This window comes from Paenibacillus soyae (assembly GCF_024623455.1).
Classification (GTDB): Bacteria; Bacillota; Bacilli; order Paenibacillales; family Paenibacillaceae; genus Pristimantibacillus; species Pristimantibacillus soyae.
This window is the reverse complement of record NZ_JANIPJ010000010.1, coordinates 106,866-164,536: the sequence shown is the minus strand read 5'-3', so window position 1 is coordinate 164,536 and position 57,671 is coordinate 106,866. Positions and strand designations below refer to the sequence as shown.

General features: G+C 57.3%; 49 protein-coding genes and 1 pseudogene (2 of these 50 cut by a window edge). 14 read left to right on the top strand and 36 right to left on the bottom strand.

The window, feature by feature from the left end; all coding sequences use genetic code 11:
• The 9 genes from NQZ67_RS15275 to NQZ67_RS15235 all read right to left on the bottom strand — a co-directional run.
• A protein-coding gene (locus NQZ67_RS15275; protein ID WP_257447339.1) for an invasin domain 3-containing protein crosses the window boundary here: on the bottom strand, positions 1-4,136 show its 5' portion. 2,128 nt of this gene lie to the left of the window's left edge; the window shows 4,136 of its 6,264 coding nt (coding positions 1-4,136); it begins with the start codon at positions 4,134-4,136; its stop codon lies off the left edge, out of view.
• A gap of 115 nt (positions 4,137-4,251) precedes the next feature.
• Positions 4,252-4,650 (bottom strand): VOC family protein, encoded by a 399-nt coding sequence (locus NQZ67_RS15270; RefSeq protein WP_257447337.1) that lies wholly within the window; start codon positions 4,648-4,650, stop codon positions 4,252-4,254.
• A 184-nt stretch (positions 4,651-4,834) separates the two neighbouring features.
• Positions 4,835-6,649, bottom strand: coding sequence for a glycoside hydrolase family 20 zincin-like fold domain-containing protein (locus NQZ67_RS15265; RefSeq protein WP_257447334.1), 1,815 nt, complete (start codon positions 6,647-6,649; stop codon positions 4,835-4,837).
• The gene (locus NQZ67_RS15260; RefSeq protein ID WP_257447331.1) at positions 6,646-7,863 is read right to left on the bottom strand and encodes an N-acetylglucosamine-6-phosphate deacetylase; all 1,218 of its coding nucleotides are present in this window, start codon (positions 7,861-7,863) and stop codon (positions 6,646-6,648) included. The genes NQZ67_RS15265 and NQZ67_RS15260 overlap by 4 nt, the downstream gene beginning before the upstream one ends.
• Positions 7,864-7,873: 10 nt before the next feature.
• Positions 7,874-8,662: a glucosamine-6-phosphate deaminase gene (locus NQZ67_RS15255; RefSeq protein WP_257447328.1), complete on the bottom strand. Its 789-nt coding sequence runs from the start codon at positions 8,660-8,662 to the stop codon at positions 7,874-7,876.
• Between the two features lie 14 nt (positions 8,663-8,676).
• On the bottom strand, positions 8,677-11,730 hold the full coding sequence (locus tag NQZ67_RS15250; protein ID WP_257447325.1) for a CBM96 family carbohydrate-binding protein: 3,054 nt from the start codon (positions 11,728-11,730) through the stop codon (positions 8,677-8,679).
• 119 nt (positions 11,731-11,849) lie between these two features.
• Positions 11,850-13,412 (bottom strand): extracellular solute-binding protein, encoded by a 1,563-nt coding sequence (locus tag NQZ67_RS15245; protein ID WP_257447322.1) that lies wholly within the window; start codon positions 13,410-13,412, stop codon positions 11,850-11,852.
• Between the two features lie 62 nt (positions 13,413-13,474).
• Positions 13,475-14,344 (bottom strand): carbohydrate ABC transporter permease, encoded by an 870-nt coding sequence (locus tag NQZ67_RS15240; RefSeq protein ID WP_257447320.1) that lies wholly within the window; start codon positions 14,342-14,344, stop codon positions 13,475-13,477.
• A 16-nt stretch (positions 14,345-14,360) separates the two neighbouring features.
• Positions 14,361-15,335 (bottom strand): ABC transporter permease, encoded by a 975-nt coding sequence (locus NQZ67_RS15235; RefSeq protein WP_371825309.1) that lies wholly within the window; start codon positions 15,333-15,335, stop codon positions 14,361-14,363.
• A 349-nt stretch (positions 15,336-15,684) separates the two neighbouring features.
• On the opposite strand from NQZ67_RS15235, the gene NQZ67_RS15230 reads away from it, so the two are divergent.
• Positions 15,685-17,955 (top strand): helix-turn-helix domain-containing protein, encoded by a 2,271-nt coding sequence (locus tag NQZ67_RS15230; protein ID WP_257447318.1) that lies wholly within the window; start codon positions 15,685-15,687, stop codon positions 17,953-17,955.
• A gap of 206 nt (positions 17,956-18,161) precedes the next feature.
• Here NQZ67_RS15230 and NQZ67_RS15225 read toward each other — a convergent pair whose 3' ends face one another.
• Both NQZ67_RS15225 and NQZ67_RS15220 read right to left on the bottom strand, forming a co-directional pair.
• Positions 18,162-18,560 carry a DUF1801 domain-containing protein gene (locus tag NQZ67_RS15225; RefSeq protein ID WP_257447316.1) on the bottom strand — a complete coding sequence of 133 codons (399 nt, stop codon included), beginning with the start codon at positions 18,558-18,560 and terminating at the stop codon, positions 18,162-18,164.
• 85 nt (positions 18,561-18,645) lie between these two features.
• Positions 18,646-19,527, bottom strand: coding sequence for a LysR family transcriptional regulator (locus tag NQZ67_RS15220; protein WP_257447315.1), 882 nt, complete (start codon positions 19,525-19,527; stop codon positions 18,646-18,648).
• A 111-nt stretch (positions 19,528-19,638) separates the two neighbouring features.
• Here NQZ67_RS15220 and NQZ67_RS15215 point away from each other — a divergent pair, with 111 nt between their 5' ends.
• Positions 19,639-20,925, top strand: coding sequence for an adenylosuccinate synthase (locus NQZ67_RS15215; RefSeq protein WP_257447313.1), 1,287 nt, complete (start codon positions 19,639-19,641; stop codon positions 20,923-20,925).
• A 403-nt stretch (positions 20,926-21,328) separates the two neighbouring features.
• Here the strand turns inward: NQZ67_RS15215 and NQZ67_RS15210 are convergent, their stop codons facing one another.
• The gene (locus tag NQZ67_RS15210) at positions 21,329-21,502 is read right to left on the bottom strand and encodes a hypothetical protein (RefSeq protein WP_257447311.1); all 174 of its coding nucleotides are present in this window, start codon (positions 21,500-21,502) and stop codon (positions 21,329-21,331) included.
• A 172-nt stretch (positions 21,503-21,674) separates the two neighbouring features.
• Between NQZ67_RS15210 and NQZ67_RS15205 the strand changes: the two genes are divergently transcribed.
• The 3 genes from NQZ67_RS15205 to NQZ67_RS15195 all read left to right on the top strand — a co-directional run bounded on the left by NQZ67_RS15205 (position 21,675) and on the right by NQZ67_RS15195 (position 24,401).
• Complete coding sequence (locus NQZ67_RS15205; RefSeq protein WP_257447310.1) at positions 21,675-21,836, top strand: hypothetical protein; 162 nt, start codon at positions 21,675-21,677, stop codon at positions 21,834-21,836.
• A 748-nt stretch (positions 21,837-22,584) separates the two neighbouring features.
• A complete protein-coding gene (locus tag NQZ67_RS15200; RefSeq protein ID WP_257447308.1) occupies positions 22,585-23,493 on the top strand; it encodes an aldo/keto reductase in 909 nt (302 codons plus the stop codon).
• A 62-nt stretch (positions 23,494-23,555) separates the two neighbouring features.
• Positions 23,556-24,401 (top strand): DUF2935 domain-containing protein, encoded by an 846-nt coding sequence (locus NQZ67_RS15195; RefSeq protein WP_257447306.1) that lies wholly within the window; start codon positions 23,556-23,558, stop codon positions 24,399-24,401.
• A gap of 13 nt (positions 24,402-24,414) precedes the next feature.
• Here the strand turns inward: NQZ67_RS15195 and NQZ67_RS15190 are convergent, their stop codons facing one another.
• From NQZ67_RS15190 to NQZ67_RS15175, 4 genes are all read right to left on the bottom strand, one after another.
• Positions 24,415-25,518, bottom strand: a complete 1,104-nt coding sequence (locus NQZ67_RS15190; RefSeq protein WP_257447304.1) for a Ger(x)C family spore germination protein — start codon at positions 25,516-25,518, stop codon at positions 24,415-24,417.
• Position 25,519: 1 nt separating this feature from the next.
• Positions 25,520-26,614, bottom strand: coding sequence for a GerAB/ArcD/ProY family transporter (locus tag NQZ67_RS15185; RefSeq protein ID WP_257447301.1), 1,095 nt, complete (start codon positions 26,612-26,614; stop codon positions 25,520-25,522).
• Positions 26,615-26,655: 41 nt separating this feature from the next.
• Positions 26,656-28,083 carry a spore germination protein gene (locus NQZ67_RS15180; RefSeq protein ID WP_257447299.1) on the bottom strand — a complete coding sequence of 476 codons (1,428 nt, stop codon included), beginning with the start codon at positions 28,081-28,083 and terminating at the stop codon, positions 26,656-26,658.
• 140 nt (positions 28,084-28,223) lie between these two features.
• Entirely contained in the window at positions 28,224-28,598 is a 375-nt protein-coding gene (locus tag NQZ67_RS15175; RefSeq protein WP_257447298.1) for a hypothetical protein, read from the bottom strand.
• A gap of 333 nt (positions 28,599-28,931) precedes the next feature.
• On the opposite strand from NQZ67_RS15175, the gene NQZ67_RS15170 reads away from it, so the two are divergent.
• The gene (locus NQZ67_RS15170; protein WP_257447296.1) at positions 28,932-29,669 is read left to right on the top strand and encodes an EcsC family protein; all 738 of its coding nucleotides are present in this window, start codon (positions 28,932-28,934) and stop codon (positions 29,667-29,669) included.
• An 18-nt stretch (positions 29,670-29,687) separates the two neighbouring features.
• Here the strand turns inward: NQZ67_RS15170 and NQZ67_RS15165 are convergent, their stop codons facing one another.
• From NQZ67_RS15165 to NQZ67_RS15145, 5 genes are all read right to left on the bottom strand, one after another.
• Positions 29,688-30,233, bottom strand: coding sequence for a VanZ family protein (locus NQZ67_RS15165; RefSeq protein WP_257447295.1), 546 nt, complete (start codon positions 30,231-30,233; stop codon positions 29,688-29,690).
• Positions 30,234-30,402: 169 nt separating this feature from the next.
• Positions 30,403-30,927: a hypothetical protein gene (locus tag NQZ67_RS15160; RefSeq protein WP_257447293.1), complete on the bottom strand. Its 525-nt coding sequence runs from the start codon at positions 30,925-30,927 to the stop codon at positions 30,403-30,405.
• A 534-nt stretch (positions 30,928-31,461) separates the two neighbouring features.
• The gene (locus NQZ67_RS15155) at positions 31,462-32,778 is read right to left on the bottom strand and encodes an ABC transporter substrate-binding protein (protein WP_257447291.1); all 1,317 of its coding nucleotides are present in this window, start codon (positions 32,776-32,778) and stop codon (positions 31,462-31,464) included.
• 147 nt (positions 32,779-32,925) lie between these two features.
• Positions 32,926-33,759, bottom strand: coding sequence for a carbohydrate ABC transporter permease (locus NQZ67_RS15150; RefSeq protein ID WP_257447289.1), 834 nt, complete (start codon positions 33,757-33,759; stop codon positions 32,926-32,928).
• 1 nt (position 33,760) lies between these two features.
• The gene (locus NQZ67_RS15145) at positions 33,761-34,666 is read right to left on the bottom strand and encodes a carbohydrate ABC transporter permease (protein ID WP_257447286.1); all 906 of its coding nucleotides are present in this window, start codon (positions 34,664-34,666) and stop codon (positions 33,761-33,763) included.
• 174 nt (positions 34,667-34,840) lie between these two features.
• Here NQZ67_RS15145 and NQZ67_RS15140 point away from each other — a divergent pair, with 174 nt between their 5' ends.
• A complete protein-coding gene (locus NQZ67_RS15140; protein WP_257447284.1) occupies positions 34,841-36,706 on the top strand; it encodes a cache domain-containing sensor histidine kinase in 1,866 nt (621 codons plus the stop codon).
• Positions 36,687-38,324 carry a response regulator gene (locus NQZ67_RS15135; RefSeq protein ID WP_257447282.1) on the top strand — a complete coding sequence of 546 codons (1,638 nt, stop codon included), beginning with the start codon at positions 36,687-36,689 and terminating at the stop codon, positions 38,322-38,324. The genes NQZ67_RS15140 and NQZ67_RS15135 overlap by 20 nt, the downstream gene beginning before the upstream one ends.
• A gap of 113 nt (positions 38,325-38,437) precedes the next feature.
• Here NQZ67_RS15135 and NQZ67_RS15130 read toward each other — a convergent pair whose 3' ends face one another.
• Positions 38,438-39,253: a DUF2935 domain-containing protein gene (locus NQZ67_RS15130; protein WP_257447280.1), complete on the bottom strand. Its 816-nt coding sequence runs from the start codon at positions 39,251-39,253 to the stop codon at positions 38,438-38,440.
• A gap of 175 nt (positions 39,254-39,428) precedes the next feature.
• Positions 39,429-39,635: a cold-shock protein gene (locus tag NQZ67_RS15125; protein ID WP_257447277.1), complete on the bottom strand. Its 207-nt coding sequence runs from the start codon at positions 39,633-39,635 to the stop codon at positions 39,429-39,431.
• A 516-nt stretch (positions 39,636-40,151) separates the two neighbouring features.
• On the opposite strand from NQZ67_RS15125, the gene NQZ67_RS15120 reads away from it, so the two are divergent.
• Positions 40,152-40,283, top strand: a complete 132-nt coding sequence (locus NQZ67_RS15120; RefSeq protein WP_257447275.1) for a DUF4023 family protein — start codon at positions 40,152-40,154, stop codon at positions 40,281-40,283.
• Positions 40,284-40,387: 104 nt separating this feature from the next.
• Here NQZ67_RS15120 and NQZ67_RS15115 read toward each other — a convergent pair whose 3' ends face one another.
• From NQZ67_RS15115 to NQZ67_RS15100, 4 genes and pseudogenes are all read right to left on the bottom strand, one after another.
• On the bottom strand, positions 40,388-40,714 hold the full coding sequence (locus NQZ67_RS15115) for a hypothetical protein (RefSeq protein ID WP_257447273.1): 327 nt from the start codon (positions 40,712-40,714) through the stop codon (positions 40,388-40,390).
• A 22-nt stretch (positions 40,715-40,736) separates the two neighbouring features.
• Positions 40,737-41,441 (bottom strand): annotated as a pseudogene (locus NQZ67_RS15110) (pirin family protein).
• 89 nt (positions 41,442-41,530) lie between these two features.
• Positions 41,531-42,385: a membrane protein insertase YidC gene (gene yidC / locus NQZ67_RS15105; protein ID WP_257447270.1), complete on the bottom strand. Its 855-nt coding sequence runs from the start codon at positions 42,383-42,385 to the stop codon at positions 41,531-41,533.
• A complete protein-coding gene (locus tag NQZ67_RS15100; protein ID WP_257447268.1) occupies positions 42,331-42,678 on the bottom strand; it encodes a hypothetical protein in 348 nt (115 codons plus the stop codon). The genes yidC and NQZ67_RS15100 overlap by 55 nt, the downstream gene beginning before the upstream one ends.
• A 118-nt stretch (positions 42,679-42,796) precedes the next feature.
• On the opposite strand from NQZ67_RS15100, the gene NQZ67_RS15095 reads away from it, so the two are divergent.
• The 3 genes from NQZ67_RS15095 (at position 42,797) to NQZ67_RS15085 (ending at position 45,653) form a co-directional block, all read left to right on the top strand.
• A complete protein-coding gene (locus tag NQZ67_RS15095; protein WP_257447265.1) occupies positions 42,797-44,293 on the top strand; it encodes an ABC transporter substrate-binding protein/permease in 1,497 nt (498 codons plus the stop codon).
• Entirely contained in the window at positions 44,286-45,008 is a 723-nt protein-coding gene (locus tag NQZ67_RS15090; protein WP_257447262.1) for an amino acid ABC transporter ATP-binding protein, read from the top strand. The genes NQZ67_RS15095 and NQZ67_RS15090 overlap by 8 nt, the downstream gene beginning before the upstream one ends.
• Positions 45,009-45,185: 177 nt before the next feature.
• Complete coding sequence (locus tag NQZ67_RS15085; RefSeq protein WP_257447259.1) at positions 45,186-45,653, top strand: MarR family winged helix-turn-helix transcriptional regulator; 468 nt, start codon at positions 45,186-45,188, stop codon at positions 45,651-45,653.
• A 541-nt stretch (positions 45,654-46,194) separates the two neighbouring features.
• Here the strand turns inward: NQZ67_RS15085 and bioC are convergent.
• The 6 genes from bioC to bioA form a co-directional block, all read right to left on the bottom strand.
• On the bottom strand, positions 46,195-47,049 hold the full coding sequence (bioC, locus tag NQZ67_RS15080) for a malonyl-ACP O-methyltransferase BioC (protein WP_257447256.1): 855 nt from the start codon (positions 47,047-47,049) through the stop codon (positions 46,195-46,197).
• Entirely contained in the window at positions 47,012-47,767 is a 756-nt protein-coding gene (locus tag NQZ67_RS15075; protein WP_257447253.1) for an alpha/beta fold hydrolase, read from the bottom strand. Before NQZ67_RS15075 ends, bioC begins: the two co-directional genes overlap by 38 nt.
• Positions 47,764-48,942, bottom strand: a complete 1,179-nt coding sequence (gene bioF, locus NQZ67_RS15070; RefSeq protein ID WP_257447250.1) for an 8-amino-7-oxononanoate synthase — start codon at positions 48,940-48,942, stop codon at positions 47,764-47,766. Before bioF ends, NQZ67_RS15075 begins: the two co-directional genes overlap by 4 nt.
• Positions 48,939-49,940: a biotin synthase BioB gene (gene bioB / locus NQZ67_RS15065; protein WP_257447248.1), complete on the bottom strand. Its 1,002-nt coding sequence runs from the start codon at positions 49,938-49,940 to the stop codon at positions 48,939-48,941. The genes bioF and bioB overlap by 4 nt, the downstream gene beginning before the upstream one ends.
• Positions 49,941-50,013: 73 nt before the next feature.
• The gene (bioD, locus tag NQZ67_RS15060) at positions 50,014-50,733 is read right to left on the bottom strand and encodes a dethiobiotin synthase (RefSeq protein ID WP_257447246.1); all 720 of its coding nucleotides are present in this window, start codon (positions 50,731-50,733) and stop codon (positions 50,014-50,016) included.
• Positions 50,730-52,097 carry an adenosylmethionine--8-amino-7-oxononanoate transaminase gene (gene bioA / locus NQZ67_RS15055; protein WP_257447243.1) on the bottom strand — a complete coding sequence of 456 codons (1,368 nt, stop codon included), beginning with the start codon at positions 52,095-52,097 and terminating at the stop codon, positions 50,730-50,732. Before bioA ends, bioD begins: the two co-directional genes overlap by 4 nt.
• 350 nt (positions 52,098-52,447) lie before the next feature.
• Here bioA and NQZ67_RS15050 point away from each other — a divergent pair, with 350 nt between their 5' ends.
• Both NQZ67_RS15050 and NQZ67_RS15045 read left to right on the top strand, forming a co-directional pair.
• On the top strand, positions 52,448-54,550 hold the full coding sequence (locus NQZ67_RS15050) for a hypothetical protein (protein ID WP_257447240.1): 2,103 nt from the start codon (positions 52,448-52,450) through the stop codon (positions 54,548-54,550).
• Positions 54,547-54,948: a hypothetical protein gene (locus tag NQZ67_RS15045; protein ID WP_257447238.1), complete on the top strand. Its 402-nt coding sequence runs from the start codon at positions 54,547-54,549 to the stop codon at positions 54,946-54,948. Before NQZ67_RS15050 ends, NQZ67_RS15045 begins: the two co-directional genes overlap by 4 nt.
• A gap of 181 nt (positions 54,949-55,129) precedes the next feature.
• Here NQZ67_RS15045 and ltrA read toward each other — a convergent pair whose 3' ends face one another.
• The 3 genes from ltrA to serS all read right to left on the bottom strand — a co-directional run.
• The gene (ltrA, locus tag NQZ67_RS15040) at positions 55,130-56,521 is read right to left on the bottom strand and encodes a group II intron reverse transcriptase/maturase (RefSeq protein WP_257447235.1); all 1,392 of its coding nucleotides are present in this window, start codon (positions 56,519-56,521) and stop codon (positions 55,130-55,132) included.
• Between the two features lie 454 nt (positions 56,522-56,975).
• Positions 56,976-57,470 carry a pyridoxamine 5'-phosphate oxidase family protein gene (locus NQZ67_RS15035; protein ID WP_257447233.1) on the bottom strand — a complete coding sequence of 165 codons (495 nt, stop codon included), beginning with the start codon at positions 57,468-57,470 and terminating at the stop codon, positions 56,976-56,978.
• 82 nt (positions 57,471-57,552) lie between these two features.
• Positions 57,553-57,671: the end of a serine--tRNA ligase gene (gene serS / locus NQZ67_RS15030; protein ID WP_257447230.1), read on the bottom strand. It continues 1,177 nt past the right edge of the window; the window shows 119 of its 1,296 coding nt (coding positions 1,178-1,296); its start codon lies beyond the right edge, outside the window; the stop codon is at positions 57,553-57,555.

Here is a 57,671-nt window from a genome sequence, read left to right as displayed (position 1 = left end):
AAAGCCTTGCCGTCCAGCTTCGCCGCTATTCCCGCGCTTCCCGTCGTTGTAGGAGACGTCAGCACGGCGGAGTACGTCCCGTCCTGATGATCCGTCACCGCGCCGATTGTTCCCGAGACCGCTTCGAGCGAAACCGTGCCGCCGCTCGTTACCAGCCTGTTGCCGAACGCGTCCTTCAATTGGACCGTTATCGTTAAGGTGCTTGCTCCATCCGCCGTAATCGTCTCCCGATCAACGGCAACTGTCGAGGCGGTAATGGAAGCCTCGCCTGGCACGAAGGCGACTTCCGCCGTTTGCGCCAGCTCTTCCCCGTCAAGCTCCCCGCTGATGACGGCTTGGCCCGCCGTGGTTGGCGCTGTCAATTCGGCCGTATACGTGCCATCCTGATGGTCCGTCACTTCGCTTAACGTTCCGGCCGTTGCGCTCAACGTTACTTCTCCGCCGCTGGATGTCAGATTATTGCCGTGCTGGTCCTTCAGACGGATGGTAATCCTCGTTTTGTCAGCTCCATCTGCCGTTAGGCTTGCGGAGCTTGCGCTTATCGTCGAGGTTTCCACCGACGCCGCTCCCGGCGTGAAGGTCACCGTCGCCGTCTGCACGATATCCATTCCGTTCAGCTTGGCGCTAATGACGGCAGTTCCCGTTACGGTCGGCGCCGTCAGCGTCGCCGTATACGTGCCGTCCCGATGGTCCGTTACCGCGCTGACAGTCCCCGAAGTCGAGAGGATGGCGACCGTACCGCCGGTTTCCGTCAGGGCATTACCGAATGCATCCTTTAATCGTACCGTTATAGTCGCGGTTGCGGAGCCGTCCGCGGTCATGTCCGCGCGATCCATCTGTAGAGTCGATGTACTCGCCGACGCCGCCCCCGGCGCGAACGTCACGGAAGCGGTCTGCGGCAGATCCGCGCTTCCCAGCTTGCCGCTTACAATAGCCGTTCCCGTTACGGTCGGCGCCGTCAAGGTTGCGGTGTACGTGCCGTCCTGGTGGTTGGTGACGGGACCTAACGCTCCGAGCGTCGTGCTTAACGATACAGAGCCGCCGCTCGCCGTCAGATGATTGCCATACTGATCCTTCAATCGAACCGTAACGATCGATGTGCTTGTCCCGTCAGCGGTTAGACTCGCCTTGCTCACGCTTAACGCAGAGGATGCGGCATGAGCCGCTCCAGGTACAAACGTCACCGTAGCCGTCCGAGATAAGCTGGAGCCGTTCAGCTTGCCGCTCACCGTTGCGGCTCCTGCCGCCGTTGGGGCCGTCACCGAAATCATGTACGTGCCGTCACCATAATCCGTAACCGGTCCAACCGTCCCGGCCGTTGCTTGCACCGTCAAAGTGCCGCCGCTCGCGGCAAGCGGGTTGCCATGCGCATCCTTCAGCCGAACGGTCACGACGGAGGAGCTTGTGCCATTCGCGGTGATGGACGAAGGGCTGACCTCAATTGTTGATGTCGTATAGGATACCGGGCCGGGCGTAAAAGCAACCGAGGCCGTCTGCGCCAATGTCGCCGCTCCTAGCTTCGCGCTTATAACTGCACTCCCAGTAGCAGTTGGAGCCGTTAATGTTGCCGTATATCGTCCGTCATTATGATTCGTTACGCTGACTAACGTCCCTGCGGTCGTCTGCATCGTAATGGCACCGCCGCTGGCCGTCAGGAAGTTGCCATGCGCATCCTTCAGACGGACCGTTACAACCGCCGTACTCGAGCCGTCCGCCGTCATCGAAGATTTATCCACGTTCACCGTCGAGGTAGAAGCCGATGCGGGGCCCGGCGTAAAAGCTACCGTAGCCGTCTGCGCCAAATCCGAGCTGCCCAGCTTGCCGCTGACGGTTGCCGTTCCCGATACGGTAGGCGCCGTCAGCTTGGCGGAATAGGTGCCATTGTTATGGTTCGTTACCGCCCCCAGCGTTCCGCTCGTTGCGTTTAGCGAAACCGTGCCTCCGCTGGCAAGCAGCGCATTCCCGTAAGCGTCCTTCAGTCTGACGGTCACGGTCGCCTCGCTGGTCCCATTCGCCGTAAGCGAAAGCGGATTAACCTCGATAGAGGATTCCGTTAACGAAGCAGGGCCTGGCGCATAAGAAACATGTCCCGTCTGCGTAAGCATGCTGCCGCCAACCCTTACGTTAATGCTGGCGCTGCCCGCTGTAGTCGGCGCGGTTAAGGCTGCCGTATACGTGCCGTTATTATGATCCGTTACCGCGCCTACCGTCCCGCTAGTTGCGTTAATCGTGACCGCCGAACCCCCGGTCGTAAGGAAATGTCCATAGGCATCTCTCAAACGGACGGTTATGGTAGCTGAATCTTGTCCATTGGCCGTCAGAACGGATTTGCTCACAATGAAGCTCGACGCGGACGGAGATGCCGCACCCGGCACGAATGCGACCGTCGCCTTTTGCTGCAATGCCGAGCCGTTCAACGTCCCGCTTACCGTCGCCGTCCCGAGCGATGTCGGGGCGGTCAGCCGCGCGGTATAGGTGCCGTTATTATGATTCGTTACGGCGCTAAGGGTGCCCAATGTCGTGGCAAGCGTTACGCTATCCGTCCCTTTGCTAATCGCGTTGCCGTACATGTCCTTCAAGCGGACGGTTAGGGTCGATTGGCTTGTTCCGTCCGCCGCGATGGAAGCCGGGCTGGCTTCTATCGTCGTAGTCGCAGCCGAGGCCGGCAGCGGCGTAAACGCGACCTGTGTCGATCCCGTCAATGGCGATCCGTTCAGCGTGCCCGTTACGACCGCGGTTCCCGCCGCGGTCCCCGATGTCAGGACAGCGGTATAAGTGCCGTTCCCATTGTCTGTAGCGACCCCAATAGTGCCCAGCGTAGTTTGCAGCACGACAGGCCCTTCTCCGGCTGGCAGCGGGTTTTTCCCGCCGTCCATTAAGCTCACCGTAATGACGGAGGTGCTCGTTCCGTCCGCCGGGATGGAGGCCGTACCGGCGGTTACCGCGTCGAGGGCGGGATAGACCTGTACCGGCGTTTTAATCCCGCAGCATACGTCGCTGTTCGCGCCTAATTCGTTCGTAAAGTTCCAGCCCCAGCCCCATAGAGCGCCGGCGCTTGTCTTGGCGAAGCCGGAGGAATCCGCTGCGGAGATATCTACGGCGCCGGATACGTTCGGCAGTCTGGTCGCTTTGGGATAACCCGCGCCTTGAAGCCCCCACCACCATACCGTTCCGTCCGACTTCAGCGCGACGCTCATCCTTCCGCCGGCGGAAATTTGCGTAACGTCCGTTAAGGGGGCGTTGGAGGAATCCTGCACCTGCACGGCCATGTTCACGTCGTCTCCGCCGGTCCCTAGATTTCCATCGAGGTTGTTTCCCCAGCTCCATACGGTGCCGTCGCTCCTCAAAGCCAATACGACAACTTCGTGCGAAGCGATCTGCACGATGTCGGTTAAGAATGTACCATCCTGTCTCTTCACCTGCACCGGATAGAGAGAGGACGCATCCGATCCGTTCCCTAGCGCACCGTATCCGCCATACCCCCAAGCCCAGACCGTCCCGTCTTCCTTCAGAACGACGGAATGATACGAGTTGCCGCCGGCTTGCTTCACCCCTGTTAGGGGATTACCCGGCGATTGCATCATTTGAATGGCCTTATACGAACGCGTATTCAAGCCAATATCGCCTAGGTTATCGAATACGCTTGATCCCCAGCCCCATACCGTGCCGTCGGATTTGACGGCGAGCGAGGTTTCCCCTCCTGCGGAAATTTGCACAATATCTGTCAATGGGGCATTCGAAGAATCAATGGTCTGCACGGCAAGCGCTTCTTGCTCCGTCTGCGTTCCGTCTCCGAGCTGGGCATAGTCGTTCTGTCCCCAGCCCCAGACGGTGCCGTCGTTCTTCAAAGCCAAGGAATAATAAAACCCGCCATCGACCTCCTTCACATCGGCCAGCGGCTGGCCGTTCTTCTGGAACACTTGAACGGGTCTCCATGAGCCATCGACTCCGCCCACCTGCCAAACGGTGCCGTCCCCCGACACAATCAGCGAATGGGCATAGCCCGCCCCAAACTCCTTCACGCCAATCGGCGCGCTCGAAGCCCCGCCCGCATATGCGACCGGCGCTGGTGGCCATAACCCGACTATAGATAAAACAAGCGACAGCAGGGCCGCGTATTGAAACGATCGGAACAATACGTTCAACTCCTCTTACTAGACTAATCATTAACTATCCTAATAAAAAAACACGTTAAATCCTATTAACGAAAGTTAATAGAATATAACGTGTTACGAGGAATATCCGCTATGTTTATTGCGCCGCCGTCGTAATCATCCATCTGACTCCGAATTTGTCTTCCAGCTGTCCATACAAGGAGCCCCAGAAGGCCGGCTCGAGCTGGCATATGACGTTGCCTCCCGCCGCCAGCTTATGAAACGCCTCGCGGGCTTCGGCTTCCGTCTCGAACTCGAGGCTTAAATTAATGGCATTGCCCCGAACAACCGGCTCGAAGACAGAATCGGACATCATGAAATGTACGCCGGCGGCGATCAAGCTGAGATTCACGACTTTGTCCTTTAACTCTTCCCGGGCTCCCGGCAGCTGGCCGTGCGTCATCACGGACAGAATCTCTCCCCCGAATGTTTGAACATAAAACTCCGCTTGCGCTTTTGCGTCCTCCGACATGATATACGTTGTGTGTTTTGCCATTTTTGACAACATCCTTTCGTCTCTTGGTTTTGGCTGTTTTCTTCAGCCTCTATTAAAACAACGAACAGGGGACGGCCAGATCGACAAGGTTTAAAAAAAGTTTTTTATTTTTTTCGGCTATACGAAAAAAAGGAGCCCAATCCTCTTCCGATTGGCACTCCTCCTCCTGAGCTTGAGCTTTCCGTCACTCCTCCAAATTCATTCCGAGCTCCCGGTAAATCGTCTTCTCCAAGTAGTCGTGCAAATAGAAGCGCGACGAGACGAAGTGTGCGGCCATGTCCGACGGCTGGTACCGCTCCAGCGCGGCCCGCATTCTCGGGCGGACGTCCTCCCGGCCGCGATGGTTGCGCTGGTAGTTGTTCAGCAGCGAGCGCCGCTCCGCGGCGTCGCCGGGGAACAGCTCCCAGCGGTATAAATACTTGTGGATGGCGCGCGAACGGTCCGTCGCCTTCTCGTAATCGTGCATGATCGCGATCAGCTCGGCATAATCCCGGTTCAGCCGGACCTCGTCCCGCAGCTTCCAGATGATGTCGTAGTAATCCTCGATCCGATAGTTGCCGAGCTTCGCATGGCCGACTTCCGGTTCAATGCCGTGGAATTGATACAGGAAACGATCGATGAACGTAGCGGGATCGCTCCCTCTATTCCAGCACAGATCGGCGTGCAGCAGCATCGGGTACCACGTCGTCTCGAACACGCCGTAAGGCATGCCGAGGCTGAACGGTCCGGTCCAGTTGGTGGCGACCATGCAGTCGATGCCGAGCCTCTCCGACGTCTCCGTCCACTGGAGCAGATTATCGACACGGTTAACGATGACCGGATAGTTCTGATGCTCCGCCCAATCGAAGCTGCGAACGGCCGGTGCGCCCATTACCTCGATGCCGAGCTTGCGGAACTTTAGCGTCAGCGCGGACACCTCCGAGTCGATGTTACGGCCGTTGTAGATCCAGATCATGGCAATACCGCGCTTGTCCAGCCGGCTCAATTCCTCCTCCGGGCATTTGTCCAGCATGTCATGCCAGAAGATCGGCGTCTTGCCTCGGTCCGCCGTGAAGGCGATCAGCCGGTTCAGGAATGCGATGAACGCCCGCTCGCGCACGCCGTCGTACTGCTCCCGACACATCTCGCATTCGCATAGGCTGTACACTTCATCGCAGCCGAGGTGAATATAGCGCGATTCCGGATGGCGATCCATCATCTCGGCCAGCAGCCCCGTCACCAGCCCGTACGACTCCTCCCGAGACGGACACAGCTCGCCGAGCGATTTCTCCGTCTCCCGCAGATGCTTATACTTGTCGTGGCGAAGCACGTATTCAAGATGGCCGAAGCTTTGCTGCAGCGGAATGATCTCGATGAAATGCTCATGCGCCTCCCGCTTTAGCTCCTCGAACTGCTCCCGGCTCAGCGCATGGTTCGGATGCACCAGCTCTGGATACGTCTCGAACGGAAATTTGTCTTCGTATTCGATCAGCAGCCCATTGACCTTGTAACGGGCGAAGTCCGCCAAATACGCGACGAGCCGCTCCGGCTTCGAATACGTCTGCCGCAAATCGTAATTCATGCAGCGAAGCGCCGTATCCGGCCAGTCCGCGATCGTCCCCGCAGGCATCGTATCACTTTGCTCCATCAGCTGGCGGAACGTCTGCAAGCCGTAAAACAAACCTGCCGCGTCAGGCGCCCAAATTGCCGCCCCGTTCTCGTCGATCCGCAGACGATAGCCTTCTCTCTTTCCAGCCGCCATGGGCCAATCCTGCTCATCCGCAGGCTTGCGCGATCCGGCATCCTGCCCATCCGTCCTGCCGATCCGAGCGGAATACCCGCTCCCGGCGGATGCCGTCTCTACCTGAACGGCCACGCCGGGGAACAGGCGGTGGCATTGCCGCTCCAAGCGCGGGTCTTCCCGCTCCAGCCGAAGCTCGGCGGCTAGGGGACCGGCGGACGCGAAGCCCGCCCCCTCCTTCATGATCCATTGTTTCGTTTGCGGTATTAAGGATATCATGCCGGTTCTCCTCCATTGGGCCTTCTAAGCCGTGCCGGCGGCTGATCGCCTAAATCGGCGGGCACGCCGGCTTTGTAGGTTTGTAGTAGGGTTAAAGAATCGTAAGACCACGCGAACAAAACAAGATCCGCGGGCGCTCCCGCCGTCAGTCCGCCGGTCTGAGGCAAGCCGAGCAGCCCGGCCGGATGCGCCGAAGCGCAATCCCACGCGCCGCCCAGATCCGCGAGTCCCTGATTCGCGAGATAGGCGACTTGCTTCGGCAGCGGCATCGCGGAGCCGGCCAGCAGCCTCGAATTGTCCGCCAGATGCAGCTTGCCCTCCGGCGTCAGCACGACGTCGCCGCCGATATGATGGCGATACGCGCCTGCCGGCATGCCGCAGAACGACACCGCGTCGCTGACGAGAATCGCCTTCTTCCCTTTCATGCGCAGAATAACCTTCAGCACGGCGGGCGGCAGATGGAAGCCGTCCGCGATCATGCAGCCGTACAGCTCATCCGCCGCCAGCTGCTCCCATATATAATTCGGATGGCGGGGCAGCGTCAGATGTGCGCCGTTGCCGAGATGAGTCGACATTACGGCGCCGGCCGCCACCGCCTCCCGGATCTGCTCCGGCGACGCCGACGTATGTCCGATCGAGACGAGCACCCCGCTCTCCGCGCACCGCGCGATAAAATCCGCGGAGCCCGGCCATTCGGGCGAAACCGTCACGATCCGGATCAGTCCCTCCGCGGCTTCCTGCCAGCGGCGGAATGCATCCCAGTCCGGCGGCCCGATATGCTTGAGTGGATGCGCGCCGCGCGGTCCGTCCTCCGGCGAGAGGAACGGGCCTTCGAGATGGATGCCCGCAATGGACGCCTCCGCGGCCGAATCGCCGCGCACAGCCTCCGCGATAGCACGGGCCGCCTGCTCTATGCCCTCCGAGCTATTCGTAATGATCGTCGGGCAGTACGTAGTAACGCCATCCTGCAGCAACGCGCGCGTCATCTCCGATACCGTCCCCGGCCGCAGCGGCAGCGCGTTCATATCCAGCCCGTAGCAGCCGTTCACCTGCAGGTCGACGAGTCCGGGAGCGATCCATGGCTGGTTTTCCTCGCATAGACCGGCGGGGACGACCCTAACCGACCGAATAACGCCACCCTCCATCTCCACTTCCACAAGGCCGCCCGTCCGGTAATGCCGGCCTCGCAGCACATTGCCCGATTGCGCGTTCATGCTCATCCCCTTACGCCGTTCCTTCCGCGGGACCGTACGCATCCAGATCCGTGAACAAAGTCACGTTCGGATGCTCCCGCAATATCGAGGCCGGGCAAGCCGTCGTAATCGGGCCGCGCATCGTCCGCCTTACCGCCTCGCGCTTCGTGGCGCCGGGCACGCTGCAATACAGCCGTGCCCCCGACATCAGCGCAGGAATCGTCAGCGTTATGGCGTGCGTGGGCACGGCATCCAGCGCAGTGAAGCAGCCGTCGTTCACTTGTTGCTGGCGGCAAGGCAAATCGAGCTCCACCGCCTTGACGAGCAGCGGATCGCGGAAGTCCGCGACCGGCGGGTCGTTGAACGCGATATGGCCGTTCTCTCCGATACCGAGACAGACGATGTCGATCGGCGCTTCTGCCAGCATGGCCGAATATCGCTCGCATTCCCGCTCTATGCCTCCCGAGCCGTCGATCAGCTCTACCCGGCCGGGACGAACACGGCTGAACAGCCGCTCGCTTAAATACGTCCCGAACCGCTGGGGCGCATTCGCATCCAGCCCGATGTATTCATCCATATGGAAAGCCGTAACGCGGGACCAATCGATGCCTTCGGCGCGGATCAGCCCCTCGTATAGCTCATTCTGGGAAGGAGCGGCCGCGAATACGATCCGCGCCTCTCCCTTCTCCGCGATTGCCTCCCGAATGCCGGTCGCCGCCTGGGCAGCAGCCTCCGCGCCCATCGCCATGCGGTCGGCATACACCTGTACGCGCATCCTTCCCGCTTCTCCTATCCATACCGGCTGTACCTGTTCTGTCATGCTGCACATCCTCTCTATGTGTTCACTTGGAGATAAGGCTGCCCCTCATCGCTTTCGCTGCTGCTTAACTTGATGACGACGCCTGCCGTATTCGGCTCAGTCCATTGGAACGTCGCCTGCCCTCCGGAGGCGGCGATCCCCGCGACGAATGCCGTCACGTCCGCCGCATACCAGCCCGCTTCCGTCACCCGAATCGTACCGAGCGCCGTTCCTCCGGCCACTGGCCGGTTCGACCAATTCACCGCGCCTTCCTCCCACTGCGCACCCGAGTACCCTCTGAGCGATAGCGTAACCGCCTTCGAAGGCGCCTCCGGCACGTAGACGAACAGCCTCGCCAAGACGACGGGATCGGCAATCGCCGAAACATTGGCCCCCATGAAGGCGATCCGGTCTCCCCCGCCGGAAGCGTTCGGAATGTCGGCCACTTCGAGCAGCTGGGCCTCGCCGAAGTTACCGGTCGGCTCATGCTCGTAGACGTAGGCGTCCCGCGATACCGGCACCGTCAGCTCCTCGCCTCCGCTTCTCTCGATGCGCAGCAGGTAGACATCCGTCGTGCCGTCCGCATTGTAGACAAGGACGGATACGACCTGCGGCCCGGAGCCGATGGCAACCGTCACCGGCGCCGATCCGCCCGGCGAGATCACGCCGTTCACCTTCACGACGCTGGACGCTTCGGCGGCCGTCGGGGTAACCTGCAGCTCGCCAACAGACGCGGGCACCGTCACCGTGTATGAGGTTCGCTCCTTCGCAAAAGCCGCGCTCCACGTTCCGGTATCCGTGGCCAGCCCGCTTAGTCCCTCGCGGGGCGTAAGCGCCGTCGCATGCGGCTCGTCATGCGCGCTGGCGAAATAATAGCCGGACAACGCGATCCGCCGCGGCTCGAATCCGACCTGCCTGCCGGATGCGATAGCCTCCGAGGTGAACAGGACCGTACCCGCGGCTCCTGTCACTCCCGTGACGTAGCGTCCGCCCGAATACGTGAACCGGCCCTCCACGGCGGCACCGGCCAAAACCTCTCCCGTCTCGTAATCCGAGACCGTCATGGAGGCGGAGGCCGAGCTGCCCGTATACGCGATGTTCATCTCCTTCACAATCAGCGGCTTCAGCTCCGTATCGCCCGTCGTTACGGCGACCTCCGAGGAGACGGGGCCGATATGGCCCGCGAGATCCCTCGCGGCAACCTTGTAATAGTACGTCGTGGTCGGCAGCAGCCCCTTATCCTGGTAAGTCAGCGATCTCGAGAGACCGGCGATCGTATCGGCGGTCGGCGCGAAGTCCGGCACCGTGCTCCGGTACACGATATACCGGTCGATTTCCCCGTTATCCCCTGCCATGCCGTAGCTCAGATTCACCGTCTGATAGTCTGCGGCCAATGCCGCCGGTCCGCTCGAGACGGCGGTCGGCGCCTCCCCGTCCGCCGGGGGCGACCAGGCGGTGCCGCCTTCTCCCCAGTAGGACGGCAGCAGCCGGTACGAATCGTAATGGTGGACGGCAATGCCGCCGAATGTGGAGTCTTCTCCAAAAGCGGCATACACCTTATCGAGCTCCGCCTCCATATGCGTGCGGCCTTCTTCCCAGAAGCTGATCGTCTCCGGATCGCCGCTGTTCGCGATATCCAGCGTCTCCACGCCGATGACGACGGAATCCGGCTTGCCAATCAGCGCCGCGTATGCGATCTCTCCGGCGGCGCCGGCAATGATGCCGGCCGAGCCGTCGGCCGAATCGCGGTAATCCATAATGGAGATATAGTCGGAAATATCCTGAATATGCTCCGACAGCCATTTGGTCTCCCCGTTCCACGTAATGCTCTCGCCTTGGGCGGACGAATTGTACCACTTCGGAATGGCGGGACCGAACGGCAGGTTAATGCCCGCGGCATCCCTTCTCTCGATCATTTTGGCCAGACCGTCCAGGTACTCGCCTTGAAGAAACTTACTCGCATCCTTAAAATCCGGCGAAATGTACGGCTCGATATCCACGTTAATGCCGTCGAACTTCTCGTCCGCCTCCGCCGCGAGGTTGTAATTTACGATCTGCTCCATCTCCCGCACCGCGTGATGATGGTATCGCTCGTAAGCGCCCATATAGGCCGGCGACGTGCCGCCCGCGATCAGCGCGTGCACTTGCAGACCGCGTTCATGCGCCCAGCGTATAAACGACTTCAGCTCCTCCTCTTGCTCCTCGAGCGCGCGGTAACCCGCGAAGCTGCCCACCGCCAGATAAAGCGTCGTCACGGCGTCCGAGCCGAATGTTTCGGTATCGGTTATAAAATCCTCCAGCACGGCGCGCGAGCCCGGATTCAGCAGCAGCCTGTAGCTCTCGGGCTCCCAAATCCACATCGCCCGGTCCTGATGCGGCATGACGAACGGCTCTTTCGTTCCCGCCCCCACTTGGGCGTAGACGGTAGGGCTGTAACCGAATCGGCCCGGCCCGTTGCTCGCCCTTGCCTCCAGGCTGACCGTCCTGTCGCCCAGACCTTTCGTCTTCCACTTGTACTCATAGTTCGTGCCGTCGAACTTCGCGTCCATCCATGGTCCCCGGTTCACGCGAACCTGGACGCCGGTTACCGGCGATGCCGACGACACGCTTACCTTTACCCGGACTTTGCCCGTGAGCGGTACGCCTTCCTCCGGACTAACGATGACGACTTCCGGCGCGGCGGCCGCCGCGTTGTTCACCTGCAGCGTCACCTTGCCGCTCCATACGCCGTACCGGGTCGCGACGTCGAGCCCGCGCGCGGTCAGCTCGATCCCGCCGTCGTACCGCGAAACATCGAGCGGGTACGACCATGTGCCGGCATCATCGCCGTCCGGGTCGTCCATCGCAACGGCAGTCTGGCGGACGCCGTTAATATACAGCCTGACGTCGTACACGCCGGCGTAAGCGCCGCTTACCTCCACGATGCCCCCGCTTGCGGCATCGCCGTTCTGCGGGCTTAGAATCGAGACGAACGGCGCCGGCGCCGCGGTTGCCGCAGGAACGGCGAGCGGGCCTCCCAGAGCAAGCGCCAACGACAAAACGAGAACCAGAGCAAATCGCGGCATGCGCGATACTTTCCATGAACGCATCGGAAATCATCCTTTCGACTGGCTTAATGATAGAAACCGGTCATGCGGCGGATCGCCTCTTAAGAGGAGCGCCTCCCTCTCTCGAGAGGAAGGCGCGATTACTGCGTTTGGTAAGAAGCCTATTTCAATTCGACGCCCTGCATGCGGTCGTAAGCCGTTTTGTACGTTTCCAGCAGCTTGTCGACGCCAAGGTTTTTGATTTCTTCGACGTACTGATCCCACTCGTCCAGGCTTCTCGAGCCGGTAATGAACTTCGCGAAGCTTTCGTCGCGATGCTTCTTGATCGCCTGGCCCGTCAGCGAGATGACCTCGTTCTCGCTCTCCGTGAAGGCCGGGCGCGGCTGCATCGCCGGCGGATCGTATTTGGCCGCTTCGGTGTACGCGTTCCGCAGATCCTCCGAGAACAGCGACAGATGGGCGTCATAGTCGATCCATGTGTACGTGCCGCTCGTCTGAAGGCCGGTCTGCTTGCGCATTTCGGTCACGTCCGTGAACTCCGGTTTAAACTTGTTGGTATCGCCTTCCTTGACATAAGTCTCGCCCTCGACGCCCCAGCTCGTCATCGTGCGTCCCTCTTCGGAGTAGAAGAAGTCCATGTACCCCATGACGTCCTCGATGTTCTTCGACGTCGACGCGACCGTCAGCCCGCCCTCCATGTAGTGGAAATACGGATTTTGCTGCTTGCCGCCAGGCACTCCCGCCGGAGGCGCCATGAACTGCATGTTGTACTCCGGATTTTCCTTCCGCATCGCGTTATTGAAGAAGTCGACGCGGCTGATGTAATCGACCGTCACGAACGCTTGGCCCGTAGACACCATGTCCTGCCACTGCTTCGTCTGCAGGGAGAGGAAGTCCGGCGGAATGAGCCCTTCGTCGTAAAACTTCTTCCACATGGCGACCATCGCCTTGTAATTGTCTTCGATCGGCCCGTACCGGTATTCCTTCGCGTCGAAATCGAAGTATGCGCCTTCGCCCGTCCCGAAGTTCACTGTCATGTTCGTGTTCATCTCGTCCGGAATCTGGCCGTAACGGATCGACAGCGGATAGCTGTCCGGATATTTCGCCTTGAGCGTCTTCAGAGCTTCATACAGCTCGTCGTACGTTTTCGGCTGCGCGAGCCCTTCCTTCGCGAACACGTCTTCGCGGTACAGCCAGATCATACGGTTCGTCTCGCCGAAGCCCTGGTTCGGGAACATGTACATCTTCCCGTCATGGGACAGGGCGGCTTTTGCTTCCTCCGGATACTGCTCCATCCACTTCTTCAGGTTCGGCATGCTGTCGATATGCTCCATAATGTCCACGAGAGCGCCGTCCTGGCCGAATTTGTTCGACTCCCTGCGGTTCGGCATGTACATCAGGTCGGGCATCGTCTTGGACGCCACGACCAGATTGAGCGATTCGCCGAGCTTGCCGGAAGGCGTCTGCACCTCGAGCGTCACGCCCGTCTTCTCCTTCAGCCAAGTCCAGATCGGCCAGTCCGCGTTATATGGGAACGTTGGATTGTTATCCAGCAGCGCGGTGAGCGTCTTGCTCTCCGGCGCGCCGTCTTGGCCGCCGTCCGCCGTAGCCGTAGGAGAGGCGCCGGCATTGCCGTTGTTGCCGTTATTGCCATTGCTTGAACATGCCGCCAGCAGCGAAATGGCCATGACTGTCGACAGAACGAGAGCGAGCGATTTTTTCATGTGAACAACTCCCTTATTAGATATACGTACGATTGCGCTTGCTTCATCGGATCGGGAAACCGTCAGCCTTTGACCGCCCCGATCATAGCCCCCTTAACGAAATACTTCTGAATGAAAGGATACACCATCAGAATCGGCAGCGACGAGACCATGATGGTCGCGTACTTTAACGATTCTTCGACGATTTGATTATCACCTCCAATTTGGGTCACGTCTCCCGACGCAGCGCTGCCGGCCAGAACGAGATTCCGCAGGAGCACCTGCAGAGGGAACAGATCCGGCGTGCGCAGGTACAAGAGCGGGAAGATGAAATTATTCCACAAGCCCACCGCGTAGAAGAGGGCGATTGTAGCGAAGGAAGCTTTGGACAGCGGCACGATGATGCGCATGAAGACGCCGATGTCGTTCAGACCGTCGATGCGCCCGGACTCCTCCAGCTCCTTGGGGATGCCGGCGAAGAAGGTCCGCATCAGAATGAGATTCCAGGTGCTGACCGCGCCCGGGATGACCATGCCCCAGATCGTGTCGACGAAGCCGAGGGAGCGGACGACGAGGAACGTCGGGATCATGCCGCCGCCGAAAAACATCGTGAACACGATCATCATCATGAACCCTTTGCGGAAGGCCATGTACGTCCGGGACAGCGCGTAGGCGCCCATCGAGGTGACGACCAGGGCGATCGAGGTGCCGAGCGCCGTATAGACGATCGTATTTTTGATCGCGTTCCACATTTTCGGATCCCCGAGCACGATTTCGTACATATTGAAGTTCAAGCCTTTGGGCCAGATCGTCACTTCGTTCTTCATGACGTACGCGTCGCCGCTGAGCGACACCGCGAGCATATGAAGGAACGGGTACAAGGTCACGATGACCACGAATAGCAGGATGACCGTGCTGACGACGTGGAACGGGCTTATTTTATTCAGCTTCATAACGTTCTCCTCCCTGCTACCATATGCTCGTCTCGCTGACGCGCCGACTGATGAAGTTCGCGGTATAGATGAAGATCAGGCTGATGATGCCCATGAACAGGTCGATCGCGGCGCCGTAGCTGAAGTTGCCCTGCTCCATGCCGACCCGGTATACATAGGTGCTGATGATGTCGGCGGTCTCGTAGATGGCCGGATTCTGCATCAGGAATACCTTCTCGAAGCCGATCTCGAGCACCGAGCCGATGTTCAGAATGAGCGTGATGACGATCGCGAACGAGATGCCGGGCAGCGTGACGTGCCACAGCTTGCGCATCCGGCTGGCCCCGTCGATGCTGGCCGCCTCGTAGAGCTGAGGGTCGACCGCGGTCAGCGCCGCCAAATAAATGATCGTCTCCCAGCCGATATGCTGCCAAATTTCCGACAGGACGTAGATGCCCCGGAACAGGCCCGGCTCGTTCATAAAATTGATTGGCTCGAAGCCTAGCGCGACGATCATCTCGTTAATGAGGCCGCCTGTCGGCGACAGGAACATGATGACCATGCTCGCGACGATGACGTTGGAGATGAAGTGGGGCAGATAGCTGACCGTCTGCACGAACCTCTTGAACGCCGCCTTGCGGACCTCGTTCAGCAGCAGCGCCAGAATGATCGGAGCCGGGAAGCCGAACGCCAGGTTCATGACGCCGAGCACGAACGTGTTTTTCATGAGCAGCAGGAAGTCGGGATTCTCCAGGAACATCCGGTAATATTTGAAGCCGACCCAATCGCTCGCCCAGACGCCCCTGAACAAATTGTAATCCTTGAACGTGATCACGAGCCCGAACATCGGGGCGTAACGGAAGATGAGATAGTAGATCAGGCAGGGCAGGAAGAGAAGCCACAAATATTTGTTCTGCTGCCACATCCGCCTCCACTTGTCCGGTCTTCGGCGCTCGAACGCGAGAGCTTCCTCCGCGTCAGGCACGCCAGGCGTAACACTCGTATGAGCCATACACATTTCTCCTCGACGGTTGGTAGATGTCAGGTTATCTGCCGCAATTGGCGTGAACCTTGTGATTGAAGTATAAATCGCAATATCTCATGAAATAAATCCTCACATAGCAATGTAGATCAACAAATTATCGAATATCGGGAGAGATGTGTATAAAAGATGAAAAGTGCATATTGTCCCCCGGACCTCCCGGCCGTATGATAGAACGTACAAGAACAGGGCGCCTCCCGCGCCGCGCGCGCCGCCAAGGCGTCCAGGCCGATTTCAGAAAGAGAAAACGGAATATGCGGATATGCGGATATTTCCGCAAATCGGCATACTCCGCCGTCATCCGGAGGTGGGGTCAACGATGAAGGGATTGTCCACATTCAAGCTGGGCTTTGCGCCGGGCACGCTGCTCGTCAAGCTGATGGCCAGCTTCCTCAGCGTTATTCTGCTGCTGGCCGCCTTTAACGTTTTTTCCTATTTATATTTGCGCAATAAACTGTACGACGAAATCGTCCGGTACAACGAGCTCGGCATCAAGCAGACGGTAGAGAGCTACGAGAACCACTTCCGCATGACGCAGAACATGATCCTCTCGCTCACCCAATCCGACCGTTGGATCGCGAACATCGGCATTCTGAGCAACGTGGAGAGCAACCGCCGGTACGATAAGATGAACGAGGTCAAAACCGATCTGGCCGAGCTGTACACGAATCCGTTCCTGCATGTCGAAAACTTCATTCTATACTTCAAGCAAGCCGGATACGTGCTCGAGAAGGAGGGCACCAGCAGCGCCTCGGACATGTTCGCCAGCTATTATGCCAGCGATGCCTATCCCCCTTCCTACTGGGACGGCCTGTCGACCGACAACTACCTAATGCGGATCCTGCCCGCCGCCGTTTTCACCGAGGAGTCGATGGGCAACGTTCGGTCGCTCGGCCTGCAGCTCCCGCTCGTCATTAAGGCCGCACCTTACGAGGACGTCTACTGCATCGTCATGATGGACCCTCGCAAGCTGTACTCCGCTTACGCCAATACGGGAGAGCCCTTCTACATCCTGGACCCGGAAGGACGGACGCTGTTCTCTTCGCATGGCGACACCGCGGTCCGTTCCCCTTCTTCCTTCGAAGATGGCAAACGCCACGAGCAGAGCGGCGGGAACTATTATTTCTATGAGCAGGGCGCGGACACCGGCTTCACCTACGTGCGAGTCGCGCCGATCAAGAGCATTACCGCCGAGATGATGAAGCTGAACATTCTGCTCGTGACACTGCTCGTCGTAGCCGTTCTCGTCAGTATCGTCGGTGCCGCCTTGTTCAGCCTCCGGCTGAACCATCCGCTGAAGCGCATCGTCGCCATGCTCGAGCGCAAGCAGGAGCTGCCGCTGCCGGCAAGCTCGATCAAGGAGTTCGCGATCATCGGCGACCGCATGAGCAGCATCATGGACGACAACGAGCAGATCCGCAAGGATCTGCTTCAGAAGAACTCGCTGGTGCGCCAATACGCTTACACCAACAAGGTGAAGAACATTCCGATGAACCTGCACCTGACGGAGCTGGAGGACGCGGTGCAGCTGAACGAGCCGTATGCCGCCGTCCTCTACGAAATCGGGTTCAAAAACACCGATTCGGAATACGAGCAGGAAATCCAGCTCCTCCGGAAGCTCGTGCACGGCTTGTTCTCCAGCCTCGGCGAGGAGCCCGTCACGCTGCAGATCGAGCATAACCAGCTCATGTCCCTGCTCTTCCAGCCGGGCTCGCAGAGCGAGGTGCTGCGCATCCTGCACACGCTGAAGGAGTTGCTGGGGGCCGAGGACTATCTCTGCCTGACGATCGCCGTCAGCCCGGTCTATCCGGAGGATACGCCGGTCACTCTCGCCTACGAGCAGCTCCTGCAGCTGCTGAAGGAGAAGCGGCTGACCGGGGAGACGCAGATTATCGCGGAGCCCCGTTCCTCCGGCAATCGCGCCCTTCCGATGAAGGTGACGCAGCGCGAGGAGCTGCAGGCCCGCCTTCTGTCCGGCAGCGAGGAAGCCGTCTTCGAGTGGGTGGACCGCCATCTCGAGCAGCTGGCCAAGAAGGATGCGCCCGCCGCGGATTTCCAGGCTTACGCCCGCGGCGTCGCCGAGCAGGTCGAGAAGGCGCTGGCGAAGCTGAACGTGCCGGATTCCTCCGGCGACGCCGGCGTCAAGCCGGCCGACCCGTCCGGCTTCGACCGCTTCTATTCGGCGGAGCAGTACCGGGGATGGTTCCGCGAACGGATCCGCCCCGCCTTGTCCGCCATCCGCGCGAGGACGGAGACGAAGGATCCGATCACGACCTTCGTGACCGAGTATTTGGACGGCCATCTGGGAGAGGACATCAATCTCGATCTCGTCGCGGATAAGCTGAACATTACGCCGGGCTACCTCTCCAGCTACTTCAAGGAGAAGACCGGCACGAACTTCAGCGACTACCTGAACGACCTGCGGATCGGACGCGCCAAGGAGCTGCTCATGAACCTGGAGCTGCGCATCCAGGACGTGGCTTCCGCGGTCGGCTACCATAACGTCAATTCGTTCATCCGCATGTTCAAGCGTTACTCCGGCATTACGCCGGGCGAGTACCGCAAGCGGAACGTCGGGGGCTCCGCTTGACGACTGATGCTCCCGAATAGAAGAAGGCTGATGACAAAGCTCCGTGTTCGGGCATTTGTCATGTAAAGAAAAAAACGAAATGCTGCACTCGAGTGCAGCATTTCGTCTTCAACCTGTATGTAATAAAATAAATCCTGCGAGCATGTAGGATTTTTTTGATTTTGGAGTCATTTGGCGGGAGAAATCGCGGAATTGCTTCGTTCCCCTTACTCGATGTCCACCCACCTTCTGACCGCTTCTATTAGCAGCCCGCTTTTGGCCTCGATATCCTCCATGCCGGTCAGCTTGATCGTCGCCCTGTCGTTCGCCGCCCACTCCATCAACCCGCCTATATCTTCGAAATAAGGCTTCATGTCGACGGAGTCCACGGACGCCTTGGCCCCGCGGTGAAGCACCAGCCGAAAAAAACCGTTGCCGCGAAGATTGAACGTCACTCGATCCTCGTTCCGGTAACAGAAGCTCGGTGCATTCCATTTCACTTGCTCGGCAAGCTCCCTGTCCATGCCCTGCAGCATGCGGCGGACTTCTTCGATCTCCCTCTTTAGCGGATGTTCCAGCCGCTGCATGAATTCGTCGACTTGATGCGTACCCGTAAGCTTTGCCACCATGACCCCTCCAGTTTGTTATCATTACCTTCATTATAGTACAGCCGCCGCTCGTCCATTTCTTTTCGAATGCTCCGTTCGCCGTTCAGGACAATTCGTTCAAAAATCGTTTCGCCGCGGCCGACAATGGCACGCCCTTCAGCGTCGCGATCCCGACATGGCGGACGGGCGGCGGCGGGACAAGCGGGAGCTCGACCAGCTTGCCTGCGGCCAGCTCCTCTTCGATGTAGCTTCTCGCCATGAACGTCAGGCCGAAGCCGCTCAGCGCGAACTGAACGAGGAGGTCGAGGCTGCCGAGCTCGAATTCCGGCTTTAGTTCCACTCCGTTTGCCTCGGCGTAGCCATCTAGGAAGCGGCGCGTGCTGCCGCCCGGCTCGAGGAGCAGCAGCGGATATTCGCTCAATCTCCCGAGCGGGAACGGTTCGACAGCAAGCCCGGCGTATGCCGCCGCGCCTCCGACGAGGCATTCCTGCAGGACAACGCTCTCGCGAAACTCGACCTTGTCATCCGACGCCGGCAGATTGACGATGCCGAAATCGATCGCCCCCTCCTTCAGCAGCGCGAGCGTCTCCGGCGTCGTCCGGTTCGTCACGCGGATCCGAATATCCGGATAATCGCGGTGGAACTTCTCCAGCCGGGGCAGCAGGAAGTGCTTACACAGCGTATCGCTCGCTCCGATGCTGATCTCTCCGTGGCTTAGGCTCCGCATCTCGGCCATTGTTTTCTCCCCCAACTCCAACATGCGGAACGCCTGCTCCACGTAATGGAAGAGAGCCTCCCCTTCCGCCGTTAACGACACGCCTCTGGCCGAACGGAAGAACAGCGGTCCGCCAAAGCTTCCTTCCAGCTGCTTCAGCGTATGGCTGACGGCTGGCTGCGTAATGTGCAGGCGATCCGCCGCCTTCGTCAGGCTGCCGAGCTTCGCGGTCCAATAGAAGACGCGGTACCATTCCGTATTATTTTCCATATTGGCATTACTCCTATTTATAGATGTCATTACGAATATCAATTTCACTAATGGATATATCTCGAATTATAATGATCGCTGTAAGGGAAAACAAGATCGGGAGGCGTTACTATGACGGTTACGGCGATAGTGGGAGCGAATTGGGGAGACGAAGGCAAAGGCAAAATGACGGACGTGCTCGCGGCGGAAGCCCGCTACGTCGTCCGGTACCAAGGAGGCAGCAACGCGGGGCATACGATCATTAATCCCTACGGGAAGTTCGCGCTCCATATGCTGCCGTCCGGCGTGTTCAACCCGGACATCGTGAACGTGATCGGACCAGGGACGGCGCTTGATATCGAGGCGTTCTTGTCGGAGAGAGAGCAGCTGCTGGAGAGAGGCGTGCCCGAGCCGATCATCCGCGTGTCGAACAGGGCGCAGGTCGTGCTGCCGGTTCACCGCTTGTTCGACGAGCTGGAGGAGGAGCGGCTCGGCGCTCGCGGGTTCGGCTCGACCAAGAAGGGCATCGCCCCCTTCTACTCGGACAAATACGCGAAGCTCGGCGTGCAGCTCGCCGATCTGTATGACGAAGCCCGGCTGCTGCAGCGGTTGACGCAGTCCCTTGAGGCGAAAAACATTTTGCTAGCGCAGCTGTACGGACGGGATACGATTCGTCCCGAGGAGCTGATGCCTGCGTTGCTGGCGCAGGCGGAGAAGCTGCGGCCTTTCGTCTGCGACACGACCGTCATGCTGCATGAGGCCTGCTTGAAGGGCGAGCGCATCCTGCTCGAAGGCCAGCTGGGCGCGCTGCGCGATCCGGATCACGGCATTTATCCGTATTCGACTTCCTCCTCCACGCTCGCCGGCTTCGCGCCCGTCGGCGCCGGCGTGCCGCCTTATGCGATTACGGACATTCTGGCGGTGACCAAAGCTTACTCCAGCTGCGTCGGCGCGGGACCGTTCGTCACCGAGCTCTTCGGCATGGAAGCGGAAGAGCTCCGCAGACGCGGGGGCTCGGCCGGCGAGTACGGCGCAACGACCGGCCGGCCGCGCCGGGTCGGCTGGTTCGACGCCGTCGCGACCCGCTATGGCTGCATGGTGCAGGGCGCGACCGGGGTGGCGCTTACCAACCTTGACGTGCTCGGATTTATGGAAGAGATTCCGGTCTGCGTCGCGTACGAGCTAGAGGACGGCAGCGTGACGGAGCAATTCCCCGCCTTGTCCAAGCTGGATACGGCGAAGCCCGTGCTTCAGTCGCTGCAGGGCTGGAGCTGCGACATAACGGGGGTGCGCTCCTTCAATGAGCTGCCGAAGGCGGCTAGGCAGTACGTGGAGTTCATCGAGGCTTCCATTCGAACTCGGATCACCTACGTCTCCATCGGCCCAGATCGGGAGCAGCTTATTGAGCGAGGCAACTAACGGCGTACGAGTCGGACCAAAAAAGCGGCGGCGTGCCGGGAGAAAATTGCGTTCTCCCGCGGCACGCCGCCGCTCTTTTTTGCGACTGACCGGATAACGAGCCATTCGCGTACGGCCTTTGGGGCTTATAGGCCGACTTTTCGGCATATTGCCTTCTCGAGCCGCTCCCAACGGAGCATAAGCCGACTTTTTCGGCATATTGCCCTCTCGAGCCGCTCCCAACGGAGCGTAAGCCGACTGTTCCGGCCTATTGCCCTCTCGAGCCACTCCCAACGGGGTGTAAGCCGACTTTTCCGGCTTATTGCCCGCCCCAGGCGCTCCCAACGGGGCGTAAGCCGACTTTTTCGGCCTATTGCCCTCTCGAGCCGCTCCCAACGGGGCGTAAGCCGACTTTTTCGGCCTATTAGTCGCCTATGTCATCCCACATTCTGATCTTCGACCGCTCCCGGGAGTCCGCCACCATCCCGAACTCTTCTTCTTCCGTAAACAGCCCATACTCCGGATCGATGTCACGCTCCGTCACCAGTCCCTCATGGCGCACGCTGTCCGGCAGCTTCATGCGTTGATTCTGTTTCATGGCTAGCACTCTCCTTTTTCGGCAAGTTTAGTTTGTCATGCCATAGATTACCCCGTTTTTTGGAAAATAAATCGGTTAGCGGGCAAGAGGACGAAACCAGGTTCGGCCAACCTCACCCATCCTATGGTAAAATTCAAAAGACGAATAAGTGAATCTCGAAAGGATGAGTGAGATGACTACGCGCAGCTTCAAGGATTGGCCAGCCGACGAACACGACAGATGGAATCGAATGGGGCACCATTTCGGCAGGACAGTGATAGACGAAGTAAAAGGATACGCGCGCGGAAATATCCCGTCGGACGCCTCGCCGGAAGAAAAGCTGGCAGCCGAGTAAGCGATCAGCGACACGATCTATGGCTTCATGATGCTGCTTGACGGCGTCATCGAGAGCGGCATTGACCCCAAGCACGGCGTTGAATTTGCCCTAATGGCGTGAGTATACGATACTGAAACAAGAGAATACATAGAGGAAATCGAGCTAACCCCTGAAGGCGACGGGTTGTGCATGGGATTCCATGCGTGGGAGGACGGAGAATTTGAGTAACGCTGCAAGGCGCTCTCAACGCCTTGCAAGCCCGAATTCGACCGCGACTCTCGCGGCAAGGCGCTCTCAACGCCTTACAAGCCCGAATTCGACCGCGACTCTCGCGGCAAGGCGCTCTCAACGCCTTATAGCACCGGATTCGCTCGCGACTCTCGCGGCAAGACGCTCTCAACGCCTTACTGCCCCGAATTCGACCGCGACTCTCGCGGCAAGGCGCTCTCAACGCCTTATAGCACCGGATTCGCTCGCGACTCTCACTGCAAGGCGCTCTAAACGCCTTACAGCTTCGAATTCGACCGCGACTCTCGCGGCAAGGCGCTCTCAACGCCTTACTGCCCCGAATTCAACCGCGACTCTCGCTGCAAGGCGCTCTCAACGCCTTACTGCCCCGAATTCGACCGCGACTCTCGCTGCAAGGCGCTCTCAACGCCTTGCAAGCCCGAATTCGCCTGCGACTCTCGAGGCAAGGCGCTCCAAGCGCCTTAGCAGCCTATCCGCAACGCGAAGCGCAAACAACTCACAAAAAGGAGGCACAAAAATGAAACAAAACCGCCTAGGCAAATCCGACCTATCCGTCAGCGAAATCGGACTCGGCTGCATGTCGCTGGGGACGGAGGAGACGAAGGCCGTCTCCATCATCCACGAGGCGCTGGACAGCGGCATCAACTTCCTCGACACCGCCGATCTCTATGATGCAGGACGCAACGAGGAGCTGGTCGGCAAGGCCGTCCGCGGCCGCCGCTCCGACGTTATCATCGCGACCAAGGTCGGCAACCGCCGTGTGCCCGGCAAGGACGGCTGGACTTGGGATCCGTCCAAAGCCTATATCCTATCGGCCGTCAAAGACAGCCTCCAACGTCTCGGAACGGACTACATCGATCTGTACCAGCTGCACGGCGGTACGATCGACGACCCGATCGAAGACACGATCGAAGCCTTCGAACAATTGAAACGAGAAGGCGTCATCCGCCACTACGGCATCTCCTCCATCCGGCCGAACGTCATCCGGGAATACGTCCGCCGCTCGGGCATCGTCAGCCTGATGAGCCAATACAGCATGCTGGACAGACGTCCCGAAGAAGAGACGCTGCCGCTCCTAAGCGAGCACGGAATCGGCTTAATCGCGCGCGGACCGCTGGCCGGCGGCATCCTGACGGACGGCGGGGCAAGCAAAGCCCATCGCCCATATCTCGATTACACTCAGGAGGAGCTGCCTGAAGCGCGCCTCCGGCTCCTCGAGCTCGCGGGCGACAAGCGGACCTTCGCCCAGACCGCGATCCGCTACGCGCTGAGCGATCCCGCGGTTAGCGTCGTCATTCCCGGGGCGAGCAGCCTGGAGCAGCTGCGGCAGAACCTATCCGCCGCTACGGCGCCACCCCTAACCGCCGCTGAACGAATCGCCCTCCAAGGCGCGACCAAAGCGAATCGATATACGGATCATAGATAGACGAACAGCCTCATACACTTAGGATGAAACGGAACGATCATCCAAGGGTAGGAGGCTATTTCATGTCGACGGAACAACCCGCATTCACATTCACTCCCCATCAGGAGCACGCATTCTGGCTCGAAATTATCGGCGACCACGCGCACTTCATGAGGGATTACCTGTCCCCGACGGAGACGCGGTGGGTCGGGAACGCGCAATGGTACATCGACGCGATCGACGCGCTTCGGAACAAAGTCGATCAGATGAACCCCGAGCTGCCTCCATACTCGCCTGAGATGATCCGGATCGCGCAGGAAATTTATCCGGTCGCGTCCGGCTATTACCAGTTCGAAGGCCATATGCAGCGGCTCCGCATACAGAACGAGGTCAATCTGAACCTTACGCCTTCATACCTCAATGGCACGCTGAACGAGAATCAGGAATATTTGCGTTTGCTCGGCTACTATATGCAGGGATTGCAGCCGCCTCCGCAGCCTTTGTACGATCTTCTCGACCTCTGGCTGGAGGATCAGCTGGGCCATGCCGTGCTGCTTGGCAATGTGCTCGACCCCATCGAGCTAGGCTTTACCAGGACAACGGATGAATTTGCCGCCTCCTTCCAGGCGCTTATGCTGAAGAACGAGACGTTCAAAGGCTATTTGCGCTTCACTCCTCCCGGCTTCCAGGCCCAGCTGCAGCTTGCCCGGGATACGTCCGCGGTTACCGCCGAGTTCTACCGGTTCGTCGAGAAGATCATCGCCATGTACGAGAATACGAGCGTCTTGTCCCGGGCCACGCTTAGGTTCCTGGAGCATCATCTTCCCGAGACCTGTTACTTCATCCATAAGCTTGAGCAGCTTGACCCCGCCATTGTCAAAATCCCGAACTGCCCGCTGACGAAGCCTTCCTTCCCGCTGAATCCTTAGCGCGGGAGGAGGGTTATTCCATGACGCCGAACGAGTCGATCGCCACCGTGACGCTCACTTTCACGTCAGCTTCCGCGAACGCTTTCCCCCAGTCGCTCCGCACCTCTTTCCAGTGCCCGTAGTCGAAAGCGCGCGCATGCAGGCCATAGCCTATCGGGTCGACGCGGTTCATTTGCAGCTTGGCGATGAGAGCGCGGCAGGCTTCCTCCAGCTTCTCCTTCAGCAATGCCTCTATCTGATTCTTATCCGCGCCGACTCGAAAATCTCCCTCCAACTCCACGACTTCCGCCACTACGGGCAGGTGAATGCGGAAAACAAAGTTCCCCTCCTCGTATCCCGTTTTGACCTTGACTTTGGCTTTGTTAATATCGAGGCTGACGTTCGCTTTGTTGTGGTTCTCGTCTTGAATGCTCGTCGTAAAAGAAGCCGGCGACGTAAATTGCTTCTTCAGAAGCAGAAGAAGCATGCTTTCCTCCTTCGATAAGTGAGCGGCATACTTGCCATCCGATCCAAGCAGCATCGTACCGACGACGGCAAGTTCCTTCCCTACCGGCTTAATCTCCGAGATTGAGGACGTAATGCCCTCTTCCGTCTCCATATAATGAAAATGTTGCATCGTCGAACGGACGGTAATTTCCGAAGCGTGACCGGTTTCGATCAGCTTCCGGATATATTCCGTCAGAATAGGCTGGGAGCTCCTTTTTGTGTCCATCAGCTTGTTCACCGAGCAATCGCAGGCGACGATCAAGGCGCTGTTCGAAATTTTCGGATCGCGGTAGGCAACGTCCAGATGAGGAAGCAGCCGCTCCGCCTTAAGCAGACGTTTGCTTACGATGACGATTTGCAGCTTGCCGCTCAGAAATTCGCCGCCGATCTTGCTGCTCAGCAGTGAGCGGTTCTCCCTGAGCGTCTTGCCGGTACTGGACAGCAATATTTCTTGCGAAGGGGACTCTTCGTTGAAGTCCAGCACCATGCCCGTCACCGCCAGCTTCCCGTTGTCGGCCAAGTCCATGCCCGTTATCGTAATAAGCGTGCTGTCGTCCAGCTCCGTCCGGTCGGAGCAGCCCGCCATTAACCCCGCCATTAGAATTAGAACAGCGAATACTCCCCTCCTCATTTTAGCGAAGCACCCTTTCGCCAAGCTTTCTTGCCTGCCACAATCCCCAGAAGAGAAGCGGAAACGCATACCCCATGCCGATCGAAACGATGTCGTACCACGCATTTGTCGCCTCCATCCCTTCGAGAGTCGGCTTCAAGATCGCCGCAGCCGCAAGAAGGAGGACAAGCAGCGGCAGAATCAGCTTCGCGTGATCTTGAAGGCCGAACAAATCCTTGATGCCGTTCGCCGTAAAAAACAAATAAGCGCAAAGCGTCTGCGTCACGAGAATGATGTAGTAGGATAAAAACACGATCTCGAACCGTTCGATGAACGGCAGCGTAATCGTCTTGAGCAGCTGCATCGTCGGCCAAATAAACGTGCGGAGCTCCTCGCTGCTGAAATACATCGTGGACGTTACGACCACCGTCATAAAAATAATTAAAGCGAGCGAATTCGCGATCAATAGCCCCCTGAACGCCTTGGTTTTGTCCTGCAAATGCGGGTAGAGCATATAGGCCGTCTCGAAGCCGAGGAACGGGATCAGCGTCGGTTTGATTCCATACAAAATCGGCAGCAGACCATCTCCCGCGATCGGAAGCAGATTGAGCACGTGCGAATCCTTCAGGGAAAAGAACAGCAGAGGCGGCATCCAGAGCGTGTACAGATAGACGAATTCGACATAGCGGCCCTGCACTTGCAGCCGGTTTCTGGTGATCATAAAAACCGGGATCATTATGGCCGCGATTAATAAGAGCTGCTCCATATTTCGAAGAATCCACACTTGGATGATGATCACTTCCATAAACAGGACGACGCCGACCGCAATCGCCGCATAGGCAATCCACGCCGTCATTACGGCTCTCCCGATCCACTTCCCCAGCACGTCCTGCAGCACCTCCGCGAACGTCCTGCCAGGGTGGCGCTTCATGACCTGGATGATAAAATAGCCCGCGGCGGTTGCGATCATCCAACCGAGAAGCAGAGAGATCCAACCGCTGTTGCCCGCCATCTTCGACAGCGTGTTCGGCAGCACCAGGACGCCGATTCCTATCTGCGTCTTGTAAATATAGAAGATATATTGCTTGTGGCTAAGCTGCTGCTTTGGGGCACCCATAAGATCACCTTTTGATTCGACTTCTTGCATACGGCGGCCGCTTAGCGTTCGCTGTCTTTCCTGCGGCGGAATCCCCCTATCGGCAATCTCGCCAGCACGGACGACCACTTCCCGAGCCGGATAGGGAACAAGGGACTTCCGAAGGGCATACGCAGCGATTGCATGGAAGCGATGTGGCAGACAAGCACCATAAAGCCGATCACGATACCGATCATGCCCATCAAATACGCCGCGATCATGAACGGGAACCGGAGCAGCCGCACAGCCGCCGCCATATCCTGATTGGGTTGAATGAAGGAAGCGATCGCGGTCAAGGCCACGACGATCACCATGACGTTGCTGACGATTCCCGCTTCGACGGCCGCTTGGCCGATGACGATGCCGCCCACGATGCCAACCGATTGACCCACCTTAGGCGGTAAGCGAAGACTGGCTTCCCGCAGCATCTCCAGAATGAACTCCATGAAGAAGGCTTCCAGGATCGGCGGGACGGGAACCCGTTCGAGCGATTTCCCTACCGACAGCACCAAGTCGATCGGAATGATTTCGTAATGAAACGACACGGTCGCGATATAGACCGACGGCAGGAAGATGGCGATGAGCAGCCCGACGAACCGCAGCAACCGGAAGAACGTAACGACCGGCCAGCGCATGCTCCGATCGTCCACCGACATAAAAAACGATAAAAAGGCCATCGGCGCAAGCAGCACCTGAGATGAATGCCCCATCAGCAGCGCGATTTTCCCCTCCGCGATGCCGATAGCCGCCACATCCGGCCGTTCGGTCAGCAGAAATTGCGGAAACAATGAGTAGCTGTTATCCTCCAGCTGCTCCGCCAGCTCCCCCATGCTGAGTACCGATGGAACCTCGATTTTGTTAATCCGATCCAGTAGAAGCTCCACACTCTCCGGCGTAGCCTTATCCGGCAAATAAACCATGGTCACCCTAATCTTGCCGCCCGGTCCCGTCCGGATTTGCTTCTGAACGAATTGCTCCCCCGGCAGATGATGGCGAAGCAGCGCCAGATTCGTCGGGTTCGATTCCGTGAACCCGGACCTTGCACCCTTCAGGGAGGACTCGTTTTCCGGTTCCTTGATTTGCGGGGACGGCCATGACGACGTGTCCAGGAGATAAGCTATGGGTTCCTTGTCCATATACATGAGCGCATTGCCGCCCCACATCCCCCGGAGGATGTCCTCCCAGCGATCGAGCTGTCCCCCCTGAACCGACTCCAGCAAGGAACGGACCTGCTCCATGTCATCCGCCTCGAGGACAAGCGGCTGCACGACCTCCCGAATCAGCTTATCCTCGTCAACGGATACGCCCAAATAAGCGTACAGGACGGGCTGTCCGTTACATTTCAGCCGGGCGGTCTTCAGGATAAAGTCCGATACGCCAGCAAATTGCTGTTGAAGCGCGGCTTGCATCTCTGCAATTCCGGTTGGCAGCTGTCCGACTTGATCCGTCACCCCTTAGAACCTCCGATCCAGAACCAAACTAGGTATAATTTGCTTCTTTTAGAGGGGTTTTATGCCAGAAGAACAAAAAGCCCTCCGTGCGTCAACTCCGCGCGGAGGGCTTGCTCCAACCTTATTTGCTTTTAAGTAGCTTATTTTAGAAGCTCGTCGACCTTCGCTCTCATTGAGGCTATGGTCGTTTTTTTATACTGGAGCCCTATGCGGAGCACCTTTATTTTCTGGGAACGGGATAAGGTTTTGAACCGCGGGTCTTGCCTCAGAAACCTCTGGATAATGGCCCCGCTGCTTCCGATTAAGCGCTCGGGTTTAATATAGGGAACGTAGCTCGGCAGCTTGGGCTTTCTGAAATAATAAAGAAACGAGGACACCTTGGAGGAAAGCTTGCTCTCGTCCACCAGACAGGCGACGGTGCTTTTTTTCGTGTGCTTTTTGAGATAGTCCAAATGGCTGTGACCGCTTACGACAATATAACCGCCGTCTTTCCGGCTCTTGCGGACAATAAGCATGTGCATGCAATCCTGAGCGATTCTCCGCAATTCCTTAATCCGCTTCGTAAGCCCAGCGGACATGCTTCCTGCTTTTATTCGATTCAGAGGTATATACCTTACTGTGTATCTCATGGTGTAAGTTCGCCCTCCTTCGATTTTGTGGAACGCTGTGGAAATTCGGGGGCATTCGCACTGCCCTTTTTTGTAGCATATGCCGATTCCCCGCTGTCGAACACTGCGCTTCATGATTTACCCCGACTCCGGTCCAGTTCAACCACCTGCTCCGGTCCGTACTGAATGGCGGGGTTATCCGATACAATAGAGGCAAATCTGTTGGAGGAGAGTTATTACATGAGTTACGAACAGAAGGTAAGGCACGAAATTGCCGTTTGGGAGCACCAGCTGTTCAAGCCGCCCGGATGGCTCGAGCGAACATCGAAGACGATCGGAACCCGTATAAACAACTTGATCCCGCCCAAGGTACACGACGTCATCACGGCCACCATCAGGTCGATTGTGCGTACGGCGTTGTTCGGCGCGGAATATACGCCCCAGAGATCCGTTCAGCGGAGTCTCGATCTGGAGCAGGCCGATCAGGAAGCGAAACAGCTGTTCTCCATCTACCAAAAAATCGCGGTTGTCGAAGGAGCAGGCACCGGAGCCGGCGGTCTTCTGCTGAATGCCGTGGACTTCCCGGCGTTGATCGCGATCAAGATGAAATATTTGTTCGAGCTGGCCCATGTTTACGGCTATGATACGAAGCGTTTCTCCGAGCGGATTTTCATTCTGAAAGTATTCCAAATGACATTCTCCGGGCCCGAGCAGCGCGCACGGTTACTGGGCTCGATCAAGCGCTGGGATGTCGAAGAGGGGCTATGGATCTCGGATTCCGATTACTCGAAAAACATGGATTGGGAGACGTTCCAGAAGGAGTACCGCGATGCGATCGACTTCCGGAAAATGCTGCAGATGGTGCCGGGGATCGGCGCCGTCGCGGGAGCTTGGGCGAACTACACCATCCTGGAGGAGCTTCGCGAATCCGCGACGAACGCTTATCGGTTGCGGAGGCTGAGCGAGTTAAATGGATAGGGGTAATTCACTTCACCCTTATCCCTCCTTGACATCCCCACGAGACTGAACGGATTTCGTCATACTCGTCGCAAGCCCGCCAATTATAACGCCAACCAACGAACCGAACGTGTTCAGGATAAAATCATGGACCGCCGCCACTCTTCCGATCGGAAGAGCATATTGCAGCCCTTCAATGATGGCTGAAATCGAGCAGGCCGCCAGGAGGATATAGAGACGCGATACTCTCCTGAACCTGATCTGCAGAAGGATAACAAACGGCACAAAGAGCAACAGATTGATCATGCTTTCGACCCCTCCGCTGTAGATCATGCCCACTTCGATGGAGGCGTCGAAATGATAGCGTATATGGGTTCTGGTCGGGGTGAGAGTCATGAATAACGCGGATAGTAATACGAAGCTCGCTGCCCATTCCAATAGACTGTTCTTCGCCGCATCTTGTTGGCTACCTCTCACTCTCTTCCACCATACCACGGCGCAAACAGCCGTTAGAACGGCCGTCGCCGTGATGAATACCGGCAAAAACCCGCTAAACATTCTCCAATATTGAATATACGCATCCACGCGCGCCACCTCGATTCCAATGCTTTCAATGGGAAGACGCTTCGAATCAAGTAGTGGTCGCATGGAATGCTGTAAACCAAGCATTATTTTTCAATGCAACCCCTACGCCAAAAAAGCCCCGCAGCGGGTACAAACCCGCCGCGAGGCCTTTCGCAAAAACCGTTCAAAGCTATTCATCGCCACTAGAGACGCGGATGTCAGGTTTGAGCTCATCCACATCATTCATGGTGCGTTTGATTTGTCCAACCGTTTGTTTCGTATACACATCGGGTAGGTTATCGGACCAATAGGCAAGGTTCTTTAATAGGTATCGGATATATTCGTTGTCAGGGTTTTCACCTTTTATTAAACCAAATTCAATCCTGCTCAAATCTTGCCACCGCGTATATAATTCAGCGCTCAGATTGCCAGCCTGAATTCGTCGTCTGTTAAACGCATCTTCGTAATAATGCATATCGAATAGGGCCTCGTGCAAATGCTGGTTCGCTAGATGAATCCAGGTTATGATGTCGCGCTCCTCCGATGATGAGCTCGCTTCATCGAGTGCATTAACCGCTAAGCGAAGATTGATTACCGTTTGTTGGTAGTACATGCGAGCCGAATCATTAGGTGCATGGGGATAGAATACCTTCCATGCCAGGATCCCGTTAACTAGCAGGGATAATATAAGCACAATCTTCCAAGTTCGAGCCATGGTAACCCTCCAGATGTGAACGATTGAACAATAGTCTGCATCAACGCTGCTAAGCCTAACCATTCATTCAGACTACCTATGAAGCCCTTAACATTTCTGCTGTAGGCTGTAGCCCCTCTGTGAACGTGCATCGATAGGTAAACGCCGCAAACGTAGAAATAGTCGCACATATGTCATCATTTCCACCCACGTCCAAAACAGCGACTTCGCGTGCTAACAGACGGTTGCTCTTCCGCAGGCTTTTTCCTTGATGAGCTGCTGCTATGAAATAACGGCAATTCTACCTTTATTTTCACAAGAACCCCAACATAACACCGAAATAGCACCCAAAATACCGTTAATGCGTTCCCTAATGAGAAATCCCCTCATTTCCTAAGGAATTAGTGCCGTTTATGCCGCTATTCCCCCCTGCGGCTATCGTTGCTTTGAAAATAACACCGTTTATGCCGCTATTCCAGCTCATGATTCCTAAGCAACAAAAAAAGGCCCCCCAGCAGGTACAAAACCCGCCGCGAGGCCTTTCTCAAAAACCGATTAGTTGCCTACGATGTCGCGAACCGCCGCGTCAAGCTTGCCGAGCAGCTCGTCGCCCGTGATCTGCTTGCCGAGGTACTCCTGCATCGCCGCGCCCCATTGCTGCGTGATGCCGTCCGGGAAGCGGTCCCAGTTCCAGCTTTTCACTTGAGCAGGGTTAGCAGCGGAGAACGTCGCGAAGTCTGCCGCGATGTCGCCGACTGCCGCAGGGTCTGCCGTGATGGATGTCAGAGCCGGCACGAATTTGAAGTCGGTTGCGATATACTTCTTGCCTGTCTCGGAAGTAACCATCCAGTTCAAGAACGCTTTCGCTTCTTCGACTTGGTCGGACTTGCTGTTCACGATCCAGTTGTTCGGAACGCCCGTGAACACGTTCGGAGCGTCCAGAAGCGGTACCGGCATCATGCCGAGGTTCAGCTCAGGGTCCACTTCGTCGACCATGCCTTGAATCCAGTTGCCGTGTTGAATGATCGCGTATTTGCCTGCCGCGAATTCGGCCACTTGCGTGTTGTAGTCCGTCGTCAGAGCGTTGTCTTGACCGTTAGCGAACATGATGTCGACCAGCTTCAGCCATTCCTTCATCGTCGGGTCGTCCTTCAGCGTCGCTTTGCCCGCTTTCACGTCTTCGATGAACGCAGCCGGATCGGCTTGGTTCGCCAGCGCGATGTTCAGCGTGTGAATACCCATCGACCACCATTCGGAAGTGAGCGCGAACGGCGTGATGCCGGCCGCCTTCAGCTTCTCCGCCGCAGCGGACAGCTCGTCGAGCGTCTTAGGCAGCTCCGTGATTCCAGCCTGAGCGAACAAATCTTTATTGTACGTGAAGCCGTAAGCTTCGAGGTTCATCGGCATGCCGAGCAGCTTGCCGTCGCGCGTAATTTGCGCTTTGGACGCTTCCACCAGGTCCTTCGCCCATGGCTCGCCCGACAGGTCGGCCGCGCGGTCCACGTAAGGATCGAAGCCGGCCCAGCCGCTGGAGTTGAAGATCTCGGGCTCTTCGCCCGCCGCAAGCTCCGCTTTCAGAAGCGCGCTATAGTCCTCGCCGCCGCCGTGCGTCTCGATTTCGACCTTCACGCCGGTTTCTTTCTCGTATTCCGCCGCCATCTTCTCGAGCGCTTCCGCGATCTCGACCTTGAATTGGAATACCTTGATCGTGACGTCTTTCTTAGGCGCCTCGGTCGGCTCCGCGCTTGCCGTCGCCGTAGCGTTCCCGTTCCCCGAGTTCGTGTTGCCCCCGCCGTTGTTGCTGTTGCCGCAAGCGCTTGTCAACCCGACCAGCATAACCGCGGATGCGAGCAGCATCATCATTTTTTTCATCGAAAAGACCTCCCTGGTATATTCTCGATATCGCTGTCTTGCAGCGCTTTCATCGCCATTATAGTTGTGCAACGACAAGGCACAACACCGACGATATTGAACGATTAGGTGTAAAATGTTGACTCTCTGCCGAGGCCGGTCAATCCGTTACCCCTTCACCGACCCCGCCGTAATGCCCTCGATAATGTGCTTCTGCAGCATGAGGAAGAAAATGACGATCGGAATCGTGCTGAGCGTGAGCGCCGCCATGGCGAGATCCCACTTCCGTAAATATTGGCCGAAAAACTTCTGGACCGCAAGCGGAATCGTCGTCATCGCATCGTTAATGACCAGCACCGGCAGCAGATAGTCGTTCCAGATCCAGAGCACGTTCAGGATGGCGACCGTTACGCCGATCGGCTTCAACAGCGGGAACACGATGCGCCAGAACACGCCATAAGGCGAGCACCCGTCCACGACGGCCGCCTCCTCGATCTCGAGCGGCACCGACTTGATAAACCCGTGGTACAGGAACATCGACAATGAGATGCCAAAGCCCATGTAGCAGATGACGATGCCGTAAAACTCGCCGCGAAGCTCGAACAGCGACGTGATGCGCATCAGCGGCAGCATGACCGACTGGAACGGAATGATCATCGCGGCGACGAGCACCGTGAGGAGCAGCTTGTTGAACGTCGTCGGCCGGCGCACGAGCCGGTACGCCATCATCGAGCTGATCACGACCAGCAGCAGCACGCTGACGGAGGTGATCAGGAAGGAGTTCAGGAACACCTTCGGGAAGTCGATCGCCACCCACGCTCTCCGGAAGTTATCCAGTCCCAGCGACTCCGGGAACGTAGCGGCATTGAGCAGGATATCCTTCAGCTTCTTGAACGAGTTCGCGAGCAAGAAGTAGAACGGCACCAGGAAGATGAGGGCGGCCGCCGCGCCGATCAGCTCGAGCGCGAAATTCGCGGGCGTATATCTCTGTTTCGTCGGCATGCTACGCCTCCACCTCCCGCTTCTTCGTGAACCAAACCTGCGTCACCGTAATCAGGGCCACGCCGATGAAGAAGATCATCGCTTTGGCCGTGCCCAGCCCGTAACGGTTGTTCACGAGCGCTTCGCGGTAAACGTTGAGCGCGATCGATTCCGTCGAGTTGCCCGGGCCCCCGCCCGTCAGCGACAGGTTGAGGTCGAACATTTTGAACGCGTTCGAGGTCGTCAGGAACAAACAAATGGTGATCGCCGGCATAATGAGCGGCACGAGCACCGATCTCAGCACCTGCCATCGGCCTGCGCCGTCGATGCGGGCGGCCTCCAGCAAATCCTTAGGCACCCCGATAATCGCCGCGATGTAGATAATCATCATATAGCCGGCCGTCTGCCAGACGAACACGATGACGATGCCCCAGAATGCGGTGTTCGGCGTCCCCAGCCACTGCAGATTGAAGAAGCCGATGTTCGTCGCTTCGCCGATGGCGCTGAAGCCCCGGGTGAAGATAAAGTACCAGATGTAACCGAGCAGCAAACCCCCGATCACGTTCGGCAGGAAAAAGATCGTCCGCAGCACGCCGCGGCTCTTCACGTTCTGCGTCATCAGCAGGGCGAGCAGGAACGCGACCACGTTCGTGAGGAGCACGGCTGCTAGCGTGAACTTCGCCGTGAACCAGAACGCCTGCCAGAATCTCGGATCATTCGTGAAGATCCGTTCAATGTTCGCCATCCCCGTCCACTCGGCTCCGCCAAGGTCCAGACCGTCCCACTCCGTGAACGTATAATAAAAACCCATGGCGAACGGCGTCAGCACAATGAGTATAAAAGCGATGAGGCCCGGTCCGACGAATATCGTCTGCTGCAGCCATTCGCTGAGCTTCGCGGACCGTGGTCCCTGCACTGTTTTGGCCATGCCCCAAGTCTCCCCTTTCTCGTCTATGCTCTTAAGTATACGGGGTGCGCCACGGCCTCAGCGACGGAGGATGATGAACAGCTAGGTGGAATATATTGACCTCTATGCGGGTTATCGGTTACTGTTGAGGCAAGAATGACATTCCTCGCCAAATATGTCGAACGGGGTGCCCGCATGAAAATAAGAAAGCCCTTTCATACCATTCGCCAGAAGCTCATGCTGCTTCTGCTTGCGGCTACGATCCTTCCGATCGCGGTCTCCATGGTCATCTCCTATCAGGCTACGACGCGTTCCCTAACCGAGGATGCGATCGCCAACAACACGCGGCTGCTGTCGCTGGGCAAGGCCAACGTTACGAACTACATGAACAATATTAATCAGAAGTCGCTTGCCGTCTACAACTCGATGAACACGCCCCGCTCGCTCTATTACATTCTGGAGCATGGCATGGAGGACGAGGTGATCCCGAACGATCTGACCGACGTCATCCGCAACCGCAATCTGCTGAAGGACCACCTGTACAACATGTATCAGAGCGTCAGCGAGTTCCACAAGGTCCGCCTGTACGTGGTGAAGCAAAGCACGACCTACCTGCTGTGGAAGGACGATCTGAAGGTCGGCAAGCACGCGGAACCCGTGGAGCTCACCGCTGCCAAGGCCTACCTCGAGCCGTCCCATCCGAGCCATAATTACGGGCTGGACCTGAACACCGGCGCCGAAGACGAGACGGTATTCACGCTCCACCGCCCCATCTTCCGCGCCCCGAGCGAAGAGCGGCTGGCCGAGCTGTCCATCGACATCCGGCTGAACGTGCTCCGGGAGCTCAACCGCGAGCTGTACGACGCCGGTCATGAACAGTTTTACATTACCGATGCTTCCGGCGGCTTGATTCTGTCATCCGATGAGGAAGCCGAGAAGCAAGGTCCAAGCTCCGCGCTTATGCAGGCCGTACTTGGCTCGGGCTCGGACAGCGGCCATCTGGACTGGCAGGCGGACGGGTTCGACGGCATTATTTTCTATGAGAAGGTGAGCACGTCCTTCATGGATTGGGTGCTGATCAAGCAGACGCCCTACAAGCATCTGTACAGCTCGGCGGACCGGATCGCGCGTCTCAACATGGCCGTCGGCGCCGGATTCCTCTCGATCGTGGTCATCGCGACGCTCGTCATCTCCATCCGCATCACGAAGCCGCTGCTCCGGCTGATCGGCTACGTGAACAAGATCGAGACGGGCAACCTCAGCGTCAATATCGACGTGGAGGGCAATGACGAGATCGGACTCCTCGCCAAGCGGTTCCGTTCGATGATGGCGAAGATCAACCACCTTATCAAGACGGAATACCAGCTCGAGATCGTGAGCAAGACGAACGAATTGAAGGCGCTGCAGGCGCAGATTAACCCGCACTTCCTGTATAACGCGCTGCAGTCCATCGGCACCGTATCGCTGCAGAACGGCGATTTCAAAGCGTATTCGCTTATCGCCTCCCTCGGCCGCATGATGCGCTACCAGATGAATACGGCGGGCGGCGTCGTGGAGCTGAGCCGCGAGCTCGACTACGCCAGCGCGTATCTCGATCTGCAGAAGCAGCGCTTCGACACGGCGCTGGACGTCGAATGGCGGGTGGAGGAGGAGAGCAAGACCGTTCTCGTCCCGAAAATGATCCTGCAGCCCCTGCTCGAAAACTTCTTCAAGCACGGCTTCATGCAGTCGGGCGAACCGACGAGGCTCGTCGTCTCCAGCACGATCGTCCGCGAGCCGGACCTCCTCGTCCTCGAAGTGAGCGACAACGGCTCCGGCGTGACGGACGAGCGGCTCGCGGAGCTTCAGAAGCAGCTGGACGAGCCGCTTGCCTCGCTTGCGTCCGACACGTCGGAGGACGGCGGCATCGGCCTTCGCAACGTGCTGGCCCGGCTGCAGCTTCACCACAGCCCCGACGCCTCGATGAGGGTGGCCCGTTCGGAGGATAACGGGTTCACGGTCAGCATTCAAATTCCGATTACGTCCGAGGAGGGGAACCGCGATGAAGGCTCTGATCATTGACGACGAGAAGCATGTCCGCGACGCCATCCGGCTGCTCGTGGACTGGAGCAAATACGGCATTACGTCCATTCACGAGGCGAAGGACGGTCAGGAAGGCATCGCGCTGATCGGCGAGCATAAGCCGGAGCTCATCTTCACCGACATGATGATGCCGAACACGGATGGCGCCGGCGTCATGGAATGGGCGGCGAAGCACGCGCCCGCTAGCAAGCTGATCGTCATCAGCGGGCATGACGACTACCGGCTCGTCCGGAACGCGATCACGTTCGGCTCGATCGACTATATTTTGAAGCCGATCGAGCCCGCTCAGCTGAACGAAGCCATCGCCAAGGCGACGGAGGAGCTGCGCAAGGAAGAGCAGGAGCGCTCGCGCAGCCGCTCCATCGCGATGGAGCTGAAGCGGCTGAAGCCGATGTACGTCGAGCAGTTTTTCTGCTCCGTGCTGAACGAGCCGTCCGCGCATGCCGCGATGTCTGAGGAAATTCGGCGGGAGCTGCGGCTGGATGAGCCTCTGCGGCGGGCCCGCGTCGCGCTGGTCAGCCTCGAGCTGTCGTCTCCCGCCGTTCGGGAGAAGTTCGCGGCGTCGGGTCCCGACCTCATGTTTTTCGCGCTGACGAATATCACGAACGAAGTGCTCGCCTCGCGCGAAGCCGGCTACGCTTTCCGCTACTGGGGCAAGGAGCAGGAGCTTGTCCTCGTATTATGGGGAGAGGGCGAGCTGGCGCCGGACGAAAGTCTGAAGGCCGTCAATGCGGCATTGAGGGATACGTTGAAGACTCGTTTCGTCTTCGGCTTAAGCGAGCCGTTGGCATTCCCTGTAGGTGCCGGCGAGGCTTACGAGCAGGCGAAGCTTGCGCTGCTACGGCGGAACGTGCTCGGAAGAGCCGTCGACTACGTCCTCTATGACGAAGCGGCGGCGAAGCGCGGCAATCCGCTGCTCTCGTTCCACGAGTTCGAGGAGCAGATCCGGTTCGCCGTGCAGGGCGGCAGCAAAGACCATATCCAGCGCGCGCTCGGCGCGTGGTTCGAGCATATCGAGAAGAGCGGCTTCGTCTCGTTCGAGCAGCTGACCTCGTGGCAGGGCCACTTCGAGCTGACGAAGACGCTGTGGGAGCAGCCGGGCAGCGGGTCCGAGGAAGCGGACGGCGGGACAGGCGCGGAGGAGGCGCTGCCTTGCAATCCGCTTCGCATCCCGGTAACCGCGGAAGGGCGCTTCGATTATCCGGCTTGGAAGGACGCGGTCTACCAGCAGGTCAAGCTCGTCTCCGACCGGATCCTGAGCAAGGACAAGGAGCGCGGCGTCATCCGCGAGATCGCGAAGTTTCTGGAGCAGCGGGCAAGCGAGGATATTACGCTGCAGGACGTGGCGAACCATTTCTACCTGAGCCGGGAATATATCTCCCGCAAGTTCAAGCAGGAGATGAACGAGAACGTCTCCGACTACATCGCAGGCATCCGCATGAATCGGGCCAAGGAGCTGCTAGGCAACCGCTCGCTCAAGATTTCGCAGGTTGCGGAGCAGGTCGGCTTCCAGGACGAGAAGTATTTCAGCAAGGTATTCAAGAAGTGGACCGGCTGCACGCCGAATGATTACCGCAAGGGGCATTACGGGGAATAGCGGGGCCCTATATGCTGGGCAGCTGGATAGCCGGATGAACGCTTAGGCGTCCGGCACAAAGCCAGAGCCGATTCCTTCCGGTCCCTGGCTTGTATATCCACTTTGTGCCCTGCTTAATGCCAGTCGGATAGATCCGGAGGAGCGTTCCTCGTGAGCGAGCTTTCGAACATTTCGATAATTTCCAGGAACCTCTCCGCTTCCCGATACACGTGATCCGCGAGCAGCGGATGGATGATGCTCTTAATGCGGCAAGCTTCGATGAGGTCGCGGGCTGTCTTCTTGAAGTCCCGCAGGCTGGCCACCGACACTCTGTTCTGATCCAAGAACTGGCTCAGCAGCGGGCCGGTTTGGGATTGAGGACGCATCGAGCTCAAATCCTGCGCTTGCCACAGCAGCTGGTCGAAATCATGGCTGAACTCCCGCGCCTGGTCAACCAGCTTCCTCTCGGAAGGGTCCAGCAGATGCCCGATGAATTTGGCATGGTCGGCCATGATTTTCAGGAAGAAGACGTTCTCGTCGATAATGGCGTCATGGATGGGCTCCAGCTGACCGCTATTTAATTCCGCGAGCCGGTTCCGGAAATAGTTCGCCTCCCTGCTGGTATGATCCACAAGCAGCGGGAAATTGTTGGCGCCCGGCAGCTTGCAGGACAGGATCAACCCCAGCACTTTGCGCTTGAACACCCAAATATGGGACGCCGCGTTATGCACTTCCGCGTTAAACGCCTCGATCTGCCTAGGGTCGGCGTTTGCCGTAAACGCGTGCGACTTCGCCTCGATCTGCTCGAAGATCGAATAGAACTGATTGGCCTCCTGAATAAGCTGCGTGTCCTCGCACCGGAAGCCCAAGCGGAGGAACAGGGAATGCTCCTTCATAATTCTGGACCAGAAGCGGATTTCGTCAAGGGATCGCGTCACGAATCCATTCAAAAACAACCACCTCCCATATTTAACCTATAAATCTTTATGTGAGCCTCATCGTTTCCATGACACCGTTTAAGCGGCGCCGCGGGCTTTCGGCGTAATATAATGTCCGATAAAATAAAAACAACCCCGCGGATTAAGGCGTCTAGGCCTAACCCTCGGGGTTGTTCGCGCTTCTCTGCTAGCTCTTCAGCTCCGCCGTCGAATTGACGAGAACCGGAAGCATCTTCTCGCCGCTCACCATCGTTCCATTGCACATAATACAGCTCGGCACGTGCTCGAATGCAAAATTGTCCCTCATCCAGCTGTTGCAGCCCTCAGTTTCGCATGTCCATACCTTCGTGTTCTCGAGCGGAATTTCCTCTAGCGGTTTTTTACGATTGTACATGGCCAGCCTCCTTCGCGCCAGCGTCGACGAATGCCGATGGATCGGTATTCGCCCGCCTCGCAGTCATTAATGTGTGAGAGTGAGCTTCCACCTGTCCTCCTGTCATCAACGAACGGGACTTTGCCGGGACAAAACGGAAAACTGCCTCTAACGCTTTCGTCAGCGGGCAGTTTTCGTGTATGGGTCTCCGTCGGCCTTCGTCGTCGATCGGCAACAGGAAATTGAATATTAAATTTCCGTCATTGTACCACTACAACCGAAATAAGGCAAATGAGGCCGGCGAGCCCACCCTCTGCGCCATCCGTGCCGATTGCGGCTGCTTGCGTTCCGTCATATCCCTAGTGTATGAGGGTACCTGTCCTCTTTAGAAGGTTGAATTGTGAACTTTGTTTGAAGATGGTTGTTGTACCAAAGTTTGGAGTAACCATACAGCGCGTTTTCTCCGGAACAATGCCCCTCTCCGTCATGAATGGAAATACGGGCGGCGGGGGAAAGTGGACATAGGAGGTGAGCAGCATGGACAGCACGAACGAATTTGTGAACAAGGTGCACGATACGCAGCAGAAAGCCGAAAAGAACAAGCGGAATCGAGGAAACGGAGTGCCTAGCGCCAAGATGGCCCACAAGCAGCACAGCACGAACAAATAAGCAGCGGCCGTCATTATGCGGCATCCGAGCCGCGCGCCGGGCCATCCGGCGGCCAGCTCATAAGAAGAGGCCTGCTCCGCCATTAGCGGGGCAAGCCTCTTCCTCTATTCGGAATATTCGTGCGGATAATATTCAATGCGCGAACCCGCATAGATCGTCAGCAAGCTCTGCTTATCGTCGTATTGCACAGGACCATTACCCACGTAATACCAAGTCTTCAAGGTCGGCTGATCATCGTATTCCCGGAAAATAAAGACGTTCAGCTCGTCCTTCCGCTTCAGCAGCTCCTCCACCGTCTGGTCCCTCTCCGTCTCGATACGGAACATCCAGCCGCCGTCCGCCTCCCCGACCGCATAACGAATCTCGCTCTTCCGCGAATCATAAAACAATCTTCCGCTAACCGCGTGCTTAATCAGCAGCGTCTGCTTCATTCCCATTCACCTCCGCGCCCGCTCATGGCATGTCGATCAGCATGTAGAATGCATCCCGAACCGCCGTCAGCTCCAGCTTCGTCTCGCCTTCGATCTCCGCCGTGTCATTGCCGGCCATTCGTTCGCCGAGCACCTGCAGCTCCCCGTCGATGCCGTAGAGGAACAGCTTGCGGCCGGATCCCGAAGCCTAGTATGTCAAGCTTTCGTTAGCGGCCAGCTTCCCTAGGTAAATCGTCAAATCCTGATGGATCAGCGCCGCGCCGCTCTCGCCCGGATGACTCGACACGACGGGCAGCAGCGCGCCGTCCAGCCGCGACGGAGCATACGCCTTCGCTTCGTAGCTCGGCTTCATGCCCCGCTCGCGGGGCATGAACCATAGCTGCAGCAGCCGAAGCTCCTCCTCGGACGAATCGTTGAACTCCGTATGGATGACGCCGCTGCCTGCCGACATGCGCTGCACTTCGCCGAAGCCGCTGACCACAACGTTGCCCAGATTGTCTTCATGGCGGATCCGGCCCTTCAATACAATGGAGACGATCTCCATATCGCTGTGCGGATGAGCGCCGAAGCCCCGGCCCGGGGCCACGTAATCGTCGTTGCACACGCGCATGACGCCGAAGCCGGTACGGGAATCGTCCTGATAGTCGCCGAAGGAATAAAGCGGGAGGCTGCGCAGCCAGCCAAGGTCCGTCACATGCCGTTCGGCCGCCGAGTTTTTGCGGATCATCGTAAACGCTCCTTTTTGCACTTTGTTTTATCTACTTACTTATTTATAGCAAAACAAAAGGCGGAGATCAATTCTCCGCCCTAGCCCTGCTATGATTTGCGTGCGGCTCTCGGTTCGAGAGCGGCGGGAGACGGCTCCGCGACTGCGGAACTAGCCTCCCTCGGGTACATCTTGACAAGCAAATAGGACTGCCCTATCATGAACAAGCCGCCGGTCACCCAGTATAATGAAATCGCGGCGGGCGCCCACAAGGCGAACAAGCCCATCATAATCGGCGAGAGGTACCCAAGGAAAGCCATCTGCTTCATTTGGGGCGAATCGTTCCCGATCTGCGACACCTTGAACTGGATAAAATAAATGACCGCCGCGATAATCGGCAGCACGACGTCCGGCTCGCCCAGCTTGAACCAGAGGAAGGCGTGCGTCGACATCTCCGGCGTCATCCGGATCGCGGAATACAATCCCGCCAGAATCGGCAGTTGGATGAGCATCGGCAGGCAGCCGATCGCAAGCGGGTTGAAGCTGTGCTTCTGATACAGCGCCAGCATCTCCTGCTGCTTCTTGGCCAGGCTGTCCGCATCGGACTTTCCTTTGTATTTCTCCTCCAGCGCCTTCAGCTCCGGCTGCATGACGGCCATCTTGCGCCGCGTGCCCTGCTGGGCTTTGGATTGGCGCATCATAAGCGGGAACAAGGCCAGCCTGATCAGAAGGGTGATCGCAATAACGGCGAAGCCGTAGTTGTCGGCTAACAGTCCGGCCAGCCAGCTAATCAGCTCGGACAGCGGATAAATCACATAGTGGTTGAACACGCCGGGGGTATCCTCGGATATCGTCCCCGATGCCTGGCCGCAGCCTGGAAGAATGAATAAACCGAAACAAGCAATGATGATCAAAAATAGACGGATCCCGTTCTTGCGGGAAGGATGAATCGTTCGCGCTGACATAAGCAGCCTCCTCGTTGGTTTGTAATGCTTGGGGCCAACGAGGCCTTGCAATCCGACTCATCCTCCTCCGGAGCGTCCTTCCGTTTCACATATTGGACTAGCCGCTTCCGAAACGCCGCCGTGATCTCCACGCCCTGCGTCTCGTCAGGCAGCGGCAGGTCATTCTCCTGCATTCCCATCCGGTCGAACGCGCCTTCCGCGCGCAAATGAACCGAATACATGCCGGCAACAGCGCAGATCCAGCCTATCGACAGTAAATACGGCAGCCATTCGTGAAGCTCCAGCTCGAACATGCTTCATCCCTCCTTTCCTGGCTAAGTAATACGTCCCGAAACTGGATATAGTAACAGTAATTGACTGGCAAAATTCACTCACAAAATCACAACATCAAGAGAGAGGGCATCATGCGTCATGCGTAGAAAAACCTGGCTTCGATTCATCTATCTATCGCTTATCGTACTTGTCTCCGCCGTGACGCTCCCCGGACTGCTGTTCGGAGGAAACGCGGGCGGCCATTCGCCATCCATAGCCGAAGCCTCTTCTCCCGCGCCGATCATCGGCGAGAAAGGCACGATCGTCATGGGCACCTCGCCCGACTATCCGCCTTACGAGAACGTGGACGCCAAAAATAACGGTGAAATCATCGGCATGGACATCGACATCGCGAAGTTTATCGCCGCCCAGCTCGGCTACACGCTCGAGATTGAGGCGATGGACTTCAACGGCTTGATCGCCGCCCTGCAGACGAAGCGCGTCGACTTCGTCATGTCGGCCATGTCCGTCACCGAGGAGCGGAAGCAGAACGTCGACTTCTCTTCCACCTATTATGTAGCCCGCAACACCATCGTGTCCAGAGCCAGCGAACCGGTAGAAACTGCCGAAGAGCTCGCGGGCAAGATCGTCGGCACCCAGCTCGGCTCCACGCAAGACTTGTTCGCCGAGACGCTCGAGGGTGTAGAGCTCAAGAAGCTGAACCGCATTCCCGATCTGATTCAGGAGCTGAAGGCGGGCCGCGTGAACGCGGTCATCGTCGAGGATGCGGTCGCGGTCGAGATGGCCGCCGCCAACCCGGATCTGACCGTCAGCTACCTGCCGGCCGGCAGCGCGGAGGACGGGTACGCGATCGCGTTCCCGAAGGGCTCCGAGCTCGTGGCCTCCTTCAACGAAGTATTGGAAGAGATGAAGGCAGACGGTCAGATCGAGACGATTACGGACAAATGGTTCCAGGAGTCCGAAGCAGGCAGCGACTCGACCATTAATTTCGGCGTGCTGAAGGGTTACGTTCCTTACATGCTGAAGGGCGTCTACGTGACCTTGCTGTTCACGCTCGTGTCCGCGTTGTTCGGCTTCGTCTGGGGCACCATCCTGTCCCTGTTCAAAATATCCGGCATCAAGCCGCTCGAATGGTTCGCGACCGCCTACACCTCCGTGTTCCGCGGCACGCCGCTGCTCCTGCAGCTGTTCTTGATTTATTTTGCAACGCCGCAGCTCACGGGCTACAATATCTCCCCGCTGCTGGCCGCGGGCCTCGCCTTCGGTCTGAACTCGGCCGCCTACTTGTCGGAGACGATTCGCGGCGGCATCATGGCCGTCGACAAGGGCCAGCGCGAAGCCGCCATGGCGCTTGGCGTTCCTTACTGGACGATGATGTTCCGCATCATCCTGCCGCAGGCGGTCAAGACGATCCTGCCCGCGCTCGTGAACGAATGCGTCGCCCTGCTCAAGGAGTCCTCGCTCGTCTCGGTCATCGGCGTCATGGACATTATGCGGAGAGCGAACGTCGTGCAGGCAACGGAATTCCGGGCGCTCGAGGCGCTGCTGTTCGCGGGCCTGATCTACTATGTGCTCGTGCTTATTCTTACGTCGTTCGCCCGCTTGCTTGAAAGGAGACTCCGCCGCAGTGATTAACGTTACCGAACTTACCAAGACATACGGCAAAAACCAGGTGCTGAAAGGCATTACCACCCATGTCCGCCAAGGCGAGGTCGTCGCTCTAATCGGACCGTCCGGCTCCGGGAAGTCGACCTTCCTGCGCTGCTTGAACCTGCTCGAGAAGCCGACGTCCGGCATCATCACGATCGACGATATCGAGCTGACGAGCAAGCATACGGACATCGGGGCGGTCCGCCAGCGGATCGGCATGGTGTTCCAGCATTTCCACCTGTTCCCCCATATGACGGTGATGGACAATATTACGTTCGCTCCGCGAAAAGTGAAGGGCCTTTCGGCGGAAGCCGCGAAGGAACGGGCGCTCGCGCTTCTCGAACGCGTAGGCCTCTCGGACAAGGCGGACAGCTACCCGTCCCGCCTCTCCGGCGGCCAGAAGCAGCGCGTCGCGATCGCACGCAGCCTCGCCATGGAGCCGGACATCATGCTCTTCGACGAGCCGACGTCCGCGCTTGACCCGGAGATGGTCAAGGAAGTGCTGGCCGTCATCCAAGGGCTCGCCAGCTCGGGCATGACGATGCTGATCGTCACGCATGAAATGAAATTCGCGCGCGAGGCGGCGGATACGATTTATTTTATGGACGATGGCAAACTTGTGGAGCAGACTCCTCCCGAGCAGTTCTTCGCGAATCCGCAGAGCGAACGCGCCCGGAGGTTTCTGGAGCAGGTGTTGTAGCAGAAGGGGAAGACCAAGCCGCTTGCATGCGGTTTGGTCTTTTTTTGGTGACTTGAGGAGCTTGAAAGCGTTTACCAATCATGTCCTGCTCTTCCAAATGACTGCGTTGACATGACTTGCGGCATTTCATATGATGGGGGCACACTCTAACTCTAACGGAATGGCGGTGCCCCTCGAATGAGCGATAAGGCTAACGATTCGAACGAGAATGAGAATGAACGGATTACGGAGCTTATGGACGTTTTCACTCGTTTCGCGAAGGCCGATTGGCGCAAGTCGGCGAAGTGGGGCATCCGGGCCAGCGAGGCGCGCGTGCTGTTCGCCATTCAGAATAACAGCCGGATGACAGGCAAACCGACGACCGTGACCGAGCTTAGCAAGTACCTGCAGGTCACCTCGCCAACCGTCACGCAACTGGTGAACGCCCTGATCGCGGGCGGCTATGTCATTCGCGCGATCCATCCGGAGGACCGCCGAATCTCGGAGATTACGCTGACGGACAAGGGCGAGTCACTCGCGCGGCAGGCGGCGGATGAATATCGGCGCATGTTCTCCGGCCTCATCGAGCATCTGGGGGAGGAGCAGAGCGAGCAGCTGGTTGCGCTACTGACCCAGGCCTTCGATTATTTTCAGGGGCTGAAGTAGGGAGGGCGGCTTTTGGTGCGATAGCGATCAGATATGTCGCTTTTGGTCCGCGGAGACCGGCGTTTGGAGCGTTAGCGATCGGATATGTCGTTACTGCCCCGCGGAGGCCGGCGTTTGGAGCGTTAGCGATCAGATATGTCGTTACTGCTCCGGGGAGGCCGTTGTTTGGAGCGTTAGCGATCATACATGTCGTTACTGCTCCGCGGAGGCCGGCGTTTGGAGCGATAGCGATCATACATGTCGTTACTGCTCCGCGGAGGCCGGCGTTTGGAGCGATAGCGATCATTCATGTCGTTACTGCTCCGCGGTGGCCGGCGTTTGGAGCGATAGCGATCGTATATGTCGTTACTGCCCCGCGGTGGCCGGCGTTTGAATCGATAGCGATCAGATATGTCGTTACTGCTCCGCGGTGGCCGGCGTTTGGTGCGTTAGCGATCATACATGTCGTTACTGGTCCGCGGAGACCGGCGTTTGGTGCGTTAGCGATCAGATATGTCTTTACTGGTCCGTGGACCGGTCAGGTCGATAATTTCATTCCCTTCTAGTATCGAGGCGCGGCGGCATGGATCAGCAGAAGCTCGTACGTCGCCTGAATGCCTCCTTGGACGCGGTAGGCCTCCTCGTAATGCTCGAACATTCGCTCGAATAGCCGTCTCGAACCGATTCCCGGTGATGCGGACGCTTCCGACACGCTGGCGCCGACCGCTTTGACCGACTGAAGAAAAGCTCGGACGGAAAAATGGAGCTCGACCTGCGTCGTTTGTTGAAGCTGTACGTTCTCAAAGCCGTTTGCTTGAAGCAGGGACTGCCATTGCTCCGCCGAGGGGAAGCTCAGCCCATGCCGCCGCGGCTCCATGCCAGCTGCCCGGTAAGCCCTCCCGAAGGACTCGTGCAGCTCGCGGAACGTGCCCGGACCGAACGTCGTAAAGGCCAGCAGTCCGCCCGGCCGAAGCAGCCGCCTCAGCTCGCCAAGCGTCTCCTTCGGCCGGCGGAGCCATTGGAAGCACGCGCTGGAGACGATCAGATCCAGCGATGCCGACGGCGCGCCGGGAGCCCACGCTTCCACATCCTCGAGCAGAAAACGGACACGTGCCGCACTAGAGTTCGCGCAAACAGCCGCCACCCTCGTCTCGGCCGCCTGCAGCATGGCAGGCGCAAGATCCAGCGCCGTAAGGGATGACCAAGGCCAGCCGTGAAGCAGCCTCTCGGTCAGATTGCCGGTGCCGCAGCCGATCTCGAGAATGTCGGGCTTAAAGTCTCCGACAGAATTCACCTCTTGCTGCAAAGAGCGATCCAGCCATTCGGCCATTAGGCGCTGGACATGTGCATTCGCATCATAAGCGCCCTCCGCGCTGCGGTTAAATTGACGCCGGATCCTGCTTGCTTTCCTGTCCATGCCACCAACTCCTTATCGCTTTCGCCACCTCCGCTTCTCTGCCAAGAAACGGAACATGCCCGCACCCGGCCCAGGCTGCGATCTCAACCTGCGCCGCTCGAGCGGCTATCTCCTCCGCAGCGCCGTACGGACAAACCTTATCGTCATGTCCGTGCACCAGAAATACCGGCTCACGGATCAAAGGCAGCCGGTCCACATAATCTTCCGCGCGCAAAATGCGAAGACCGGCAATCAGCGCCGGACAGGACCAGCTGCCGGTTGGGGGAAGCTGCTCGCCCATTCCCGCTTCCCATTCCGCATCCGTGAACAAGCTCCGGCGGAATAGCTCCTCGACGGCCTGGCGGTCCCTCCCGGTCGAGGCGATCATTTGCCGGACATACGCGTCCGGCCAGCCTAGATCCCTTCGGTCTGCGGGACAAGTGAACCGTGCCGTCCCGGCGAACAGCACCAAACCGTCCGCAAACCCCTGCACGCCGAGGCGCAGCGCAAGCAGCGCTCCGAGCGACCAACCCGCGACAAGAAGCGGCTTTCGATAGAGGAGGTCCTGCTCCACCCGTTTGGCAGCCGCATATTCGACCCGTTCGAATATCTCCTCCGGCGTTTCCGCCTGGCTGTAATCGACGGACACATGCTCAAAGTCCGGCAGCTCCGCGCGGAGCCGATCGAACACGGTATCCGGCATGCTCCATCCGGTTAGCCATAGAATCGTCGCGCTCATGGCTTCAGCACTCCAGCCATGCGACCCGCGCGGGCTATGCGACGCACGGCATCGAGCAGCTCGGCTTCGGCGTGCGATGCCGACAAGGAAAAGCGGATCCGCGCCGTGCCCTCAGGAACCGTAGGCGGCCGGATGGCAACCCCGAGGATCTCTTCCGCTTCCAGAGCGGAGCTGAAGCGCAAAGCCGCGTCATTGCCGCCGACCAGGACCGGTACGATGGGCGAATCGCCGGCGCCCGCCTGAAAGCCCGCTTCCCGAAGCGCCGCCCGGAATAGCCGGCTTGCTTCGGCCAGCCATTCACGGCGGCGGCTCTCTTGCCGCACGAGCCTCAATGCCTCCGCGATGCCCGCTATAATCGCAGGCGGCAGCGCCGTCGAATATATGAACGGCCGGGCTTTGTTGACAAGCCATCGGATTACTATTTTGCTGCCGGTGACATACGCTCCGTATAATCCAAATGATTTACTGAACGTGCCCATATGCACGTCCACTTCGTCGTGCAGCCCCAGCGAATGACAGAGCCCTTCGCCATTCGGTCCGTAGACGCCCCCGGAGTGAGCCTCATCCACCATCAGCATCGCGCCGTGCTCGCGTTTGAGCTGTACAAGCTCGCCCAGCATGGCACGGTCGCCGTCCATCGAGAACACGGCATCGGTAACGATCAGCTTGCGCCTCGCATCGCGGTGCTTATTCAGGAGATGCCGCAAATGCTCCATGTCGTTATGGCGGTAGCGAGCGTGCTCCGCTCGGCTGAGCGCGATGCCGTCCACGATGCTGGCATGGTTCAGCCGATCGCTGAATACCGCATCGCCGCGCCCGACAAGCGCGCCAATTACGCCGACGTTTGCCATATATCCATTCGCGAACACAAGCGCCGCCTCGCTGCTCTGCCAGTCGGCGAGCGCTCCCTCCAATTGTCCATAAATCGGCCGGTTGCCGGTCACGAGGCGCGAGGCGCCTGCGCCGGCTCCATGCGCAGTCAGCGCATCGCGCATGGCTTCCGCGATCGCCGGATGGCCGGACAACCCGAGATAATCGTTGGAGGACAAGTTAAGCAATGCACGATCTCCGCGTACCATGTAGCCGGGACTGCCCTGCGCCGGGGTACTGTCGATTAGCGTACGCTCTAGCGAATCGCCTGCGAGCAGTCCGAGCTCGTCGGCCATCCATTTCATAGGGCGCACAGCTCGATCTCGAAGCCGAGGTCTTCAATGATTTGATGGTCGGACGCCGCATCCTGACCTTCCGTCGTCAGATAATCCCCGACGAATAGAGAATTTGCCGCGTACAGCGACAAAGGCTGCAAAGAGCGAAGGTTTACCTCGCGGCCTCCGGCTACCCGGATTTCTTTGGCCGGGCATACGAGCCTGAACAAAGCCAACACCTTGAGCACCTTCATAGCGGGCGTGCGTCCCGCCTGCTCGAGCGGGGTTCCCGGAATGGCGTTCAGGAAATTGACCGGAATCGAATCGGCGTCAAGCTCGCGCAGCGCGTGCGCCATTTCCACGATTTCCTCATTCGTCTCGCCCATGCCGATAATGACGCCCGAGCAAGGGGACATGCCTTGCTTTTTCGCCTTCTCCACCGTCTCCACCCTTTGGTCGTACGTGTGGGTTGTCGTAATGGATGGGTAGTTGGCTCTGCTCGTGTTCAGATTATGGTTATAACGGTGCACGCCGGCGTCCGCGAGCCGTTCGGCCTGATCGTCCTTCAGAATGCCCAGGCACGCGCAAATTTTGAGCGGCATCGTGGCGCGGATTGCCTTGACGGCGTCGACGACTTGGTCCAGCTCCTTGTTCGTGGGACCTCTCCCGGCTGCTACGATGCAATAGGTGCCCGCTTTGCGCGCCATCGCTTCCCGCGCTCCGGCAAGCAGCGTTTCCTTGTCCAGCAGCGTGTACTTCTTGATCGGCGCCGTCGACACGATCGATTGCGAGCAATAGCCGCAGTCCTCGGGGCATAGGCCGCTCTTGGCGTTGATGATCATGTTCAGCTTCACTTTCTTGCCGTAGTAATGCTTCCGTACGGCGAAAGCGGCGTGCAGGATCGGCAGCACCTCGTCATCTTCCGCCTCGAGCACGGACAAGCCCTCTTCCTTAGTTAGGCACCCGCCATTCAGCGCTTTCCGGGCCAGCCTCTGCCAGTCCGTATAGGTAGCCGTCGTCTTATTCATGGAACCACTCCGTTCGCGTATTAATGGGGAATCTCGGTTAAGTCATCGTCTTTTGAGAAAAAATGCCGTGCACCTATGCCGGCCAATCCGCCAGCGCCTGCCTGATCTGCCCAAGTTGTATCGCTTCCCGCGCGGCATGCGCCAGCGTCCCCCGATTCATGGCGCCGTCCAGCCGGGGAAAACGGCCGAGCACCTTCAAGCCGCCATACTGCTCGATGAGTTCCGCATTCGTGACAGCACTCGGATCTGCCGACGCCGAGGCTCCGTCGTTCAGCACAACTCCGGCGATGGGAATATGGCGCTGCCGCAAGTATGCGGCGGTTAATAGCGTATGATTGATCGTGCCGAGTCCGGCGCGGGCAACGATCAGCGCGGGTACCCGCAGCTCCGCGATCAGGTCCGCGACGAGGGCATCCTCGGCGAGCGGGACGGCAACGCCGCCCGCGCCCTCGATAAGCAGCACCTCGTATCGCTCCGCGAGCGGCGCCCCCGCAGCCACCACCTCTTCCAGCGTCAGCTTCACGCCAGCCAGCCTGGCGGCCAGCATCGGAGCCAGCGGCGCTTCGTAAGAGAACGGCGCGATCGCCTCAGGCCGCTCGGCGACTCCCGACCACCGCAGCAAGCATTCGGCGTCGGTCGTGCCGCCGCCAAGCAATCCGCCGGACTGCACGGGCTTCCAGACCCCTGCAATCCATCCGTCCTCGCGAAGCGCGGCGGCTATCGCCGCCGTCACCACCGTTTTGCCGACGCCGGTGTCCGTACCCGTCACGAAGAGGCCCCGCCAACGCTTCATCCTTCCCGCCCCCAGCCGAATTCCATGACATCGCGAATCGCGGTCGCAAGTATATGGATCATGGCTTCCTGCTCGGCTTCCGTACTGGCAAGAGGCGGGATGAACACAACGACATTCCCAAGCGGTCGCGTCAGCATCCCGAGCTCTCTGGCCCGCTGGCAGACGCGAACGCCGACTCGTTCCGCCCAATCATACGGCTCGCGGGCCGCTTTCTCGCGTACAAGCTCGATGCCGATCATCAGTCCCTGCTGGCGAATATCGCCGACGTGTGGCCAATCCGCCAGCGCGGACAGCCGCCTCGCCGCGAACGCTGCTTTTTTATTCACCCCTTGAACGATGTCCCGTTCTTCCATCAGCTTCAAGCTGGCCAAAGCAACGGCGCAACCCAGCGGATTTCCCGTGTACGAATGGCCATGGAAAAATGTTTTCTGTTCGGCGTAGTCGGCGTAAAACGCATCGTACACCTCCTCGGTCGCAAGCGTTGCGGCGACCGGCAAATACCCGCCGGTCAGTCCTTTGCCGACAACCATCAAATCGGGGGATACGTCCTCGAGATCGCAGGCGAACATGGCGCCCGTGCGTCCGAATCCCGTCGCTACCTCGTCCGCGATGAGCAGAACGCCGTACTCGCGGCACAACCCGGCCATTTCGCGCAGGCACCCCGGCGGCATGACGATAATACCGCTGGCCCCTTGCACGATCGGCTCCACGATAAGCGCCGCCACTTCATCCGCCCGCGACTCGAGCAAGGCGCGCAGCGAGGCAAGAGTCTCCTCCATCGCTCCGGCCGATCCGCCTTCGTGGCGGTAAGCGTTCGGATAAGGAAGGACATGGGCGGGGAACAGCATCGGACGGAATATGTCGTGGTACAGCGGAATGGCGCCGATGCTGACGGCCCCGATCGTATCTCCATGGTATGCCTGGTTCATGGTGATGAAGGACGACTTGCCAGGTATGCCGCGGTTGCGCCAATATTGGAAAGCCATTTTGATCGCAATCTCGACCCCCGTCGCCCCCGCATCCGAGAAGAACACCTTCGTCAGTCCCTCAGGCGCGATCCGTACGAGCTTCTCCGCCAGCTGGACGGCAGGCACATTGGCCATTCCCAGCAAGGTGGAATGCGCGACCCGCCCCAATTGCTCGGCAATCGCTTGATTCAGCTCCGGCACATTGTGTCCGTGCACGTTCAGCCAAACCGAGGAGAAGCCGTCATAGTAAGCGCGCCCCTGCATATCGTAGAGCATGATTCCCTCGCCCCGTTCGATAATGAGCGGATCGGAAGCGTTATAATCTTTCATCTGGGTGAAAGGATGCCATAAATGCGCCTTATTCATGGCGGCGAGCTGTTCGTATGACGTTGTCATGAAGGAACTTCCTCCAATTCGTTTGTATTGTTAACCATTTTATTTTATTTTGGGTTAACAATAAATCGTAGTCATTGTAGCAGTCCCCGTCTTAGCTGTAAAGAAAAAAATGTGCAAATGTTTCCAATGGCTCATTATCTCTTAATTTCTATTCGTCACATCCTCTAGCAAAAAGGGTTCGAGAACTATTAAAAACTATAGTTGTAGGAAATTTTAGTAAAGTTTAATATACCAATGACAAGATTAGCTTTTTTCTAGTATTTTTATATAGTTTTTATAAAAAAAGTTCTTTTTAAAGAACGGAAAATTCCTTATAAAGAAACAATTTATTCTTATTTTGGAGGATGACTATGCCCGTTTTTAAAGCTGCGAAAGCCAGTATTCCCATTTCGAGCCCTTCGATCATCAAAACATCTCTTGCCAGCACGAGTGTAAAAAGTCCTATTCAACCCCAAGCGGTGAGAAATACCAATACAATCACTCCACCTACAACTGCAAATGTTCCTAAGGTACAAACTACCTTGAAAAGTTCTTCTTCTGCACATTCATCAATTGGCACAACTTACACCATAAACAGAGAAAAAGTAATTAGCGAAGTTAAAGTTGGAGCAAATATTGATTTAAAAGCAAATACCTTAAAAACGAATCCCGTAACCAACACGACCAGTACAACAACGTCAAAGCCGAAAACAGAGCATGTTGCCGCTGCGCCGCCACTCACGGCTAACGAACAAATACTAAAAGCAAAACAAGACTACGAGGCTGCTCAGGCGAAGGGCGATAAAGCCGGCATGGCAGCGGCATCTAAATTGGCGGATGAGGCCCGCAAGAATGGCGGCACGATTTCTTCAAACGTCACCTTAAACGAAGCGAAGGTCATCGTCGCTAACGAACAAGTGATAAAGGCTAAGCAAGATTACGCCAACGCAGAAAAGATAGGGAATACTGCCGAAATGCAAGCCGCTAAATCTGCTGCAGCCGTGGCTCGTCGTAACGGCGCGACAATCACCAGCAATGTTACACTTGAAGAAGCCAAGATCATTGTCGCGAACGAGACGATCGTTCAAGCCAAGAAAGACTATGCGATAGCCGAGAAAACAGGTGATATGAGCGGGAAGCAGGCAGCAAAGGAGGTTGCAGCTCATTCTCGGGAAAATGGCGGTACCATTTCTGCTGATGTCACTTTAACGCAAGCAGAAAAAATTTTGGAACAGATTAAATGGGCTGCTCAAGATCCTTCTGCTCCAATGGATTTTGTAGGAATTGAGGATGAGTTGACCTTATTAAAAGAAGCTCGCAAAAATGCCGATTCTTTCGGTGTGGACAAGCAAGTTGAGCTTATTGATAAAACGATTGCAGATCTAAACGAAGCTATCGAAAAACTGTCCAAATCAAAAAAACAAACGGATGCAACGGTAATCAAGCTAAAAGATATAATGAAGCAGTATGAAAAAGAAGTTGGCGATAAACTGAAAGAATTAGATCAAAATATCGATAAGAACAAAAAAGAAATAGAAACGATGATCGCTGAAACGAACGAGTTGATTAAACAGGGAAAAATATTAGCCAATAGCGCTGAAGAGTTCATAAAAACGGTTTATAATGTATGCGATGTCGATTCCATGTCAGGGGGATCGGAGCAGAGGGGGACCGTACTTGAAGAAGCGATGTCCGGATTTTTCTCTGGACTCTGGTCCTCATGGGACAGCACGCTTGACTTTGCTTTCTATGCATTTGACAATCCAGCAGATGCAGGCAAGCAAGTCATTAACGGTGCTGGGGATACGGCAGTAGACGTTTGGAATAAGCTTACGAATCCAAAAACAACGTATGAAGCAGCCAATCAAGAAGTACAAGAGTTCATGATGCTCTCCGAAGAAGATAAGGCTCGTACTTTCGGCTTTATTCTTTCTCAAATGATTCCCACTCGTCGTTTGGACTTGTTGAATCCTAATGAAAACAAAGACGGCGGAGAATCTGTTGGAGGGAATAACAGTTCAGGAGGAAGTTCGGGTGTTGGGGGAACCCCCGGGGATAGGCTACCTAGGTACACAGAGGAAGAAATTCAACAAATTTTAAAAGATACAGAAAGTGGAATTAAAAACCATCCACTCAGACAAGCGTATGAAATTGAGGTCGCAGGCTTAGCCCAGAACGCAGATAATCTATTAAAACAAGGCAAGTCAGAAACAGAAGTTGCCAAGATACTGCATCAAGCTAGACGCGAAATTGGTGTGAAATATAAAGATGTTACGCCTGAAGCCTTGAGGAACTATATTTACTCAATAAATATGAATCGTTATGGAGACCCACTAGGGCCTACATATGAGTTTCTTAAGCTACAGGGAAAGTCTGATGCTGATATTATTAGGTCAGCATCTCGTCCAAATCCGGATGTAAATTCGCTTCTTGCAGGTTTTGAATTATGGTTAAGGGGGCAAACAAAATCATGAGTTGGGTAGAATTATCGAACTATGGTTCATCGGAGTATTGTGAATTAGAACTTATAACCGGAGAAAAGTCTTTTTCGAAAACAAAAAAGAAGGCAGGCTTTACAGGACTATACTACTCAGACCAATCAACCTTCTTCGCCATCTATCCTACAAATAATGGTCCATATATATATTACCAAGGAAAACAGTTGCCAATAAGCACTAAACTTTCAATATGCCTAGATAAAGACGGAAAAGAGCGCTCGTTTTCAATTTTAGATTATAATATTGAAATCAAGTATAAGGAGTCCCCTTATATTGGGTTCGATGTTTGGTCAGAAGAAATCGATGTCGATTTGTTTCTTATGATCGTGCAAAACTATAAAAGCGACAGTTTCTACGAAAAGTTTACTTCATGATTTTTGGGAAGCCATTTAGATCATTCTGAGTTGAAATTGGCGGCATATGAAGGCCAGCCATACAATGATGAATAAATGCGTGTTAACGACAGTCGTCTTTAAATCGAGTAGATAGGGGCGGCTAGCCCCTGACCTCTCACACCACCGTACATGCGGGTCCGCATACGGCGGTTCCAAAAGGTTAACAAAGTTCCAAATAACGAGTAAGCAAACTTTTCAGCCCTTTCGCTTCCCAATAGGAAGTCGGAAGGGCGTTATTTGTGTTTCGAGACATTTCCCACGCTCCGCGTCTGGAGTTCGCCATGACAAAACATGCCCATTCTGGGACACCAAGTGCTCGGAGCTCGCGAACGCGGGTGCGTACCCGTTTCCATTGCTTCCATAAGCACATGCGTAATCTGCGACGAATCCACTTGTCGAATTTCTCGCAATGACCTTTTGCCGAGGCTAGTCGGAAATAGCCAATCCAGCCGATGAGATAGCGGTTTAATTGCATAATCCGGTTTTCCATAGACATCGATCGCGTTCGGTTCGTCAGCTCTCGCACCTTCTCTTTGAATCGCGAGATCGTTTGAGGAGCTAATCGAATCGTCGCTCTCTTGTCCCTCAGGAAACTGAATCCGAGGAACTTACGGTTCCAAGGGCGATCTACCGCGCTTTTCTCTCGATTCACTTTCAGTTTCAGCTTTCCTTCTACGAAGCGTGTTACCGAATCCATCACGCGTTCACCCGCACGTTTACTGGCAACAAAGATATTGCAGTCGTCCGCGTAACGGACAAATCGCAGTCCTCGCTCGGCTAGTTCTTTGTCCAAGTCGTCCAGCAGAATGTTCGCTAAGAGTGGGCTCAGTGGCCCGCCCTGCGGCGTGCCCTCTCCCGTTTTCTCGAACGCGCCATTCGCCATGACCCCTGCGTTAAGATAGGCACGGATGAGCTTCAGCACGCCTTTGTCCGTCACTTTCCTTGCTACCCTTGCCATGAGCATGTCGTGGTTTACTCGATCAAAGAACTTCGCTAAGTCCAGGTCTATGACCCAGCGAAAGCCTTCTTGGATGTAGTGCTGAGCTTGTTTTACCGCGTCATGCGCGCGCTTCCCGGGTCGAAAGCCGTAGCTATGCCTCGAGAAGTCCGCGTCGAAGATCGGGTTCATCACTTGTAGAAGGGCTTGTTGAAGGAAGCGGTCCATCACGGTCGGGATGCCGAGCAGCCTCACGCCGCCTCCGGGTTTGGGGATTTCCACCCGTCTGACGGGCTTGGGTCTGTAGGTTCCCGCGAGGAGTTCGGTCTTCACCGTCTCCCAGTGTGTTTTCAGGTAAGCTTGTAGATGCGCTACCGTTACACTGTCCACGCCGGGAGCTCCTCCGTTCTGTACCACTCGCTTGTAAGCGAGCCTAAGGTTGTCTCCTCTGAGCATTCTCTCCAACAAATCGTTATTCGCTTCGCGAGAGGAAGGGGCGACTTGTGCCGACGAAGAACTCGGCGCTTCGGCATACCCTGACGGCTTCACCGCTTCTCTTTGCCTCGAGCTCTCTTGCGAGATATTCTGCTGTCTTTGCTCTTCATGCGAACGCATCGGTTTCCTCTCTCCTTTCGGTTCAGCCCTTCCGGTTTCCGGCGTCCCGTACTCCCGTACTATGGCCTCTGCTGACTCCTGTGGATTCAGCGCGGCTTCTCAGACGCGGTTACGAAATGATTTTGCGTACCCCACAGGCCTCCCCAGATAAGAACGTCATCTTTCTGCCCGCAACCACTCGAGTTTACAAAACTAGCTCTTGGCGACTTCGGATTTCGTCATGTTATGGTGACTCATCCAGCTAGCCTTGCCTCCAATCGAGTTCGTCTACCTTGGCTCGTGCATTTGCCTCCAGCTTCCTTCAAATTCCATCTCGCGATGGACACCCTTGCTCTCGGCTAACGGTAGGCGTTCGCCAGCCCCCGTTCGGGACTTTCACCCTAGAGATGACGCCCATGCTGGGCGTACATACAAAAAGAGGTCCACCCAGCGGGTCGGACCTCTTCTTCTGAGCCTACCTCAGCTCCACCAGCTGATTAATCTCCGTGCCTTCCGTGTTCTTACCCAGCAGCCTGTTGAACATGAACTTGATCATCTTGAACTTGTTGCCGATGTCCCAGTACTCGGCCGTCTCGGCCTTTACCTTGATGAGGACCAAATTCGGATCGTCGTATGTCGTCTCCAGCATCTTCTCGTAAGCCGGGCTCCAAAACTGCTTGATCTTCTCTACGCTTTGCACAAGCTCGGCATCCCCTCGGATGGATACATACGACTTGCCCGCATAAGCCACATTGACCTGCCGATTGTGAAGCAGCTCGTGGAATTTGCCCGTATCCTTCTTGGTCAGGAACCATAGATCGCCGTCGAACTCGACGTCCTGCGTCTGCATGGGACGCGACACCAGCCCTTCCTCCGAAACCGTCGTAAGCATAGCCGTCTCGATCCCTTTGATCAATTCCCATACCTTCTTGACCGCTTCATCATGATTGCCAGACGTTATATTCGTCATTCGGCGCACCCCTTCGCTGTTTGTTTAAGCAGTAGTATCTCTCCAGATGTGCGCCTTCAACCATTTCTGGCGTAATCCTCCACTAGAAGACTGGACCCGGCTCTGCGCGAAGCTCGCTCATTCCGTTCATATAACGGCGAAGCGCCTCCGGGATATGAATCGAGCCGTCCTCCCGTTGATGGTTCTCCAGCAGCGGAATCA

Bases quoted from the DNA above. Each gene is read 5' to 3' on its own strand.
- NQZ67_RS15270 (WP_257447337.1), bottom strand. From the start codon at position 4,650: ATGGCAAAACACACAACGTATATCATGTCGGAGGACGCAAAAGCGCAA.
- NQZ67_RS15265 (WP_257447334.1), bottom strand. From the start codon at position 6,649: ATGATATCCTTAATACCGCAAACGAAACAATGGATCATGAAGGAGGGG.
- NQZ67_RS15260 (WP_257447331.1), bottom strand. From the start codon at position 7,863: ATGAACGCGCAATCGGGCAATGTGCTGCGAGGCCGGCATTACCGGACG.
- NQZ67_RS15255 (WP_257447328.1), bottom strand. From the start codon at position 8,662: ATGACAGAACAGGTACAGCCGGTATGGATAGGAGAAGCGGGAAGGATG.
- NQZ67_RS15250 (WP_257447325.1), bottom strand. From the start codon at position 11,730: ATGCGTTCATGGAAAGTATCGCGCATGCCGCGATTTGCTCTGGTTCTC.
- NQZ67_RS15245 (WP_257447322.1), bottom strand. From the start codon at position 13,412: ATGAAAAAATCGCTCGCTCTCGTTCTGTCGACAGTCATGGCCATTTCG.
- NQZ67_RS15240 (WP_257447320.1), bottom strand. From the start codon at position 14,344: ATGAAGCTGAATAAAATAAGCCCGTTCCACGTCGTCAGCACGGTCATC.
- NQZ67_RS15235 (WP_371825309.1), bottom strand. From the start codon at position 15,335: ATGGCTCATACGAGTGTTACGCCTGGCGTGCCTGACGCGGAGGAAGCT.
- NQZ67_RS15230 (WP_257447318.1), top strand. From the start codon at position 15,685: ATGAAGGGATTGTCCACATTCAAGCTGGGCTTTGCGCCGGGCACGCTG.
- NQZ67_RS15220 (WP_257447315.1), bottom strand. From the start codon at position 19,527: ATGGAAAATAATACGGAATGGTACCGCGTCTTCTATTGGACCGCGAAG.
- NQZ67_RS15215 (WP_257447313.1), top strand. From the start codon at position 19,639: ATGACGGTTACGGCGATAGTGGGAGCGAATTGGGGAGACGAAGGCAAA.
- NQZ67_RS15210 (WP_257447311.1), bottom strand. From the start codon at position 21,502: ATGAAACAGAATCAACGCATGAAGCTGCCGGACAGCGTGCGCCATGAG.
- NQZ67_RS15205 (WP_257447310.1), top strand. From the start codon at position 21,675: ATGACTACGCGCAGCTTCAAGGATTGGCCAGCCGACGAACACGACAGA.
- NQZ67_RS15200 (WP_257447308.1), top strand. From the start codon at position 22,585: ATGAAACAAAACCGCCTAGGCAAATCCGACCTATCCGTCAGCGAAATC.
- NQZ67_RS15195 (WP_257447306.1), top strand. From the start codon at position 23,556: ATGTCGACGGAACAACCCGCATTCACATTCACTCCCCATCAGGAGCAC.
- NQZ67_RS15190 (WP_257447304.1), bottom strand. From the start codon at position 25,518: ATGAGGAGGGGAGTATTCGCTGTTCTAATTCTAATGGCGGGGTTAATG.
- NQZ67_RS15185 (WP_257447301.1), bottom strand. From the start codon at position 26,614: ATGGGTGCCCCAAAGCAGCAGCTTAGCCACAAGCAATATATCTTCTAT.
- NQZ67_RS15175 (WP_257447298.1), bottom strand. From the start codon at position 28,598: ATGCTTATTGTCCGCAAGAGCCGGAAAGACGGCGGTTATATTGTCGTA.
- NQZ67_RS15170 (WP_257447296.1), top strand. From the start codon at position 28,932: ATGAGTTACGAACAGAAGGTAAGGCACGAAATTGCCGTTTGGGAGCAC.
- NQZ67_RS15160 (WP_257447293.1), bottom strand. From the start codon at position 30,927: ATGGCTCGAACTTGGAAGATTGTGCTTATATTATCCCTGCTAGTTAAC.
- NQZ67_RS15155 (WP_257447291.1), bottom strand. From the start codon at position 32,778: ATGAAAAAAATGATGATGCTGCTCGCATCCGCGGTTATGCTGGTCGGG.
- NQZ67_RS15150 (WP_257447289.1), bottom strand. From the start codon at position 33,759: ATGCCGACGAAACAGAGATATACGCCCGCGAATTTCGCGCTCGAGCTG.
- NQZ67_RS15145 (WP_257447286.1), bottom strand. From the start codon at position 34,666: ATGGCCAAAACAGTGCAGGGACCACGGTCCGCGAAGCTCAGCGAATGG.
- NQZ67_RS15140 (WP_257447284.1), top strand. From the start codon at position 34,841: ATGAAAATAAGAAAGCCCTTTCATACCATTCGCCAGAAGCTCATGCTG.
- NQZ67_RS15135 (WP_257447282.1), top strand. From the start codon at position 36,687: ATGAAGGCTCTGATCATTGACGACGAGAAGCATGTCCGCGACGCCATC.
- NQZ67_RS15125 (WP_257447277.1), bottom strand. From the start codon at position 39,635: ATGTACAATCGTAAAAAACCGCTAGAGGAAATTCCGCTCGAGAACACG.
- NQZ67_RS15120 (WP_257447275.1), top strand. From the start codon at position 40,152: ATGGACAGCACGAACGAATTTGTGAACAAGGTGCACGATACGCAGCAG.
- NQZ67_RS15115 (WP_257447273.1), bottom strand. From the start codon at position 40,714: ATGAAGCAGACGCTGCTGATTAAGCACGCGGTTAGCGGAAGATTGTTT.
- yidC (WP_257447270.1), bottom strand. From the start codon at position 42,385: ATGTCAGCGCGAACGATTCATCCTTCCCGCAAGAACGGGATCCGTCTA.
- NQZ67_RS15100 (WP_257447268.1), bottom strand. From the start codon at position 42,678: ATGTTCGAGCTGGAGCTTCACGAATGGCTGCCGTATTTACTGTCGATA.
- NQZ67_RS15095 (WP_257447265.1), top strand. From the start codon at position 42,797: ATGCGTAGAAAAACCTGGCTTCGATTCATCTATCTATCGCTTATCGTA.
- NQZ67_RS15085 (WP_257447259.1), top strand. From the start codon at position 45,186: ATGAGCGATAAGGCTAACGATTCGAACGAGAATGAGAATGAACGGATT.
- bioC (WP_257447256.1), bottom strand. From the start codon at position 47,049: ATGGACAGGAAAGCAAGCAGGATCCGGCGTCAATTTAACCGCAGCGCG.
- NQZ67_RS15075 (WP_257447253.1), bottom strand. From the start codon at position 47,767: ATGAGCGCGACGATTCTATGGCTAACCGGATGGAGCATGCCGGATACC.
- bioF (WP_257447250.1), bottom strand. From the start codon at position 48,942: ATGAAATGGATGGCCGACGAGCTCGGACTGCTCGCAGGCGATTCGCTA.
- bioB (WP_257447248.1), bottom strand. From the start codon at position 49,940: ATGAATAAGACGACGGCTACCTATACGGACTGGCAGAGGCTGGCCCGG.
- bioD (WP_257447246.1), bottom strand. From the start codon at position 50,733: ATGAAGCGTTGGCGGGGCCTCTTCGTGACGGGTACGGACACCGGCGTC.
- bioA (WP_257447243.1), bottom strand. From the start codon at position 52,097: ATGACAACGTCATACGAACAGCTCGCCGCCATGAATAAGGCGCATTTA.
- NQZ67_RS15050 (WP_257447240.1), top strand. From the start codon at position 52,448: ATGCCCGTTTTTAAAGCTGCGAAAGCCAGTATTCCCATTTCGAGCCCT.
- NQZ67_RS15045 (WP_257447238.1), top strand. From the start codon at position 54,547: ATGAGTTGGGTAGAATTATCGAACTATGGTTCATCGGAGTATTGTGAA.
- ltrA (WP_257447235.1), bottom strand. From the start codon at position 56,521: ATGCGTTCGCATGAAGAGCAAAGACAGCAGAATATCTCGCAAGAGAGC.
- NQZ67_RS15035 (WP_257447233.1), bottom strand. From the start codon at position 57,470: ATGACGAATATAACGTCTGGCAATCATGATGAAGCGGTCAAGAAGGTA.